The 56571-nt window shown below is 70.6% G+C and carries 49 protein-coding genes and 1 tRNA gene (2 of these 50 only partly in view); 16 read left to right on the top strand and 34 right to left on the bottom strand.

Features of this window, described 5'->3' with window-relative positions:
• Nucleotides 1-513, bottom strand: the 5' portion of a protein-coding gene (locus tag FOF48_RS23340) for a glutathione peroxidase (protein WP_143904973.1). It extends 39 nt beyond the left edge of the window; only the first 513 of its 552 coding nucleotides appear in the window; the start codon lies at nucleotides 511-513; its stop codon lies off the left edge, out of view.
• Nucleotides 514-700: 187 nt separating this feature from the next.
• Between FOF48_RS23340 and FOF48_RS23335 the strand changes: the two genes are divergently transcribed.
• From FOF48_RS23335 to FOF48_RS23320, 4 genes are all read left to right on the top strand, one after another.
• Nucleotides 701-2824 carry an ATP-binding protein gene (locus tag FOF48_RS23335; protein ID WP_143904972.1) on the top strand — a complete coding sequence of 708 codons (2124 nt, stop codon included), beginning with the start codon at nucleotides 701-703 and terminating at the stop codon, nucleotides 2822-2824.
• Nucleotides 2814-4187, top strand: a complete 1374-nt coding sequence (locus FOF48_RS23330) for a sigma-54 dependent transcriptional regulator (RefSeq protein ID WP_143904971.1) — start codon at nucleotides 2814-2816, stop codon at nucleotides 4185-4187. Before FOF48_RS23335 ends, FOF48_RS23330 begins: the two co-directional genes overlap by 11 nt.
• Nucleotides 4188-4275: 88 nt before the next feature.
• The gene (locus FOF48_RS23325) at nucleotides 4276-4800 is read left to right on the top strand and encodes an OmpA family protein (protein ID WP_143904970.1); all 525 of its coding nucleotides are present in this window, start codon (nucleotides 4276-4278) and stop codon (nucleotides 4798-4800) included.
• 109 nt (nucleotides 4801-4909) lie between these two features.
• Complete coding sequence (locus FOF48_RS23320) at nucleotides 4910-5632, top strand: DUF3014 domain-containing protein (protein ID WP_255442565.1); 723 nt, start codon at nucleotides 4910-4912, stop codon at nucleotides 5630-5632.
• Between the two features lie 194 nt (nucleotides 5633-5826).
• On the opposite strand, the gene FOF48_RS23315 is transcribed toward FOF48_RS23320, so the two are convergent.
• The 3 genes from FOF48_RS23315 to FOF48_RS23305 form a co-directional block, all read right to left on the bottom strand.
• Entirely contained in the window at nucleotides 5827-6225 is a 399-nt protein-coding gene (locus tag FOF48_RS23315) for a hypothetical protein (protein ID WP_143904968.1), read from the bottom strand.
• 308 nt (nucleotides 6226-6533) lie between these two features.
• On the bottom strand, nucleotides 6534-7121 hold the full coding sequence (locus FOF48_RS23310; RefSeq protein ID WP_186002042.1) for an imm11 family protein: 588 nt from the start codon (nucleotides 7119-7121) through the stop codon (nucleotides 6534-6536).
• Nucleotides 7122-7130: 9 nt separating this feature from the next.
• Complete coding sequence (locus tag FOF48_RS23305) at nucleotides 7131-8423, bottom strand: AHH domain-containing protein (protein WP_143904967.1); 1293 nt, start codon at nucleotides 8421-8423, stop codon at nucleotides 7131-7133.
• Between the two features lie 189 nt (nucleotides 8424-8612).
• On the opposite strand from FOF48_RS23305, the gene FOF48_RS23300 reads away from it, so the two are divergent.
• Nucleotides 8613-9239 (top strand): hypothetical protein, encoded by a 627-nt coding sequence (locus FOF48_RS23300; protein WP_143904966.1) that lies wholly within the window; start codon nucleotides 8613-8615, stop codon nucleotides 9237-9239.
• 136 nt (nucleotides 9240-9375) lie between these two features.
• Here FOF48_RS23300 and FOF48_RS23295 read toward each other — a convergent pair.
• A tRNA-Thr gene (locus FOF48_RS23295) sits at nucleotides 9376-9451 on the bottom strand.
• A 298-nt stretch (nucleotides 9452-9749) separates the two neighbouring features.
• Here FOF48_RS23295 and FOF48_RS23290 point away from each other — a divergent pair.
• A complete protein-coding gene (locus FOF48_RS23290) occupies nucleotides 9750-11300 on the top strand; it encodes a Glu/Leu/Phe/Val dehydrogenase (RefSeq protein WP_143904965.1) in 1551 nt (516 codons plus the stop codon).
• An 80-nt stretch (nucleotides 11301-11380) separates the two neighbouring features.
• Here FOF48_RS23290 and FOF48_RS23285 read toward each other — a convergent pair whose 3' ends face one another.
• Nucleotides 11381-11740: a PilZ domain-containing protein gene (locus FOF48_RS23285; protein WP_014396384.1), complete on the bottom strand. Its 360-nt coding sequence runs from the start codon at nucleotides 11738-11740 to the stop codon at nucleotides 11381-11383.
• A gap of 187 nt (nucleotides 11741-11927) precedes the next feature.
• On the opposite strand from FOF48_RS23285, the gene FOF48_RS23280 reads away from it, so the two are divergent.
• Entirely contained in the window at nucleotides 11928-12563 is a 636-nt protein-coding gene (locus FOF48_RS23280; protein ID WP_143904964.1) for a DUF6066 family protein, read from the top strand.
• Between the two features lie 19 nt (nucleotides 12564-12582).
• On the opposite strand, the gene FOF48_RS23275 is transcribed toward FOF48_RS23280, so the two are convergent.
• From FOF48_RS23275 to FOF48_RS23250, 6 genes are all read right to left on the bottom strand, one after another.
• Nucleotides 12583-14106 (bottom strand): trypsin-like peptidase domain-containing protein, encoded by a 1524-nt coding sequence (locus FOF48_RS23275; protein ID WP_143904963.1) that lies wholly within the window; start codon nucleotides 14104-14106, stop codon nucleotides 12583-12585.
• A gap of 86 nt (nucleotides 14107-14192) precedes the next feature.
• Complete coding sequence (locus FOF48_RS23270; RefSeq protein WP_143904962.1) at nucleotides 14193-14789, bottom strand: nucleotide exchange factor GrpE; 597 nt, start codon at nucleotides 14787-14789, stop codon at nucleotides 14193-14195.
• A gap of 83 nt (nucleotides 14790-14872) precedes the next feature.
• Nucleotides 14873-15121, bottom strand: coding sequence for an RNA polymerase sigma factor region1.1 domain-containing protein (locus FOF48_RS23265; protein ID WP_120533571.1), 249 nt, complete (start codon nucleotides 15119-15121; stop codon nucleotides 14873-14875).
• Between the two features lie 106 nt (nucleotides 15122-15227).
• A complete protein-coding gene (gene ftsH / locus FOF48_RS23260; protein WP_370456606.1) occupies nucleotides 15228-17273 on the bottom strand; it encodes an ATP-dependent zinc metalloprotease FtsH in 2046 nt (681 codons plus the stop codon).
• Between the two features lie 149 nt (nucleotides 17274-17422).
• Entirely contained in the window at nucleotides 17423-18361 is a 939-nt protein-coding gene (locus FOF48_RS23255; RefSeq protein WP_143904961.1) for a hypothetical protein, read from the bottom strand.
• Between the two features lie 2 nt (nucleotides 18362-18363).
• Nucleotides 18364-18771 carry a (deoxy)nucleoside triphosphate pyrophosphohydrolase gene (locus tag FOF48_RS23250; RefSeq protein ID WP_143904960.1) on the bottom strand — a complete coding sequence of 136 codons (408 nt, stop codon included), beginning with the start codon at nucleotides 18769-18771 and terminating at the stop codon, nucleotides 18364-18366.
• A 193-nt stretch (nucleotides 18772-18964) separates the two neighbouring features.
• On the opposite strand from FOF48_RS23250, the gene FOF48_RS37785 reads away from it, so the two are divergent.
• Nucleotides 18965-19351: a multiprotein-bridging factor 1 family protein gene (locus FOF48_RS37785; RefSeq protein ID WP_370456602.1), complete on the top strand. Its 387-nt coding sequence runs from the start codon at nucleotides 18965-18967 to the stop codon at nucleotides 19349-19351.
• Nucleotides 19352-19398: 47 nt separating this feature from the next.
• Here FOF48_RS37785 and FOF48_RS23240 read toward each other — a convergent pair whose 3' ends face one another.
• The 5 genes from FOF48_RS23240 to FOF48_RS23215 all read right to left on the bottom strand — a co-directional run bounded on the left by FOF48_RS23240 (nucleotide 19399) and on the right by FOF48_RS23215 (nucleotide 28727).
• Nucleotides 19399-20268: a MaoC family dehydratase gene (locus tag FOF48_RS23240; protein ID WP_143904959.1), complete on the bottom strand. Its 870-nt coding sequence runs from the start codon at nucleotides 20266-20268 to the stop codon at nucleotides 19399-19401.
• A gap of 145 nt (nucleotides 20269-20413) precedes the next feature.
• Nucleotides 20414-21796 carry a sigma-54-dependent Fis family transcriptional regulator gene (locus FOF48_RS23235; RefSeq protein WP_255442564.1) on the bottom strand — a complete coding sequence of 461 codons (1383 nt, stop codon included), beginning with the start codon at nucleotides 21794-21796 and terminating at the stop codon, nucleotides 20414-20416.
• A 57-nt stretch (nucleotides 21797-21853) separates the two neighbouring features.
• Nucleotides 21854-23608, bottom strand: coding sequence for a hypothetical protein (locus FOF48_RS23225; protein WP_143904958.1), 1755 nt, complete (start codon nucleotides 23606-23608; stop codon nucleotides 21854-21856).
• A gap of 184 nt (nucleotides 23609-23792) precedes the next feature.
• Complete coding sequence (locus FOF48_RS23220; protein ID WP_143904957.1) at nucleotides 23793-26030, bottom strand: hypothetical protein; 2238 nt, start codon at nucleotides 26028-26030, stop codon at nucleotides 23793-23795.
• Between the two features lie 315 nt (nucleotides 26031-26345).
• The gene (locus FOF48_RS23215) at nucleotides 26346-28727 is read right to left on the bottom strand and encodes an FdhF/YdeP family oxidoreductase (RefSeq protein ID WP_186002041.1); all 2382 of its coding nucleotides are present in this window, start codon (nucleotides 28725-28727) and stop codon (nucleotides 26346-26348) included.
• A gap of 296 nt (nucleotides 28728-29023) precedes the next feature.
• Between FOF48_RS23215 and hutU the strand changes: the two genes are divergently transcribed.
• The 4 genes from hutU to FOF48_RS23195 all read left to right on the top strand — a co-directional run bounded on the left by hutU (nucleotide 29024) and on the right by FOF48_RS23195 (nucleotide 33622).
• Entirely contained in the window at nucleotides 29024-30679 is a 1656-nt protein-coding gene (hutU, locus tag FOF48_RS23210) for a urocanate hydratase (protein ID WP_143904956.1), read from the top strand.
• 10 nt (nucleotides 30680-30689) lie between these two features.
• Nucleotides 30690-31409: a hypothetical protein gene (locus FOF48_RS23205; protein ID WP_143904955.1), complete on the top strand. Its 720-nt coding sequence runs from the start codon at nucleotides 30690-30692 to the stop codon at nucleotides 31407-31409.
• A 2-nt stretch (nucleotides 31410-31411) separates the two neighbouring features.
• Nucleotides 31412-32677 (top strand): imidazolonepropionase, encoded by a 1266-nt coding sequence (gene hutI / locus FOF48_RS23200; RefSeq protein WP_143904954.1) that lies wholly within the window; start codon nucleotides 31412-31414, stop codon nucleotides 32675-32677.
• Nucleotides 32678-32764: 87 nt separating this feature from the next.
• Nucleotides 32765-33622 carry a class II glutamine amidotransferase gene (locus FOF48_RS23195; RefSeq protein WP_143904953.1) on the top strand — a complete coding sequence of 286 codons (858 nt, stop codon included), beginning with the start codon at nucleotides 32765-32767 and terminating at the stop codon, nucleotides 33620-33622.
• A 12-nt stretch (nucleotides 33623-33634) separates the two neighbouring features.
• Here the strand turns inward: FOF48_RS23195 and tsaE are convergent, their stop codons facing one another.
• From tsaE to tilS, 8 genes are all read right to left on the bottom strand, one after another.
• Entirely contained in the window at nucleotides 33635-34114 is a 480-nt protein-coding gene (tsaE, locus tag FOF48_RS23190) for a tRNA (adenosine(37)-N6)-threonylcarbamoyltransferase complex ATPase subunit type 1 TsaE (protein ID WP_143904952.1), read from the bottom strand.
• Nucleotides 34111-35643, bottom strand: a complete 1533-nt coding sequence (locus tag FOF48_RS23185) for an NAD(P)H-hydrate dehydratase (protein WP_143904951.1) — start codon at nucleotides 35641-35643, stop codon at nucleotides 34111-34113. The genes tsaE and FOF48_RS23185 overlap by 4 nt, the downstream gene beginning before the upstream one ends.
• 15 nt (nucleotides 35644-35658) lie before the next feature.
• Nucleotides 35659-36033: a holo-ACP synthase gene (locus tag FOF48_RS23180; protein WP_143904950.1), complete on the bottom strand. Its 375-nt coding sequence runs from the start codon at nucleotides 36031-36033 to the stop codon at nucleotides 35659-35661.
• 6 nt (nucleotides 36034-36039) lie between these two features.
• Nucleotides 36040-36765 carry a pyridoxine 5'-phosphate synthase gene (locus FOF48_RS23175; protein WP_143904949.1) on the bottom strand — a complete coding sequence of 242 codons (726 nt, stop codon included), beginning with the start codon at nucleotides 36763-36765 and terminating at the stop codon, nucleotides 36040-36042.
• Nucleotides 36766-36865: 100 nt separating this feature from the next.
• On the bottom strand, nucleotides 36866-38260 hold the full coding sequence (gene glmM / locus FOF48_RS23170; RefSeq protein ID WP_143904948.1) for a phosphoglucosamine mutase: 1395 nt from the start codon (nucleotides 38258-38260) through the stop codon (nucleotides 36866-36868).
• A gap of 165 nt (nucleotides 38261-38425) precedes the next feature.
• Nucleotides 38426-39649 carry a dihydropteroate synthase gene (folP, locus tag FOF48_RS23165; protein ID WP_143904947.1) on the bottom strand — a complete coding sequence of 408 codons (1224 nt, stop codon included), beginning with the start codon at nucleotides 39647-39649 and terminating at the stop codon, nucleotides 38426-38428.
• Between the two features lie 179 nt (nucleotides 39650-39828).
• Entirely contained in the window at nucleotides 39829-41745 is a 1917-nt protein-coding gene (ftsH, locus tag FOF48_RS23160; protein ID WP_143904946.1) for an ATP-dependent zinc metalloprotease FtsH, read from the bottom strand.
• A 181-nt stretch (nucleotides 41746-41926) separates the two neighbouring features.
• Nucleotides 41927-43300, bottom strand: a complete 1374-nt coding sequence (gene tilS / locus FOF48_RS23155) for a tRNA lysidine(34) synthetase TilS (RefSeq protein ID WP_143904945.1) — start codon at nucleotides 43298-43300, stop codon at nucleotides 41927-41929.
• A gap of 469 nt (nucleotides 43301-43769) precedes the next feature.
• Between tilS and FOF48_RS23150 the strand changes: the two genes are divergently transcribed.
• Both FOF48_RS23150 and FOF48_RS23145 read left to right on the top strand, forming a co-directional pair.
• Nucleotides 43770-43979 (top strand): TIGR04563 family protein, encoded by a 210-nt coding sequence (locus FOF48_RS23150; protein WP_143904944.1) that lies wholly within the window; start codon nucleotides 43770-43772, stop codon nucleotides 43977-43979.
• 7 nt (nucleotides 43980-43986) lie between these two features.
• The gene (locus tag FOF48_RS23145) at nucleotides 43987-44268 is read left to right on the top strand and encodes a TIGR04563 family protein (RefSeq protein ID WP_143904943.1); all 282 of its coding nucleotides are present in this window, start codon (nucleotides 43987-43989) and stop codon (nucleotides 44266-44268) included.
• 44 nt (nucleotides 44269-44312) lie between these two features.
• Here the strand turns inward: FOF48_RS23145 and FOF48_RS23140 are convergent, their stop codons facing one another.
• Nucleotides 44313-45143: a 5'-nucleotidase C-terminal domain-containing protein gene (locus FOF48_RS23140; RefSeq protein ID WP_143904942.1), complete on the bottom strand. Its 831-nt coding sequence runs from the start codon at nucleotides 45141-45143 to the stop codon at nucleotides 44313-44315.
• The gene (locus FOF48_RS23135) at nucleotides 45143-48382 is read right to left on the bottom strand and encodes a TonB-dependent siderophore receptor (RefSeq protein WP_143904941.1); all 3240 of its coding nucleotides are present in this window, start codon (nucleotides 48380-48382) and stop codon (nucleotides 45143-45145) included. Before FOF48_RS23135 ends, FOF48_RS23140 begins: the two co-directional genes overlap by 1 nt.
• 112 nt (nucleotides 48383-48494) lie before the next feature.
• Between FOF48_RS23135 and FOF48_RS23130 the strand changes: the two genes are divergently transcribed.
• Nucleotides 48495-50054: a ChaN family lipoprotein gene (locus FOF48_RS23130; RefSeq protein ID WP_143904940.1), complete on the top strand. Its 1560-nt coding sequence runs from the start codon at nucleotides 48495-48497 to the stop codon at nucleotides 50052-50054.
• An 86-nt stretch (nucleotides 50055-50140) separates the two neighbouring features.
• Here the strand turns inward: FOF48_RS23130 and FOF48_RS23125 are convergent, their stop codons facing one another.
• From FOF48_RS23125 to FOF48_RS23095, 7 genes are all read right to left on the bottom strand, one after another.
• Complete coding sequence (locus tag FOF48_RS23125) at nucleotides 50141-50536, bottom strand: LysM peptidoglycan-binding domain-containing protein (protein ID WP_143904939.1); 396 nt, start codon at nucleotides 50534-50536, stop codon at nucleotides 50141-50143.
• A gap of 145 nt (nucleotides 50537-50681) precedes the next feature.
• A complete protein-coding gene (locus FOF48_RS23120; protein WP_143904938.1) occupies nucleotides 50682-51632 on the bottom strand; it encodes a hypothetical protein in 951 nt (316 codons plus the stop codon).
• A gap of 83 nt (nucleotides 51633-51715) precedes the next feature.
• Nucleotides 51716-52102: a hypothetical protein gene (locus FOF48_RS23115; protein WP_143904937.1), complete on the bottom strand. Its 387-nt coding sequence runs from the start codon at nucleotides 52100-52102 to the stop codon at nucleotides 51716-51718.
• Between the two features lie 129 nt (nucleotides 52103-52231).
• A complete protein-coding gene (locus FOF48_RS23110) occupies nucleotides 52232-52783 on the bottom strand; it encodes a hypothetical protein (protein ID WP_143904936.1) in 552 nt (183 codons plus the stop codon).
• A 90-nt stretch (nucleotides 52784-52873) separates the two neighbouring features.
• The gene (locus FOF48_RS23105) at nucleotides 52874-53668 is read right to left on the bottom strand and encodes a class I SAM-dependent methyltransferase (RefSeq protein ID WP_186002040.1); all 795 of its coding nucleotides are present in this window, start codon (nucleotides 53666-53668) and stop codon (nucleotides 52874-52876) included.
• Entirely contained in the window at nucleotides 53658-54434 is a 777-nt protein-coding gene (locus tag FOF48_RS23100; protein ID WP_143904935.1) for an SDR family NAD(P)-dependent oxidoreductase, read from the bottom strand. Before FOF48_RS23100 ends, FOF48_RS23105 begins: the two co-directional genes overlap by 11 nt.
• Nucleotides 54435-54631: 197 nt before the next feature.
• Nucleotides 54632-55258: a TetR/AcrR family transcriptional regulator C-terminal domain-containing protein gene (locus FOF48_RS23095; protein WP_143904934.1), complete on the bottom strand. Its 627-nt coding sequence runs from the start codon at nucleotides 55256-55258 to the stop codon at nucleotides 54632-54634.
• A 91-nt stretch (nucleotides 55259-55349) separates the two neighbouring features.
• Between FOF48_RS23095 and FOF48_RS23090 the strand changes: the two genes are divergently transcribed.
• Nucleotides 55350-56571: the 5' portion of an FAD-dependent monooxygenase gene (locus FOF48_RS23090; protein WP_143904933.1), read on the top strand. It continues 245 nt past the right edge of the window; only the first 1222 of its 1467 coding nucleotides appear in the window; the start codon lies at nucleotides 55350-55352; its stop codon lies off the right edge, out of view.

The raw sequence follows: 56571 nt of genomic DNA, 5'->3' as shown, positions 1-56571 counted from the left end.
CAGCCGCGGGTCGTCCGCCGCCACGTCCGGGGCGAAGCGGGCCGCGACCCGGCCATCGCGTCCGATAAGGAACTTCTCGAAGTTCCACTGCACCTCCGGCCTCGGGTTGGCTTCGATGCCGTAGCCCTTGAGGCGCGCGCGCATCGGGCCCTCGCCCGTGGCATCGGAGATGGCGTCCGTCAGCGCGTGGTACAGCGGGTGCTTGTCCTTGCCGACGACGGAGACCTTCGAGAACAGCGGAAAGGTCACGTCATAGCTCGTGGTGCAGAACTGCTGGATCTCCGCCTCGGAGCCCGGCTCCTGGCCCAGGAAGTCATTCGCCGGGAAGCCCAGCACCTCCAGGCCCTGGCCCTGCTTGCTCGCGTAGAGCTTCTGCAGGCCCTCGTACTGGGGGGTGAGGCCACACTTGGAGGCCACGTTCACCACCAGCAGCACCTTGCCCTTGTACTGGCCAAGGGTCCGGGGCGCGCCGTCAATGGACTTCAGGGGGATGTCATGGAGGGGCTGGCTCATGTTCCGGCTCGGTTCCTGATCAGGGGGCGGCCACTCTAGCGCAAGCCCGGGGGGCGGGCCTTCGCGAGCGGGGCCCGGCAAAGTGCCAGCCCGGTGTGGTGATTTGCGGCGGTCCCCTGGCGACAGAGGCACTTTGCCCCTGGGGGAACGGCTGGCCCGGGCCTTGCGTTGTGGGGACTCCTGCCCCATGCGCCGCCTCCTCGCCCCCCTCCTCCTGCTGCTCATCGCCCTGGCCAGCGTGGCGGGCGGAGCCGTGTGGTTCATCCAGCGGGACCGGCAGGCGCTGGTGGAGCAGTTCGGCCGGGACCGGCAGGCGCAGCTCGACGAGGCGGCCAGCGGCGTGGCCCGGTCGCTCGAGGACCTGGGAGACAACCTGCGCTTCGCGAGCGAGCTGCTCGCCCAGCCGGGCTCCACCGGGGACCACCACAACGAGCTGCGCGCCCTGCTGGAGTCCGTGGGCCAGTACCGGGCCATCGCCGTGCATGGCCCGGACGGCGCCGAGCGCCTGTTCCTGGTGGACCACAAGTCGCGCCACCTGTCGAAGGAGGCCGTCCATCCCCCGGCCCTGGCGGACACCGCGCGCCAGGCGCTGGAGTCCCCCCCGGGCTACGTCATCCCCTCGTATCCCATCGAGGGCGCCACCTCCGGATGGATGCGGGTCTTCGCCACCCGCATCGACTCCGAGGCGCCGGAGGGTCGAGGCACCGTCGCCATCCTCGTGGACACCGAACCCCTGTTCGCGCCGCTGCGCATGGTGACGGTGGACGAGAACACCCGCCTGTTGCTGCTCGGCGCCCACGGCATGCCCGCGCCCATGAGCGACCCGGGCCTGGTGGCATGGCACCGGCGTCTGTCGGAGCCCGAGGGGACGCTCGTGCCGGGCCTGCGCGCGCTGGAGGAGCACATGCGCGCGGGGGCCTCGGGGACGCTGCGGATCCCCGAAGCGGAGGCGCAGCGGCTCGGCCTGGGGTCCGCGGACGCGGTGGCCAGCTTCCGGCCGCTGCGCATGCGCGACGAGGCGTCATGGTCCGTGGCGACGCTGTCCTCCACCAGCGCGCTGCGCTCCCACGAGCGCACCCTGGTGCTGCGGCTGTCCTTGGCGGCGCTCCTCATCGCGGTGTTCCTCACCGCGTTCGGAACCTACGTGGTGCTCGCCAACCGCCGGGCCGTGGCGCTGCACGAGAGCCGCCGCCACGCCGCGCGCTTCGCGCACCTGCATGAGAAGACGCAGAAGATCCTGGACCACATCCCCACCGGCATCCTCGCCCTGAGCCACGAGGGCCGCATCAGCGGCGTGAACCAGGCGCTGCGTGCGCGGCTGCCGCCCAGCGCGGTGGGCAGCACGCTCACCGAGGCCTTCCCCAGCGCCCCCACCGCGGCGGTGCAGCGGCTGGCCGCGCTGGTGACCTCCGCGCGCGCCGTGGGGGTCGTGCGCAGCCTGCACGGCGAACCGCTCAGCCTCTTCAACGAGAAGGACCAGTACAACGTCCACGCCGTGCCGCTGGAGCACGGCGATGGCGAGGTGAGCACGCTGCTGGTGCTGGAGGACCTGAGCAACGTGCGCATGCTGGAGGATCAGCTGCTCCGCGCGGAGAAGCTGGCCACGGTGGGCGTGCTCGCCGCGGGCGTGGCCCACGAGATCGGCACGCCGCTGGGGATCATCCGGGGCCACGCGGAATACATGCTCCAGAAGGTGGGCGGCACGGAGCATCCCCAGGGCCGGGGCCTCAACGCCATCGTCACGCAGATCGACCGGGTGAGCCGCATCATCCGTCAGCTGCTGGACCTCTCGCGCCTCCAGCCGGCCCGGGCCGCGGCGGTCCCGCTGGCGCCCGTGGTTCGCGGCCTCCAGGAGCTGCTCGACATGGAGGCCGAGCGCCGGCACGTGCACTTCGAGCTCGACGTGCCGGAGCGCCTGCCCTGCCTCTCGGCGGACGCGGATCAGCTGCAGCAGGTGCTGCTCAACCTCGCGCTCAACGCCTGCGACGCGTGCAGCGAAGGAGGCCGCGTGAAGGTGAGCGCGACCGCCTTCGCGGGGGGAGACACCCCGACGCTGGAGATGGTGGAGATCCGTATCCAGGACGATGGCCGGGGAATCGCGCCGGAGCACCTGCACCAGGTCTTCGACCCGTTCTTCACCACCAAGAAGCGGGGCCAGGGCACGGGCCTGGGCCTGAGCGTGGTGGCGCAGATCGTCCGCAATCACGGTGGTCAGATCGGGGTCGACAGCGAGCCCGGGCGAGGCACCGTCGTCACGCTGCGGTGGCCGGTGGCCGCCGCCCCCAATTGGGAGGAGCGACATGCCGTCTAGCGCGCACATCCTCGTGGTGGATGACCACGAGGAGATGGGACAGATGTTGAGAGATCCGCTCACGGACGCGGGCTACCGCGTGGACCTTTCGACCAGCGGCGCGGACGCCATCGCGCAGCTGCGCTCGCGCCTGTACGACGTCGTGCTGTGTGACTTGCGCATGGAGGACGTGGACGGGCTGGACGTGCTCGCGGCGGCGAGGAAGCACGACCCGGAGCTGCCGGTGCTGCTGATGACCGCCTTCGGCGCGGTGGAGAGCGCGGTGGAGGCCATGAAGCGCGGCGCCTACCACTACCTCACCAAGCCCTTCCGCCTGGATGAGGTGCTGCTCCACGTCGGGCGGGCGCTGGACGCCCGGCGCCTGCGCGCCGAGCACCGGGACCTCAAGCGCCAGGTGGCCCAGCGCAGCGGCTTGGGGTCGCTGCTGGGCCACAGCGTGCCCATGCGCACGCTCTACGATCTCATCGAGCGCGTGGCCTGCTCCGAAGCGCCCGTGCTGCTCCGGGGCGAGAGCGGCAGCGGCAAGGAGCTGGTGGCCCGGGCGCTGCACTCGGAAGGGGCGCGGAGCGAGGAGCCCTTCGTGGCGGTCAACTGCACCGCCCTGCCCCACGCCCTGCTGGAGAGCGAGCTGTTCGGCCACCTCAAGGGCGCCTTCAGCGGCGCCACCACCACGCGCCGGGGCCTCTTCGTGGAGGCCGACGGAGGCACGCTCTTCCTGGATGAGATTGGAGACATGCCGCCGGAGCTCCAGGCGAAGCTCCTGCGCGTCCTCCAGGACGGAGAGGTGCGCGCCGTGGGGGCGGACGGCTCACGCCGGGTGGACGTGCGCATCGTCGCCGCCACGCATCAGGACCTGGAGGCGCGGGTGAAGGAGGGGCGCTTCCGGGCGGACCTCTTCTACCGGCTCAATGTGGTCTCCCTGCGCATTCCGCCGCTGCGCGAGCGCACGGAGGACATCCCGAAGCTCGCGGAGCACTTCGTGGCCCAGGCGCGCATCCGCAACCCGCGCTCCCCCGTCACCACCCTGGCCCCGGAGGTGGTGTCCGCGCTCACGCGCATGCCGTGGCCCGGAAACGTGCGTGAGCTGGAAAACCTGATGGAGCGGTTGGTGGTCCTGGGCGCGCAGCCCACCGTGGACCTGGGAATGTTGCGGCTGAACACATCCGAGGGCGCACCGGAGCTCCACCCGTTGGCCGCGGCCCATGGGCAGGTGGTCCCGCTGCGGCAGCTTGAAGGTGAATACATCGCCTGGGTGGTCGCACGCTGTGGAGGCAACAAGACACGGGCGGCGGAGCTGCTGGGGATTGATGTCTCCACCATCCACCGTCGGGAGCGCACCGACAGCGGCATTTCGCAACGTTAGAACAGCGCGCTTTGCCAGTCAGGGCGCCGCACGGTCCACGGCGCCAGACGAGGAGTTCGCGGCACGGCCCTTGCTCATGTGCGAGGGCATGAACCGAACCCTCCTCATCCTGCTGCTGGCGGCTGTCGGACTCACGGGCTGCTCGAGACGCGCCGCCAATCCCACGACCTCCGATGCGGCGACGCGGACGCCCCCAGCGCCGGTCGCGGATCGCGGTGACGCCGCGAAGCCCGCGCCCGACGACACGGAGCAGGCGCTCGCGGCGCTCCGGGCGACGCCCATCTACTTCACGCTCGACTCGTCGACGCTTCCGCCTGAAGCCAGCGACGAGCTGGAGCGGCTGGCGAAGGCACTGCGCCAGCGCTCGCTCGCGAAGGTGACGGTGGCGGGCCACACGTGTGAGCTGGGGACGACGGAATACAACATCGCGCTGGGACAGCGCCGGGCCGCCAGCGTGCGCGCGTACCTGGTGCGCCTGGGTGTCGAGCCCGAGCGCATCTCCGTCGTCTCCTATGGCGAGGAGCGGCCGGCGGACGTGAACGCCCCGGCGAAGAACCGCCGCGCCGAGTTCTCCTTCCGCCTGGCCGAACAGGCCCACGCGGGCGACCTGTAGCCCTCCTTCCTCCGCCCCATCCCCGGTTCCCATGAGCCCCGCCGACAACGCTCCCGTCCCGCCGTCCTCCCCTCGCTCCCTCCGCTGGCCCCTGGGAATCGCCGTCCTGGTGTCGTTGCTGGGAGGAGCGGGGGTCTTCTTCGTCCTCCGGCCGCCGGAGCCGCCTCCGGAGCCCACGCCCCAGTACGCGGAGCCGCCTCCGCCCACCACGCCCCCACCGCCCGCCGTGCAGCTCTCGGGCACGGACCCCCACATCCGGGATGTGTTGAAGGGGCTCTCCAGTGACGCGGACTTCCTGCGCTGGCTGTCGTCGGAGGACCTGGCACGCCGCTTCGCCGCCGCGACGAACCTGATCGCCGAAGGTCAGAGCCCGCGAATGCCTCTGTCGTTCATGGCGCCCACCGGCACCTTCCAGGTCGTGAACCGCAAGGGCCACTCCGTGATGGCGCCGGAGAGCATGGCCCGGTACGACGTCGTGGCGCGGGTCGTGGCTTCAGTGGACACGAAGGCCGTCCAGCGGGTGTACCAGGAGCTGAAGCCGTTGCTGGACGCGGCGCACGCGGAGCTGGCCCCGCCAGGGCGCAGCCTGGATCAGGCGCTGGCGCAGGCCCTGGGAAGGCTCACCGCCGTCCCGGTGCCGAAGGCCCCGGTGGAGCTCACGCCCAAGGGCGCGCTCTATGCCTACGCGGATCCGAACCTGGAGGCGCTGGGCGCCGCGGAGAAGCACTTGCTGCGCATGGGCCCGGACAACATGCGCAAGGTGCAGGCGAAACTCAGGGAGTTCGCGACCACGCTGGCCCTGCCCTCGCAGGAGCAGGCCCGCCAGCCGTAGCCCGCGGACCGGCCCGGGCATGAGGGGTTCCGGAGGCTGCCAGGCCCCCGGCATGGCAGCCAGGTGGCCGGCATGTTTGATGGATCGACCGCCTCATGCCGTCGGAGGAGGCCGCTCCCCGTTCTGCTCGGAGGGCAGTCTACCGGCGGCGCGGGGAGCCTGCCTCTCGGGTCGGGTCATCGCAGCGGGTCCGCTCACGGCGGGTTGACCACCACGTACGTCATCTCACCGCCGGTGTGGCGCGGCTGGTACCAGATGCCTCCACAGTTCTGGTAGGCGATGTTGCGTCTGACGACCGTGGTGCACGCGGAAGGAAGCGTGCGCACCTCCGTGCCGACGGCGATTGCCCCCGCGGTCCGCGCGACAGGGTGGTGGTAGCGATCGAAGTTGACGTCCACGTCGCGGTGAACCTCCACGTCGCGGTGATCATCGCGGTGGACGTCGACGTCGCGCTGGACGTTCACGTCGCGGTTACGGTCGACGTCCGTGTTCACGTACGTCCGCGACGTATCGTCGACCTCGCCCGCATGGGCCGTGCCCGCGAGCAGCCCCAGCGTCAGGATGAGTCCCTGGAAGATTCGAGTCGTGCGCATGATGTCCACCCGCTGCTGGCCGCAGCACCCATTACCGTGAAGCTGATGACGCACAGCCTTGACGCAAGGCCCGAGGTCCAGGGTCAAGCCAGGAACAGGGCGCACCGGTGCAAGTGGCTGTGAAGGCAGGCGTCCCGCCTGCCGCCCGCCGCCTCGCACAAACAATCGCAGTCCGCGATGCCCCAGGCATTCACAGCGGAATTGCCAGGAGGCGCGAAGGAGGCAGGCGGCTATCCTCTCGCATCTTCGCCATCAGCCCCAGGTGCGCCACCTGGAGGACGAACTCCATGACACCTTGGCTTCGAACGTCAGTGAAGTTCTTGCGGTTCGGTCACACGCTCGAACGACACTCCTAGGTCCCCTACCCCTTCGAGTGCGTTCTTGACCTCCTCCGAGACAATGAACGCCGTCTTGAACTTCTTCAGCCGGAAGACGTGCGCGCCCTCGGTCTTCAACGGATCGATGCGCAGTCCGTAGATCCAGTTGTACTCCCCAGGGTAGTCAGTGGAGGGATCGTCCTCGTCATAGTGATGCACCTCCCGGCATCCTGCCTCGTCTATGGCATCAACCACCTTGATTGCATTGACGACAAAGTACCGCTCGGACTCTCCCTCCACCGTCACCGGAAACAGTTGGACGTCATCGGGAGCCAGTGTTTGGAAGACGTTCGCGAGTGCTTCGCTGACGATAGGCGTGCGTTCAACCCCTCCAAAGACAAAAGCGCGCTTCGTGCCCGGATGTGAAACCTGAGATTTGATGGAGCCAGGGTCTGGAAGAACATGCCCATCTGTGAACAGCCAAGGTTCGTCGAACTCTTCGCCGGATGTCCGCGTGGGCGTCTCAATGAGCCATCGAGGCATGTCAGCCAAGCCAACCCAATAAAAGTTCCGTTCCACCCTACCCTCCTACTTCACGATGAAGCTGCGCAATTCCGAGCCCGGCGCAAGCAACTCGTCTGCAATACTCGCGAGTTCCTTCAGCAAGCTGGCCCGGCAGCTCTCCGTCGTTCTGCACCGCCCAACAGAACGCTCAAGACGAGTCATCACCTGATTGTGATAGAATTCGGGGTGAGGCCCCTCGTGCCCATTGAGCCGCACCTTGTTTGCTGCATCCTCAAGGGTCATCCCAGCCTTCTTGAAAATCCTCTCGCACTCTGGCGTCCAAGGACCGCCTGAAGCAGGCGAAATCGGGTTCCTGCTCGTGCAAATGTGGTGAACCGGCCCCCCAGCATCGCCCGGAAACCGCCCCTCTCCGTACATCGCAAGAGTCTCAGCAGCCCCCGGAGCCAGCGCCACGTTGAGCACTCCAGCGGCGGGCATCGCGATGGACGACACCCCACCGTTCAGCGCCGCTCCGAGCTGGAATCCCGCCTCGGCCTCCGCGCGAAGTGCCGCCTGGGAGAAGCCCGGGAGCCTGGGCCCCTGGGACGCCATCGCGCTCTTTCCACCGAGGGCCGCGGTGACAAGGAGCACCAGGACGCGCGTGCCGTTCGTGCCGAGCACCTTCCCGAAGCGATGGCCGATGTCCTGTAGCTCGATGACGCTCATTGCCTTCCCCGAGTCATCCCACAACCTCACGAAGCCACGCCCTATCTCCCAGACTGGAATCACGCCCAGGTAGGCCACCATCGCCGCCGTCAACGCCACCGCGATGACCTTGGTGACGGGCTCGGGCAACGCCATCGTGAGGAGCACGGTCAGCGCCGCCGACGTCAGCATGGCCTTGAGGACGACCGGATTCAGGACCTTGCCGACCTCCACCTCGACGCTCTCCCAGACGGTATCGAGCGCGAAGGATAGCGCCATCAACGTCCGGTCCTTGCGCGAGAACGTCAACCCCGTACCGCCTACCAGCGTCAAGCACTCGTCGCCATCCGGGCAGATGCGCGCGCACAACGACTCTGGCGACCCGCTCGCGCCTGGGTCCGCGAGGCCATTGGAGGATGCGAGCAGGCTCCTGGACCGCACCCACCCTCGCTCATCCGCCTCTTCTGCCGCACGGAAGGCAACATCCATCCGCATGTCCAGGATGAGCTGCGTAAGGGCAGCCTTGAACTCCACCTCGTTCACCTCGACTGGGTCGACGTCCACCGATTTGTGAATGACTCGCTGGCCACTCCCGGTATCTATTTGGACAACACGAGTAGTCGCACACCCCGACACAATCAGCAGCAGAGAAGCTACTGCAACTGGCTTCATACGATCCCCCCGAAGGTGCCCCCTTGAAATCAGGAGGCACGGAATTCTGACTTTGGGGCCTGACAGACTCAATGGAGCTCACTTAGCTTCTCCTACTGCACATATCCCTTCCCCTTCTCCTCACCTGTCGGGTTGTACTGTACTCTGGCCACTGGACTCCTGAACCCGGTTCGCCAGTAGATTCTCTCCATGACCTCCTACAATGCCGGCGAGCTCTTCGCTGAGATTGAGCGCGTCGTGAAGTCGGAGCTCCCCGTCGAGGAAGGACTCCTGCGGATCATCCAGTACTGCGCGACAGCGCACCCTCATCCAAACTGGGCTGCCCTGCGGACCCTGAATGCTGCGGGCGATCTCCGGCAACTCCAACAATGGCTCGAAACCATCATGCGGACGATGCCGCCGCCAGCGCCCATCACCGGCCTATGGTTCGGCCTCTTCAACCCGACCATGGAAGATCGCGTGACGGCGGACCTCCACCTCATCGGGGCTCCCTATGACGCGATGGACTCCCAATGGCTGTTTCGGCAGCGGTGGGGCAAGGGTACGCCCTACGCAAGCTCCACAGTCCTCGACTCCATCTACCAAGTCGCCTACGGGAACGAGGATGGCCTCGGGAACGATGCCGAATACCCCCTGGCACTGGCGTACGCCGCACTCGCGGTCCGGCATCTCGCACAGCTCATCGGCCCGACGATACTCGGGGATGCCGCCCAGCGAGTCCTGCACGTTGGCTTCGACTCCGGCGACTTCCTGTGTATCGGCGCAATCCGGAAGAACGGCCTCGTCTTCTCTCGAAGCAGCGCGGTGATGGCCTGATGGCGCGATCTCCAGCGCGCCAGTCTCTTCAGTGAGTGCTCGGCATGGGCGCCCTTCGAGCCGGAGGCCACAGGCAACCCAATGGCAACAAAGAAAAAGGGCTTGGGTGCCAGAAGCACCCAAGCCCTTGATTTCCTGGAGCCGACATCCGGATTTGAACCGGAGACCTACTGATTACGAATCAGTTGCTCTACCAACTGAGCTATGTCGGCGCACCGAAAGCGGCGCGTAAGTACCACCCGCATCCGGGCCCGGCAAGCAGTTTCTCCGCGCCCACCGCCAACCCGGTCGCCGCCCCCGCTTCTTTCACCCAGAAGCCCTGACATGCATGACACAGCGCATCTGTCGGGGTGACACACCGCGTCGGCTAAGTACCCGACTTTTCTCTATTATTTGGAGAAATGGGGCGGCTCCGCAGCGGTTGAACTCGCGGGGCGGCTGTGCACATAAGGGCCCGGCTTTCCCCAGCGGCCCCCATTCCAGGTGGGCCCCCAAGGAGCACGTTCCATCATGGCCAGCGAAGAGACTTTCATGCGCGCCCCGGCCCCTACGCCCAAGCGCACCATCTACACGGAGGCGATGGAGATCTTCCACTTCGCGGCGGATCTCATCGGCCTGGACAAGCGGGTGCGTCTGGAGCTCGAAGAGCCCGACTACGAGCACATCTTCTATGTCACCGCGAAGCTGAAGGACCGCCTGGTCCCGCTCCTCCCCGAGGAGGCGAAGTCCTTCGCGGACCTGTCCGTCACCCAGGTGCGCAACCCCGAGGGCCTGGAGCGCCTGGCCAACGGCAACATCATCCTCAACGGCCGCGCCCTGCTGGGCTCCGACGTCGCCATCCGCCACGGCCACCTGCGCCTGCCGGACGGGCTCGTCTACCAGCTGGTCCCCGGTGAGTCGCAGCGCTTCAAGGCCTACCGCGTCCAGCACAACCAGGCCCGCGGCCCGTACAAGGGCGGCCTGCGCTACCACCGCGAGGTCTCCCTGGATCTCTTCAAGGCGCTCGCCGCGGAGATGACCTGGAAGACGGCCATCGCGGAGGTGCCCTTCGGCGGCGGCAAGGGCGGCATCCAGCTGGATCCGCGCGAGTACGGCCGCGAGGAGATCGAGGCCATCACCCTGCGCTTCATGTACCGGCTCAAGAGCCTCATCGGGCCGAACATCGACATCCCGGCGCCGGACGTGGGCACCAACCCGGAGATCATGGCGCTGCTCTACCGCCAGTTCTCCGACGGTGAGCGCGAGCGCCACAACCTGCGCGGCATCGTCACCGGCAAGGACGTGCGCATCGGCGGCTCCGAGGGCCGCGGCAAGGCCACCGGCCAGGGCGTCGCCTTCTGCATCGAGGACTACTACGCCGACCGCGGCGAGAGCGTGAAGGGCAAGACCTTCGTCATCCAGGGCTTCGGCAACGTGGGCAGCCACGCCGCCATCATCCTGGGCAACATGGGCGCCCGCCTGCTCGCGGTGAACGACGCCGACGGGTCCATCTTCAACGGCGACGGCATCGACGTGAACGCCCTGGCCGCCTACGTGGCGGACCCCAAGAACCTCAAGCGCTCCGTCGTGGGCTTCCCCGGCGCCCAGCGCATCGAGAAGAAGGACCTCTGGGACGTGCAGGCGGACATCCTCGTCCCCGCCGCCCTGGGTGGCGAGATCACCGCCGACGTCGCCGAGCGCCTCAAGGTGAAGCTCATCGCCGAGGGCGCCAACGGCCCCACCACTCCGGAGGCCGACCGCGTCCTGCAGAAGCGCGGCATCGAGCTCATCCCGGACATCATCGCCAACGCCGGCGGCGTGACGGTGTCCTACTACGAGTGGATCCAGAACAAGCGCATGGAGCGCTGGAGCGAGGCGGAAGTCGACCAGCGCCTCGAGCGCGCCATGAAGCGCAACTACCGCATCATCCGGGACATCTCGCGCAACCAGCCGCGCAAGACGGAGATGCACGATAGCCGCCCGTACTGCATCGGGAAGACGGTGGACAGCCGCTGCGCCGCGATGATCCTCGCGCTCAAGCGCATCGAGGCCCACTACCTCCTCGAGGGCTTCTCGCAGTAACCGGCGCGTCCCAACCGCCGTCACACACCCGGGGCACGGTGTCTTCCCTCACGAGGGGAAGGGCCGTGCCCCGCGGTCTTTCAGTGCATCACCCGCTCACGGTCCACCAGCAGCAGCGGCGCGTCATCCATGGTCTCGTAGGCCACGATGCGCAGCCCCACCCCGCGGCTGTTGCCCGGCCGCCCGTCCTTGCGGCCGAAGGCCAGCGCCACCTGGTAGCGGACCTCGCACAGGCACGTCATCTCCGTGCCGTCCTCGCCCGCGAACGTCACCTTCAGCTTCTCGCCCAGCCCCAGCGAGTCGCGCACCTCGATGAACATGCCCCGCGCGCTGATGTTGCGGCCAATGCCCCGCATCATCCCGTCCTGCGTGGACAGATACACGGTGAAGATCTTGTCGAAGCGCAGGTGGGAGCGGCGTTCCTGGGGCTGCGTGTTCATGCGGGGAGGGCTCCGAAACAGGGGGTGACAGGGGCAAACTACACGGTAGCCAGATGTAGGCAACTTCTTCACCTACATCCACCCTGACACACCACGCCACACGCATGGGAAAGCGCTGCCCCCGGCGCGTCGGGAGTGGCAGCATCCGAGGGGCCGTCATCCCCCTATTTCCCGGGAGTTCCTCTCCGTGAACCGCATCCTGGCCGCCGCCTTTGCCCTCCTTGTGCCCACGCTCGCCCTGGCCGACGTGGACTCGCGCTTCGCGAAGCTGCGCGACGAGTCCGAGCCCCTGGGCGGGCTGGGGGCCTTCCTGGAGAAGTACGTGGGCGAGTGCGACGGGGCGCTCGTGGAGCCGCAGTGCAAGTCCCAGGCGGAGGCCTTCCGCAAGAAGTACACGGGCAAGCGCCTCTACATGATCATCACCGAGGACGACGCGACCATGCTGGCCGCGGGCGACTTCAACCCCAGCAGCAACGACTACACCATCAACATCACGCCCTTCTTCGGGGGCGGGAAGTACGCGCTCACCCACGGGGCGCCGAAGAAGACGGACTCGCAGGGCAACCCGGTGCTGAACCTGCTCACGGTGAGCGGCACCGCGCCGAGCATGTGGAACGGTGGAACCTTCCAGCGGGTGTTCACCTCCCGGGGCGTGCGCGCGCAGGTCGTCTTCACGCCGCAGAGCGTGTGGACGCTGCCCAAGAAGGGCGGCGGGAAGATCTCCGGCGTCAACGCCCGCATCGAGGCCATCCTCGTGACGGAGGGGCGCACCGGCGGACAGATGGGCCTGTGGATCAACGGCAAGGACGCGGCCGCGAAGTAGCGCGGCCCCGCGGGCAGGCTCAGCGGGCGATGGCGATGTACTGGAGCGCGTCGCCCCGCTGCACCCGCAGGAGGATGCTGGCCCCGGCGCTGCCCCGCTCCAGGGCGGCCTTCACCGCGGCGGCGTCCTTCACCCGGCGGCGGTTCACCTCCGTGACGACGTCGCCCGCGCGCAGGCCGGACTGCTCCGCCGGGCTGCGCGGCACCACACCGGACACGAGCGCGCCCAGGAACGCCTCGTAGCCCAGGGGCGCGGCCACCTCCGGCGTCAAATCCCGCAGCACCAGCCCCAGGTCGTTCGCGTTGCTGCCGCCCCGGTTGGCCAGGCCCTCGGTGGCCTCCTGCGCGGGCCGGGCGACGAGCCGGACCGACACCTCCTGGGTGCCCCCCTCGCGCAGCAGCGTCAGCTTCGCCTCCGTGCCCGGCGCCAGGAGCGCCACCTTGCGCAGCAGCTGGAGGTAGCTGCCAATGGGCCGGCCGTTCACCGCCACCAGCCGGTCGCCCGGGCGGATGTGCGCCGCGGCGGCGGGGCTGCCCCGGTAGACGTCCTTCACCACCGGCGCCGTGGCGGTCGCGTCCGCGCCGTCCTCGTTGATGACGACGCCCAGCCACCCGCGCTCCAGCTTGCCGTTCTCCCGCAGGTTGGGCAGCAGGTCCTTCACCAGGTTGATGGGCACCGCGAAGCCGATGCCCTGCCCCTCGCTGATGATGGCGGTGTTCACGCCAATCACCTCGCCCTTCATGTTGAAGAGCGGGCCGCCGGAGTTGCCGGGGTTGATGAGGGCGTCCGTCTGGATGAAGTCGTCGAACTGGCCCACGCCCAGCACGCGCTCCTTGGCGGAGATCATCCCGTGCGCCACCGAGTGGTCCAGGCCGAACGGGTTTCCAATGGCCACCACCCAGTCCCCCACCTCCAGCCCGTCCGAGTCCCCCAGGAACACCGCCGGCAGGCTCCCCAGCCCCGCCCCGTTCAGCCGCAGGAGCGCCACGTCCGTGGACGCGTCGCGGCCCACCACCTCCGCGGGGAACTCGCGGCCGTCCGCCAGGCGCACGGACACCTGCTGCACGGGCACCTCGCGGGGGCCGTCCTTGCTGGCGGTGACGCCGCCCGGGTCCAGCACCGGGCCCTGGGCGTTGGCCACCACGTGGTTGTTGGTGACGACGAGCCCGTCGGGCGTCAGCACGAAGCCAGAGCCGGTGGAGCGCTTCACCGCGCCCGCCACCGCGCCGGGGCCCACCGTGGTGATGTTCACCACGCCCGCCTCCACCGCGCGGATGAGCGGCGCCAGCGACGTGGGGGGCGTGAAGCGCGGCAGGCCCGAGTAGCCCGCGGGGCGCTCGCGCCAGAGCGAGGACACGCCCGGGGTGGCGGGCTCGCTCGCGGGCAGCGGGGCGGCGAAGTAGGCGATGTGCTCGCGAACGCGGGCCTGGAGCCAGGGCGTGAGCGGATCCTCGGCGGCCCCCGCCACCGGGGCGAGCGCCACCACGCAAAGGATGCTGAGCAGTCGGACGGACACGGGGTGGCAGCTTACACGGCGGGCCATGACGTCAAGGCCCAACAGACCGGCGGCCACGCCCCTTCCCCGCTCACGCCCACCCGGACCCGGGCGGGCGCGGAGGCGCGGGGCCCTCAGGCCTGGGCCGGGGCCACGTACCGGGCCACCTTCACCCGGGCGGGACGGATGACGCGGTCCTTCAGGCGGTAGCCCGCGCGGAACTCGGCGACGACCTTCTGGTCGTCGTCCTGCACGGGCGTCACCTCCATGTCCGCCGCCTCGGCCACGTTCGGGTCGTAGGGGCGGCCCACCACCTGGATGCGCTCGATGCCGGTGGCCTGCGCCTTGGACAGCAGGCTGTCGCGGATCATCCGCACCCCCTGGGCCAGGGGCGAGGCGTCCTGGTGGCTGGCGGCCATCGCCAGGTCCAGCTCGTCGATGGCCTCCAGCAGCGTGCGGGCCACGTTGCCGCGCTCCACGTCGAGCATCCGCTCGCGCTCCCGCGTCAGCCGCTGCTTGAACTCCTCCCGGTCCTTGGTCAGGTCCTGGAGCCCCCGCGCCAGCTCGTTCACCCGGCGACGGGCCGCCTCCAGTTCCTGCTGGAGCCGCGCCACCTCGCCGTCCTGCTCGGCTTCGGCCGGGGCCTCGGCGGAGACCACTTCAGCCTCCTCGGTGGTGTTGGCGGAGGCCTTCGCCTCCGGGGTTTCGTCGCTGCTGGGATTTCCGGCCATTGTCGAACCTGCGCAGGGGTTGAAGGAAGCGGACCTCGATGAGCGGCGCGAACGTAACCGCGAGGGCGGCCCTGTCAACGCGCCTAGTGATTGGACGGAGCCGAGGGCGGTGCCTCGGCCATGAAGCCGTGATCGACCTGCCCCGTCACCTCATCGATGATTTCCACCTGCGCGGCTCGGAGGGAGTAGTAGAGGAGCCACCGCTCGGCGGCCGTCAGCGTCCCCGGAGGCAGCGCCTCCTCGATCTCCTGCACCGTGAGCCGGCCATCCTTCAGGCCCTTGGCGAACAACGACTTCCGCGCGACGTAGCTCTTCCCAATCCGGTTCTCCACGGCGACGCCTCCTTGTCGACCAAAAGTAATTTCGCCCACCGGCCACCGCAGGCTGGCGGTGGATCCGATGGGCGAAGGACTGCCCGGAGAGCAGGCAGGCGCCCCTCTAGGAGTCGAGCTTGCCTTCCGCGTGCTGCGTCGGCGGAACGGTGGGCTCCGACTCCGTGCCGCCCACCGGGTGCGCGGAGATAACGGTGCGCGCCTCCGGGTGCAGCAGTCCGCGCTGCGCGTACACCTTGGGCCCCAGGATGGTGATCATCGCCTCCTCCTCGATGACCTCCGTCGCCAGCAGCCGCGCGGCCAGGGCCTCCACCTTCTCGCGGTGGATGTTGAGGACCTCCCGGGCGCGGTCCAACGCCTCGGAGACCATCTTGCGGACCTCGTCGTCGATCATCCGCGCCGTCTGCTCGGAGTAGCTGCGCGACTCCGGCAGGCCCGCGGACCGCAGGAAGCCCGGCCCCTGCTCACCGCTCAGCGCCACCGGCCCCAGCGTGCTCATGCCGTAGTCGCGGACCATCATCTTGGCGATCTCCGTCGCCTGCTTGATGTCATTGGAGGCGCCCGTGGAGACCTCGCCGATGAAGATCTCCTCCGCGGCGCGGCCCCCCATCATCCCCGCCATCTTGTCGCGCAGCTCGTCCAGCGACATGAGGTAGCGGTCCTCCAGCGGCAGCGACATGGTGTAGCCCAGCGCCGCCAGGCCTCGCGGGATGATGGACACCTTCGTCACCCGCTCCGCGTACGGCAGCATCCAGCCCACCACCGCGTGGCCCGCCTCGTGGTGCGCGACGATCTCCTTCTCGCGCTCGTTCATGCGGCGGTTCTTCTTCTCCAGCCCCGCCACCACGCGCTCGATGGCCTCCTCGAAGTCCGCCCGCATCACCGCGTCGCGGTTCTTGCGCGCGGCGAGCAGCGCCGCCTCGTTCACCACGTTGGCCAGGTCCGCCCCAGCGAAGCCCGGCGTGCGCGAGGCGATCTGCTTGAGGTCCACGTCCGGGCCCAGCTTCACGCCCTTGGCGTGGATCTCCAGCACCCGCTCGCGGCCGCGCTTGTCCGGGCGGTCCACCAGCACCTGCCGGTCGAAGCGGCCCGGGCGCAGCAGCGCGCTGTCCAGGATCTCCGGGCGGTTCGTCGCCGCCAGGATGATGAGGCCCGCGCGGCTGTCGAAGCCGTCCATCTCCGCGAGCAGCTGGTTGAGCGTCTGCTCGCGCTCGTCGTGACCGCCGGCCACGCCCGAGTTGCGGCTCTTGCCAATGGCATCCAGCTCGTCGATGAAGATGATGCACGGCGCCTTGGCCGTGGCCTGGGCGAAGAGGTCGCGGACCCGCGCCGCGCCCACGCCCACGAACATCTCCACGAACTCCGAACCGGAGAGGTTGAAGAAGGGCACGCCCGCTTCACCCGCGACCGCGCGCGCCAGCAGCGTCTTGCCCGTGCCCGGAGGCCCCACGAGCAGCACGCCCTTGGGGATGCGTCCGCCCAGGCGGCGGAACTTCTCCGGCGTCTTCAGGAACTCGACGATTTCGCGAAGCTCGTCCACGGCCTCGTCCACGCCCGCGACGTCCTTGAAGCCCACGCCGGTGTCGTTCTCCGCCTGCACCTTCGCGCGCGTCTTGCCGAAGCTCATGACGCTCTGCGGGCCCTGGCCCATGCCGCCGGACATCCGGCGCATCATGAAGCTCCAGAAGAGGATGAGCAGGCCCATGGGAATGAGCCAGATCCACAACACCTCGCTGAAGCTGGACTGCGGCACGGCCTCGAACTGGATGCCCTTCTGCTCCAGGAGCGGCACCAGCCCCTCGTCGCCGGGGACGCGGTAGGCCATCCACGGCAGGGCGCTGGGCTCGCTGCGCAGCGTTCCGCGCTCGCCCGGGGGCGGTTGGGCGTTGTCCTTGAGGAAGCCCTTGACCCACTCGTTGGAGATCTGCACGCGGCTGAACTGGTTGTTCTCCACCGCGTCGCGAAGCTGGCTGTACGACACACGGCGGACGCCCGCGTCCTGAAACACGTTCCGGAACAGCAGGAACCCCAGGACGAGCAGGAGGATGTAGCCCAGTGGTGAGCCGAACTTGAACCCACCTTTCGTGGGTGTTGGCTTGTCGCTCTTCTTTCCGCGCGGGCCCATCCCCGGCGGCAGGTCCTGTGGCTTCATCGTCGGCACGCTCGCCCTCCCCCTCCCCCGTACACACCGACACCATGTCGTGTGACGGTTCCCTCAGCCGGCCAAAGATGGTCACCCCCGCCAAGCCGTCAACCGCAGGGCGTGACAGGGCGACGACGAAGGCGTGCCGGACTGTCCACTCAGCGGCAGTCCACGCGCACCAGGGGCTCCCCTGTGAACTCACTGCCCAGCAGATAGCCGCGGCCGTCCTGGAGAAAGGTGACGGCCTCCGCCTGGGCCTGGCTCGCGCCGGGGACCTCCACCACCTGCGCCTGGATGAAGTCCTCCAGCCGCTTCGCGCCCGGGCGGCGCAGCTCCCAGACTCGGGTGTACGTGCGCACCAGCAAGCGCTCGCCCGAGGGGTGCAGCGCGGCGGCGGTGGCCAGGCGGTCCACGTCGTCGGGCACGCGCAAGGTGCCCAACCTGGTGGCCGTGCCCGTCGCGCCTGGCTTCAGGCCCTCCACCGCGTAGAGGTCGCCCAGCGAGGCGCGCGTCTTCGTCAGGATGGCGATGCGGCCGGAGCGCTCGTCGATGATGAGCGACTCCGCGTCGTGCGCGCCGTCCGCGTACGTGAAGGCAAGCGTCTCCACCGGGAGCGTGGCATCCACGAGGGTCTGGGGCTCCGCCACGCGGAACAGGCGCACTTCCTTGCGCCGCTCGAAGTTGTCGCCGGTGTCCGCCAGGTAGACGCAGGGGGTCTTGTCCCCCGGCGCGCACGGGCCCACCGCCACGTCCTCGATGTCGCGCGGATCCGCGCCAGTGAGCGTCAGCGTGGCCTTCACCGCGCCGGTCTCATCCAGGGCGAACAGCGCGAACGCGTTGTTGGAGTCGTTGTGAGCCCAGAAGATGCCCGGGTGGAGCTGGCTCGCGGCCAGCCCCGACAGCTCGGGCACCTGCCGGGGCACGGTGCCCGTCTTGCGCCCCTCCGCGTAGAGCACGCAGCCCTCCATCCCCAGGGCGGGCACCTGGAGCATCCCGGCGTCCGGCGCGTTGGCGGCGGTGGGCGTGGGGCGGGCGCTGGAACAGGCGGCGGACAGGAGGAGGCCCGCGACGGCGAGCAGGCGCGAAGACGGGCGCACGGTCAGTGGTCCAGGTCCAGCAACCGGGCCAGCGTCTTGGCGTCCGCGTCGGGGAAGCGGTACTGCCCCATTTCCTCCAAGGACACCCAGCGGTGGTCGTGCACGCGCAGGTGGTGGATCTCCGCCTCCGGCCGGCTCAGGCGGCAGCGGAACACCCGGAAGTCGATGTCATAGGTCGGGTACTCGTGATGGGTGTGCATCACCTGCTCGAGCACCTCGATCTGAACCCCCATCTCCTCCTGGAGCTCCCGGGCGAGCGCCACCGCGTCGTGCTCCCCCTCCTCCACGCGACCGCCAGGGAACTCCCACATCAAGGGGAGCGACGCGGTGGGGGGACGCTGGGTGATGAGGTAGTGACCCATCTCGTTCTGGAGCATCGCGCCGACGACTCGCACGTGACGACGGGTCATTCACTTCTCCTCGATTGGGGTCCCAAAGATGGACGACAGGGAGCGGCGGCCTAACACAGGCCCCGCCCGGCGCCAATGCGCAAGGCCCCCTTAGCAGGCAGCGTGCGCATGCCCGGGACGCGCGGCCACCCCCATTCCGCCCCACCCTCCAGGGTAGGCCGGAGCCTTCCACGCGTCGGGAGCCCGCGCGGGAATGGGGCCGCGGCGGGGACCGGGCCTGGGGGTGGCGAGCTGTTGGGGACTTCACGCCTGGAGGGATCCGCCCCCTGGGGGGCCCACCGTCCATGAGGGGTGCGTGTGGGATTCAAGTGACGCGAGGGCCGGATGGCGCCATGCTCGGGGAATGACACAGAGTCGGAGAGAGCGGGCCGAAGCGCTTGGCGCGGCGCTGAAGGCAGCGCGGCAACAAGCGGGGCTCTCCATGGAGGAAGTCGCCGAGCATCTGGAACTGGGCGTGGAGGTCCTCGCCCGCGTCGAGCGAGGGGTGATGGTCCCCACCATCCCCACGCTGAGCCGGCTGTGCGCCCTGATGAAGCTGGATCCAGACAGCCTGCCGGACCTGCCGGAGCTGAGTGACTGACACGCCTGGCGGGCCGCCCTCCGGCCCGCCGGCGTGTCGCCCGCGCCTCAGCCCAGCCGCCCCATCAGGTGCGGCTTCCCGTCCTCCGACATCACCCGGAACGCCACGCCCGCGGACTCGCGAGCCGTCTGGAACGTCACGCGGGATGGAAGGAAGAGGGGCTTCTTGAACTCACACTCCAGGGCCAGCGCGTCCGCGTGGGCCACCTCGCCCAGCTCCGCCACGCAGCGCGCGAGCGTCCACATGCCGTGCGCGATGGCGCGAGGAAAGCCAAAGGGCTTCGCGCTGAGGCCGGTGAGGTGGATGGGGTTGTAGTCGCCGGAGGCCCGCGCGTAGCGGCGCCCGGTGTCGGCGGGAATCGCCCAGGGGGCGGGCCGGCTGGAGGCGAAGCGCGCGTCGACGGGCGGAGGCGCCTTGCGCGGGGCCTCCGCGTCCTTCTTCACGGCGTGACGGCGCAGCAGGGTGCTGACGGCCTGCCACAAGAGCTCCCCGGAGTCCTCCGCCTCCACGCGCGTCAGGAGGTCGAACTCCTGGCCCGCGGGCACCTCGCGCAGACCGTCGAAGCGGCAGGACACGGTGAGCGCGGCGGTGTCCGGCAGGCGGCGGTGCTGCTGGATGCGGTTGCGCACGTGAACCGTGCCCAGCACCGAGTACGGGAAGTCGGGCAGGCCCAGCAGGCCCAGGTGCAGCGGCGTCACGAGCACCTGGGGGTAGGTCAGCGGCAGGAAGCCGTCGGCGTCGAAGCCGCACGCGGCGCGGTAGCGCTCCAGCAGCACGGGGGACGCACGGCAGCCGTGCGCCCGCAGGGTCATGGCCGGAAGGGTCGTGCCCCGGGTCTTCCCGAAAGGAAGTGCCGCGCGCAGGAGCGCGGCGGGCATCGCCGGGAGCGAGTGCAGGTCGAAGATGGGAGCGGACATGAGGGGGATTCTCCGCCACCTGTCCGCTCCCCACGCGCGAAAAATCGGCTCAGCGGATCGCGAAACCCCAGGTGTAGGGAACGCCGCGATACTGGCAGGTGGTGCCGTTGCTCCTCGCCTCCACCCGCCCGGCGCGAACCAGACCTCAGCTCTTGAGCCCGTGGCGGCGCAGGAGCCGGTAAAGATAGACGCGGTCCATGTCCGCCGCCGCGGCGGCCTGGGAGACCTTGCCTCCGTGCAGCCTGAGGAGCGCTTCGATGTAGTCGCGCTCGAAGGCCTCCAGCGCCCGGCGACGGGACTCCGCGTACGTCAGCGAGGCGTCGACGGCGCGGGGGACCGGCGGCGACAGGGACCCCGCGTCGGGGGCCGGAGGCGGCAGCGCACTCTGGAAGACGAGGCAGCGCTCCAGATGGTTGCGCAGCTCACGCACATTGCCTGGCCACGCGGCGTGCTGGAGCCGGGTGAGGAAGTCCGGCGCCGTCAGCGTCGCCATCTGCTCGGGCGTGGCGCCCAGCCCCGCGAGGATGCTCTCGACGATGAGCGGGATGTCCTCCGGCCGCTCCCGCAGGGAGGGAATGGGGATGCCCACCACGGCGAGGCGGAAGTAGAGGTCCGCGCGGAAGCGGCCCTCCCGCACCTCCGCGCGCAGGTCGCGGTGCGTGGCGGCGATGACGCGCACGTTGACCGCCTGATAGGTGTTGGAGCCCAGCCGGCGGATCTCCCGGTTCTCCAGCACGCGCAACAGCTTGGGTTGCAGCTCCGCGGGCAGCTCCCCAATCTCATCCAGGAAGATGGTGCCGCCGTCGGCCTCCTCGAACGCCCCCACGCGCCGCTGGATGGCACCGGTGAAGGCCCCCTTCTCGTGGCCAAACAGCTCGCTCTCCAGGAGGTTGGCCGGGAGCGCGCCGCAGTCCACGACGAGGAAGGGCGCCCTCGCGCGCGCGCCCTCGCCGTGGATGGCGAGCGCGGCGCGGCTCTTCCCCGTGCCCGTCTCCCCTTCCAACAGCACCGTGGCGTTGCTGGCCGCGGCGCACGCCATGCGCTCGAAGCTGGCCCGCGCCGCGGCGGACGTGGCCACCAGCTCCCCGAACGCCGTCCACTCCGGCAGCGCGTCCTTCCGTGGCGACAGGAGGGTCCCCGCGCGCTCTGGGCGTGCCGCCGGCTCCGCCCCTGTTGGCTTTCCCGAACGCACCTCGCCGTGCTCCACCTCCGGGCCCGTCCGCGAACCCGAAAGCGACGCGTCATGCTCCGCGAGCGCCCCCGGCTCCGTCGGCGACCGCGGGCCCCCCGGATGGAGTCCCGCGGGCGACAGTCCATCCCCCTCCACCGGCTCCACGACGACCTCGGTGGGGGCGTCGTCGCGCGGACCCCGACGCGGCGGCAGGTAGCCCAGGCTGGAGCCGGTTCGCGCCTGTGCCCGCGACTGACGCCACCGCACCCCGTCCACGAGGGTCCCCGGACGCTCCTCCTGAACCCGCGCGCGCGCGCCCTTGCGCTCCGCCTTCACCTCGCAGTGGAAACGTGACACGGCGGACTCCTCGTTCGACAGGTTCATGGACCGGGGCACGGTGCGTCGCGACAGCGCTCAGTAGGCGCGCAGGATCTTCAGGCGCCAACCCTGCGGCCACAGCTCGTCGTAGCGGCCGCGGTAGCTGCTGTAGCTGGCGTCGTACCACTGGGTCTCACCCGTGGTGCCCGGCTTGAAGACCGCCGTGTAGAAGACCTGGCCGTTGACCACGTACGGCTCCAGCATCTTCAGGCGCCAGCCCTGCGGCCAGAGCGAGTCATACGTCGCGCGGTACGACGCATACGTGGCGCCGTATGTCTGGATTTCGCCCTCCGTGCTCGGGCGCCACACGGCCGTGTAATACGTCTGCCCATTCACCACGTAGGGCTGGATCAGCTTCAGGCGCCAGCCTTGCGGCCAGAGCGAGTCATACGTCGCGCGGTATGAGGCATACGTGGCGCCGTACGTCTGGAGTTCGCCCTCCGTGCTCGGGCGCCACACGGCCGTGTAATACGTCTGCCCGCTCACCACGTAGGGCTGGAGCAACTTCAGACGCCAGCCCTGCGGCCACAGCTCGTCGTACTTCGCCTTGTAGGTCGCGAACGTGGCGCCGTAGAGCTGGATCTCGCTCTCCGTGCTCGGGCGCCACACGGCGTTGTAGAGCACCTGCGTGCCCACCACGTAGGGCTGCAGCGTGTGCAGGCGCCAGCCCTGCGGCCAGAGCTGATCATACTTCTCGCGGTAGTCCGCGTACGTGCGGGCGTAGACCTGGATCTCCGACTGCGTGCTCGGCTCCCACACCGCGGTGAAGGTGCCCGGGAGGTTGGGCACGCCCACGTCCGTGTACTGGGTGATGCGGCAGGCGGAGGTGTCGGGCAGCGGCACCTCGGTGCGGCGCAGCGCACAGGCGCGGATGGCCGCGGCGGAGCTGGCGTTGGCGGCGTCGTAGTACGTGGAGCCCGGCGTCATCCAGATGGGTGAAGCGGGCGAGTGCGGGTTCTTCGCCACCTCCGACGTCGCGGTCGCGCGGATGCCCAGGTCCAACGCCACGCCATCGTCGTCGCCGAACTGGTTGCTGGTGCCCATGCGGTGGCAGCCCAGACAGGCATTGCCGGCGACCTCCACCTTGAAGGCCTTCCACGACGCGAAGTCCGCGCCGATGAAGCGATAGGGCTGGTCGCGGTTGGCGCCATAGTCCCCCGCGCCCGGCAGCTTGTTCACGCCGGTGAGCTGCGTCAGGTACGGCGAGCGGACGAAGGGGCCGTTGTCATGGCAGCGCACGCAGCGGATGCCCGCGGTCTGGGTGGGCGTCAGCCAGTTCCACCCCCCCGTGCCCTTCGAGGGCGCCTTCACGGCCGCGCCGTAGAGCGTGCCCAGCGCCTGGTAGAAGCAGGTGGCGCCGGTCTTCTTCTGGGTCTGGATGACGGCGATGTCGCCGTAGTAGTTCGTCGCCTGCCCTTGCTTGCGGCAGTGCGCGACGATGGCCACGTCCGCCGTGTCCACCAGCACCTGGAAGCGGCTGCCCGGATCACACTCCTGGTTGAGCCGGTTGGGCCGGTCACACTTGCCGTTGACGTGGTTCGTCGTGGGGACGAGCGTGCCCAGATCGCAGTTGAAGTCTGGCACCGTGGCGCCGATGGCCGCGTCGCACCTGGCCGCGTACTGCTCCAGCGTGTCCGACAGGGCCGACGACTGCTGCGCGAGGACGGGCTCGCTGGACGGCGAGAGGAGCCGGTGCTCGGCGTTCATCCCAGCGCCCTCACCGCAGCCCCCCAGCCCGACGGTCACGGCAAGGCCCAGCAGCGCCCATGCGGCGCGCAATGGAGTCTTCATGATGGATGCCTCTCGCTTCCCTGGAGACACGGCGCGCGGCGCGCGTGGAGGCATGCATCCCGTCAGCGGACGGATGGATCTGGCTCCAGAGCCCCCGCCCCGGACGTGTTCCCGCACCCCTCATCCGCCTTTACGCCGGGGCTTCCAGATATTCCCGAGCAATTCCCCGGGCCATTTCCGCGGGTCAGCGCACCGTGAGGTCCACCACGAACTCCGCGGCGGAGTCCCCTTCACAGGCGGCCGTCACCACGTCGGGGCGCTCGTCACCCACCCAGAGGCCCAGCACGTCGTACACCAGCCACTGCGCCAGGGACCGGGACGCGCCCTGCACCGCCTCGCGGGGCACGCCAGACAAGGCGCCCTGCGTGTCCATCAAGGCCCGCGCCAGCCGCGCGGGCACCACCCAGCACTCGGAGCGCACGAAGGCGGGCACCAGGAAGAGGCAGAACGCGGCCTCGGTGTGCGCGAGCAGCGCGTCCAGGCGCTCGCGGCCCAGACGGAAGCCGGGCAGCCACTGGCCCTCCCCGCGCTGCTCCAGCTTCGCCACTGGCACGCGGACGACGCGCCGGGTGCGCACGAAGCCCTCGCGCTCCACCGACACGACGATGGCCACCTCCGCGGCCCCCTCGCGGGGCGGCGAGGGCTGGCGGCGGACGGCCATCGCCAGGGACAGCGGCGGGGACCTCCCCGGGCCCAGCAGCGATTCCAGGTCCACCCGCACGCGCTCCAACTCCGAGCGCAGGCCTTCCAGCAGGCCCGCGACCAGCTCCGAACACTCCTCGCGGAAGCGCTCCGGGTGGCGCTGGGCGGCCTCCGCTTCCACGCGGCCCACCGCGCCCACGAGCAGGTCCTCCAGGTCGCGGTCGCGCAACCACGTGCGGCCGCCCACGGGCACCGCGCGCGTCGCGTGCAGGTGGCGGAGGGAGGCGGTCAGCGTCGCGGGCTCCGTGGCCTCCACCGGCGCGGGGGACTTCCCCTGCCCTGCCCCGGCCTGGAGCCAGGACTGGAGCGCGCGGGCGCGGAAGCGGGCCCGAGGCGACGGGTGCTCCAGCATGCGGCGCACCAGCCGCCGGTCCGTGGCGGTGCGCACCAGGGCCAGCGTCGCCAGCTCCGCCTCCGAGGAGGCCTCGTCCGGCGCGCACCACAGCAGGAACTCGATGGCCGCCTTGCGCAGCACGGGCTTCTTGCCCATGCGCTGAGCCACCTCCGCCCGCCACGCCACCAGTCCGTCCAGGCCAGGACGCGCGGCCGTGCGGAAGCGCGGCCACATCTCCGCGCACTCCTCCGCCAGCCACACCAGGTGCGTGAAGCCGGGCAGCGCCGCCAGCTTCGCGCGGGCGCGGGTGCGCCGCTCGAAGGCCTCCGGCACGCCCCTCCGCACGGACGCGCGGAACAGCCGCTCCTCCAGCCACAGCAGCGCGAGCGCCAGCGCGGGCTCGTTCTTGCGCATCGTGCCGTGGCAGTGGTCCAGCACGAAGCGCGCGTGGCCCAGGTCCGCCGCCGTCTCGAAGTCGCTCTGCACGAGCGCGCCCAGCGCCCCGCGCAGTCCGTCCACCGGAGGCGCGTCGAAGAGCGTGAGCAGGTCGCAGAGGTTCTCCACCACCGCGGGCGGTCCCCCCACTTCCACGGTGCGCGCCAGGAGGAGCCCCGCGCGCGAGCACCAGTCCGGCTCCTTGCGCCCGTTGGGGTAGCACGCGAGGAAGCCGCGCATGCCGCTGCGTCCGTCCGGCGACGTGGCCAGCGCGAAGAGCCGCTCGCCCAGCACCTCGCTCGCCTCTCGCCACGGGACGCGGGCGGCGCGGGTGCGGATGAACTCGGAGAGCCGGTCGCGCCCCTCCTCGCGCGTGTCCGGCAGGAGCGCGCGCAGCTGCTCCAGGAGCCCCACTGACTTCGGCCCCGCGCCCAGCACCTGCTTGAGGTCCACCTCCACCGCGTCCTGGAAGCGCAGCGCGCGGCCGTCGAAGGTGCACGGCACGCCGCGCACCAGCGCCGACAGCGCGTCCGGGTGGCGCTTCAGGTAGCGCGTGAGCACGGTGGACAGGGCCGCGTCCGTCTCACGCTGGATGCGATCCGCGCCCTCGGAGTCCCCCGCCTCGCGGAGCGCGCTCACCGCGTCGCGCTGCCGCGCGAGCAGCTGCTTCAACAGGCCCGGGGGCGGCTCCGCGTAGGGCCAGAGCAGTTCACTGCACGTGGAGAGGAGGAACAGCAGCTCGCCCGGGGTGCGCTCCCCGGGGGACAGCCGCTCCCACGCGGCGGCCTGGGCCCGCGTGCGCTCCTCCAGCGAAGCACCGCGCACCCAGCGGGCGAAGTCCTCGCGCCAGTCCGCGCTCGACGCCACGGCCTCCAGGGGCGCCGCCGCGGCGACGCGCGCGTGCAGGGCCTGGAGCGAATCCGGCCAGCTGGCTTCAACCGACGGCGACATGGGACCTCGACCAGCCTACCTGAACCTCGCGATGGCTCCGAGCGTGGGTCTCCTCGAGGCGGCCCACCGGGCCCAAGGAGCGCGCCCCCGGCGTGAGCCCCTGTCCCTCACGCGGGCCGCACGCCTGTGCCCCCATGAAGCGGAACCCGGAGCCAGCGCGATGCAGGCCTGCGCCCCTCCGGCGGCTGCACGCATGTGCCCCCGCGAACCGGAACCACGACCCAGCGCGATGCAGGCCGGTCCCCTCGCGGCGCATCCAAGCACGGGCCCTCGCGGACCCAGGCCCGGCGCCCAGGGCATGCGGACACATCGGACTCACCCGGGCCTCGCGGCCGTGGCGGGAACCAGGGCCCCGGCCTCCGGAGTCGGCGCAACGGTGATGACGACGGACTTCGACGTGGGCGTGCGGCTCTTCTCCGCGAAGCTGTCCACTGGCACCAGCACGTTCGCCTCGGGGAAGTACGTGGCCGCGCACCGGCGGGGGATGTTGTACGGCACCACCAGGAACTCGCGCGCCACCCGCGTCTCCCCCTGGAAGTGGCTGGTGAGATCCACCCGCTGCCCGGCCGTCAGTCCCCTTGCCTTCACGTCCTCCGGATGGAGGAACACCACGCGCCGCCCCTGGCGGATGCCCCGGTAGCGGTCGTCCAGCCCATACACGGTGGTGTTGTATTGATCATGCGAGCGCAGCGTCATCATCAACAGCTGCCCCGGCTCCAGCGCGATGCGCGGCATCGTGTGCACGGTGAAGTGCGCCTTGCCGTCGCGCGTCGGGAAGCGACCCTCGCGAGGGCCGTTGGGTAGCGCGAACCCGCCGGGCGCTCGCACGCGGCGGTTGAAGTCGTCGAAGCCCGGGATGCAGCGCTGGATGAGCTCGCGCACGCGATCATAGTCCTCCACCAGCGCGAGCCACGGCACCTGGGAGCGCGCCCCCATCACCGCGTGCGCCAGCCGGGCCACGATGACGGGCTCGCTGAGCAGGTGCTCGGACGCGGGCGCCACCGCGCCGCGCGACGCGTGCACCATCCCCATCGAGTCCTCCACCGTGACGAACTGCCGCCCCGCGGCCTGCACGTCGTGTTCGGTCCGCCCCAGGCACGGGAGGATGAGCGCGCGCTTGCCGTGGACCAGGTGCGCGCGGTTGAGCTTGGTGGAGACGTGTACCGTGAGCCGCGCGCGCCGCAGCGCCCGTGCCGTGAACTCCGTGTCTGGCGTGGCGGACAGGAAGTTGCCCCCCAGCGCGAAGAACACCTTCACCTGACCGTCGTGCAGGGCCTTGAGCGTCCCCACCGTGTCCAGGCCGGTGTGCCGCGGCGGAGCGAAGCCGAACTCCCGGGCCAGCGCGTCCATGAACTCCGGCTTCGCGTGCTCCCAGATGCCCATGGTGCGGTCGCCCTGCACGTTGCTGTGGCCCCGCACGGGGCACACGCCCGCCCCCGCCTTGCCGATGCTGCCGCGCAGGAGCGTCAGGTTGACCACCTCCTGCACGTTGCCCACCGCGTTCCGGTGCTGGGTGAGCCCCATGGCCCAGCAGAAGATGGTGCGCTCGGAGCGCGCCAGGATGTCCGCCGCCGCTTCGAGCTGCTCGCGCGGCACGCCGCTCTGCTCCACGACGTCGTCCCATGACACCGTGGCCAGGTTCGCCGCGTACGCGTCGAAGCCCGCCGTCCGCCCCTCGACGAAGGCCCGGTCCACCACCGTGCCCGGCGCCTTCGCCTCGCGCTCCAGCAGCGCCTTGCCCAGCCCCTGGAGCAGCGCGACGTCGCCGTTGATGCGCACCTGGAGGAACAGCTTGTTGAGCGCGGTGCCCGGACCGAACAGGTGCAGCACCTCCTGCGGGTGCTTGAAGCGGTTGAGCCCTGTCTCCGGCAGCGGGTTGACGCTGACGATTTCACAACCCCGGCGCGCGGCGGCCTGGAGCGCCGTCAGCATGCGCGGGTGGTTGGTGCCCGGGTTCTGCCCGATGACGAAGATGGCCTGCGCGTGGTCGAAGTCCTCCAGCGTGACGGAGCCCTTGCCAATCCCCAGCGTCTCCGTGAGGCCCGTGCCGCTGGACTCGTGGCACATGTTGGAGCAGTCCGGCAGGTTGTTGGTGCCGAACTGCCGCACGAACAACTGGTAGAGGAACGCGGCCTCGTTGCTGGTGCGGCCGGACGTGTAGAACGCCGCCTCGTCGGGCGAACCCAGCGCGTTCAGCTCCTCCGCCACTAGCGCGAACGCCTCCTCCCATGACAGGGGCTCGTAGTGGGTGGCGCCCTCCCGCAGCACCATCGGGTGCGTCAGCCGCCCCGCCTTGCCCAGCCACAGGTCGGACTGCTCCGCGAGCCGGGCCACGCTCCACTGGCGGAAGAACTCCGGCGTCACGCGCTCGCGCGTCCCCTCCTCCGCCACCGCCTTCGCGCCGTTCTCGCAGTACTCCTGCACCGACCGGTGCGACGGATCCGGCCACGCGCACCCCGGACAGTCGAAGCCGTCCTGCTGGTTGATCTTCCAGATCAGCTTCCCGCCGCGCCACGGGCCCGCTTCGCCCAGCACATGCTTGAACGCGCTCAGCACCGCGGGCACGCCGCCCGCCACCGTCTTCACCGGGCCCACATCCGGCGGCCGGACCTCCAGCGGCGGCTGGGCCGAGGGCACCGCCAGGACATCCCCAGCCCCGTCCCCGTCGTCCTCTCCCTGTCGCGGCGCCTGATCCATGTCCCACCTCTTCTTACGAAAGCGGACTCTACCGCGCCTCCGTCGCCCCGACAGGCCAGGGGCGGAGCACGCCACTCCCGGCATCACCCCCAGGCAGCTACTACAAGTTCAACGACACCAGCGGTGTGTTCCACCTCAGCGCCTCCGTGGACGCGCGCAAGGACTGCTGACGCGGGGCGTCCAGCCGCTCCCGGGCAGGCGAGCCTGCACGGCATCCCCCCGCGGCCCCGGGGGTTCGGTTAGGGTGCCCGCCCGGGCGCCCCTTTCACGCGCCTCTATTTCCAGGAGCCTTCCGCATGTCCCGCATCATCCGCGCCTCTCGCGGCACCACGCTCTCCTGCAAGGGCTGGGTCCAGGAGGCCGCGCTCCGGATGCTGATGAACAACCTCGATCCGGAGGTGGCCGAGCAGCCCGGCGACCTGGTCGTCTACGGCGGCACTGGCAAGGCCGCCCGGGACTGGCCTTCGTTCGACCGCATCGTCTCCAGCCTCCAGAGCCTCACCGACGACGAGACGCTGCTCGTGCAGTCCGGCAAGCCCGTGGGCATCCTGCGCACGCACCCGGACGCGCCGCGCGTGCTCATCGCCAACTCCAACCTCGTGGGCCACTGGGCCAACTGGGAGCACTTCCACGAGCTCGAGAAGAAGGGCCTGATGATGTACGGCCAGATGACGGCCGGCTCGTGGATCTACATCGGCACGCAGGGCATCCTGCAGGGCACCTACGAGACCTTCGCCGCCGCGGGCCGCTTCCACTTCGGCAGCGAGGACCTGGCGGGCCGGCTCGTCCTCTCCGGCGGCTTGGGCGGCATGGGCGGCGCGCAGCCCCTGGCCGCGACCATGAACAACGCCGTGTTCCTGGGCGTGGAAATCGATCCGCACCGCGCGCAGCGCCGCGTGGAGACCCGCTACCTGGACGTGGTGGCGAAGGACATCGACGAGGCGCTGGCCCTGGCCAAGGACGCCCAGGCGAAGCGCGTGGGCCGCTCCATCGCCATCATCGGCAACGCGGCGTCGGTGTTCCGGGAGCTGTACCGGCGCGGCATCAAGCCGGACCTCGTCACGGATCAGACGAGCGCGCATGATCCGCTCAACGGCTACATCCCCACGGACCTGTCGCTGGAGGCCGCGGCGGAGCTGCGCAAGCGCGACCCCGAGGGCTACGTGAAGCGCGCCCGCGAGTCGATGATCATGCACGTGCAGGCCATGAACGACTTCCAGGCCGCCGGCAGCCACGTGTTCGACTACGGCAACAACCTGCGCGGCCAGGCGAAGGTGGGCGGCATGCAGAACGCCTTCGAGTTCCCGGGCTTCGTGCCCGCGTACATCCGCCCGCTGTTCTGCGAGGGCCTGGGGCCCTTCCGCTGGGTGGCCCTGTCCGGGGACCCGGAGGACATCCGCCGCACGGACCGCGCGGTGCGCGAGCTGTTCCCGCAGAAGGCGTCGCTCAACCGCTGGCTGGACATGGCCCAGGAGCGCGTGGCGTTCCAGGGCCTGCCGGCGCGCATCTGCTGGCTGGGCTACGGCGAGCGCGCGAAGGCGGGGCTCGCCTTCAACGAGCTGGTGCGCAAGGGCGAGGTGAAGGCGCCCATCGTGATTGGCCGCGACCACCTGGACTGCGGCAGCGTGGCGTCGCCCAACCGCGAGACGGAGGCCATGAAGGACGGCTCGGACGCGGTGGCGGACTGGCCCATCCTCAACGCGCTGGTGAACGCGGTGAACGGCGCCTCGTGGGTGTCGTTCCACCACGGCGGCGGCGTGGGCATGGGCTACTCGCTGCACGCGGGCCAGGTCATCGTCGCGGACGGCACGCCCGAGGCCGCGCGCCGCATCGAGCGCGTGCTCACGTCCGACCCGGGCATGGGCGTGCTGCGCCACGCGGACGCGGGCTACCCGGAGGCCATCGACGTGGCGAAGGAGCGAGGCGTGCGCATCCCCGGCCTCACCGCCTAGAGTGCGCCGGATGCCAGTTCGCGTCCGAGCAGTCGTTTCGACAGCGGTGTGCGGTGTACTCGCGGGCTGCACCCCCACCACCGCCGGGCCCATGGTGATGCGCATGGGCCCGGGCATGCCCCGTGAGAACTACTTCCAGCTGGGCCTGCGCGCGGGCCCCCGCCTCAACGCCCCGCAGCTCGCGGAGCGCGGGGAGGAGGACCCCTTCGAGGGCGACGCGAAGCCCTTCGTCAGCGAGCAGTGGGGCATCGACCTGGACGGCTCCGTGACGGTGCCCGTGAGCGAGCGGCTGTCCTGGCACCTGGGCCTGCAGGGTGAGTTCGTCGGCCTGCCGGCGCCCGCCTACGGCATGTACACGGGGCTGTCGTATTACATCGGCTCGCGGACGGTGGGCCTGGCCCCGGCCCTCTCCTTGAGGGGCGCGTCGGACTTCGGCCTGGGCGACCGGAACAGCACCAGCAGCCTCTTCGGCCTGGAGGCCACCTGCGCGTTCACCGTGCAGCCAGAGGACGGCATGTCCCTGGGCCTGGTGCCGTTCATCAGCGCGCACCAGGCGCTGGTGAATCCCGGCTCGCAGGTGACGACCTATTTCTACGGCGCGGTGGTGGCCGCGCAGTTCAAGTTCGGCGAGAGCCGCACGAGGCTGGAGCTGTCCGGTGGCTATGGCCGGGCCCACTCGGGCGGCACATCCTGGAACGCGCCCGTCGCGGGCGTGCGCGGAGGACGGTGACCATGGAAGCCCTGGACCTGTGGGTGCGCAACGCCTCCGAGGTGCTCACCGTGGAGGGCACCCACCGCGAGCCCGCGGAGCAAGCCCTCACCCCCCACCCCGGCGCGGGCCTTGGCCTGCGCGCGGGCCGCGTCGCCTTCGTGGGCCCGGAGGCGGCGCTGCCCCGGGGCGCGCTCACGGACGCGACGGAGATCATCGACGCCGAGGGCGGCTTCGTGGGCCCGGGCTTCGTGGATCCGCACACGCACCTGGTCTTCGCGGGGGAACGCTCCGCGGAGTTCGACCTGCGCAACCAGGGCGCCACGTACCTGGAGATCGCCAAGGCCGGCGGCGGCATCGTCAACACCGTGAGCGCCACGCGCGCCGCGAGCGAGGAGGAGCTGGCCCGGCTCGCCCTGCCCCGCATGGAGCGGCTGCTCGCGCAGGGCGTGACGACGGCCGAGGTGAAGAGCGGCTACGGCCTGTCGCTCCAGGACGAGCTCAAGATGCTGCGCGCCGTGCGCCGCCTGGGGGCGCTGTCCCCGCTGGAGCTGGTGCCCACGCTCCTGTGCGCGCACGCCGTGCCCGTGGAGTACCAGGGCCGCCGGGGCGACTACCTGGACCTCTGCATCAACGAGATCCTCCCCGCGGTCGCCCGCGAGGGGCTGGCCCGCTTCTGCGACGTCTTCACCGAGGAGAGCGCCTTCACGGTGGAGGAGTCGCGCCGGCTGCTCCTCGCGGCCAAGGCGCTGGGCCTCACCCCGCGCCTGCACGCCGATCAGCTCACCGCGTGCGGAGCCTCCGCGCTCGCCGCGGAGGTGGGCGCCGCCAGCGCGGACCACCTGGAGCAGGTGACGGACGAGGGCATCCGCGCGCTCGCCGCCGCGAACGTCACCGCCGTGCTCGTGCCCACCTCCACCCTCTTCCTGCGCATGCGCCCCTATGCGCCCGGCCGGAAGCTGCGCGACGCAGGGGTCAATATTGCTTTGGGTTCAAACGTGAACCCTGGTTCTTCCATGACGGAGAACCTGGCGCTGGTGCTCGGGCTCGCCTGCCTGGAGAACGGCCTGTCAGCCGCGGAGGCCTACTGGGCCGCCACGCGAGGGGCCGCACAATGCTTGGGGTTGCAACAGCAGGGGCGACTGGCCGTGGGTGATGCGGGCGACCTGGTTGTCTTCGGGTGTCGCGGTTACCGGCATCTGCCTTATCATCTGGGGGTCAGTCACGCGCGAGTGGTGGTGAAGGGTGGACGGGTGGTGTTTCGCGCGCGGATGAATGTCTGTCCCTGAGTGGGTGCCGCTGAACAACGGGCATCGTCCGAGGGGGCAGGTGGAACTTCCCTCGTGGGCCGGCCGTTGTAGAAATCAGCTGCCACCATGTGCCGATTATTTGGTTTCAGATCCGCTGTCCCCGCTGCTGTCCATACCGCCCTGGTGACGGAGAGGAATTCCCTCCTCATCCAGTCGCGTGAGCACAAGGACGGTTGGGGCATCGCCACGTACGGTCCGGAGTCCTCGCCCCTCGTCGCGCACGGCGTGGGTCCCGCGCACAGCGACCCTGACTTCGAGCGGGTGTCGAGCCAGGTCTCCGCGCGCACGGTGGTGGCGCATATCCGGCTCGCGAGCGTGGGGGCGGTGGAGCTGCGCAACTCCCACCCGTTCCATTTCGGCCGCTGGTCCTTCGTGCACAACGGCACGCTGCGCGAGTTCGCGAAGCACAAGGCCGCCGTGGAAGCGCTCATCCACCCGGAGCTGCGCTGCAACATCAAGGGCACCACGGACAGCGAGCGCTGCTTCTACCTGTTCCTGTCGCGGCTCTCGGCGCGAGGACCGCTCGACGGAGTGGTGAGCGTGGAGGCGATGGCGCAGGCGCTCGCGGAGACGATGACGCTGGTGTCCGCGCTGACGGACGTGCCGGGGAGCCGTGAGCCGAAGGAGCGCTCCGCGATGAACTTCCTGGTCACGGACGGCGAGGCGATGGTGGCCACGCGCCGCAACCGCACCCTCTTCATCTCCTCCGGCCTGGGCGGCTGCCCCGAAGCGCTCCGCACCCCGAGCACGCGGGTGCCGCTCCAGCAGTTCCTCATCGCCAGCGAGTCGCTGTGCGGCGGGCCGTACTGGGTGCCCGTGGAGGAAGAGGACGTGGTGGGCGTGGACTCCAGGCTCGTCTTCCACCGCTGGAGCGTGCAGACGCTGGCGGATGCCGTGCTCCCCGCGCGGCCCTCCGTGGCCTGAAGCGGGCCCTCTTCAGCCCAGCCACGCGTCGAGCAGCGCGGCCGGACGCGCGCCGAAGGCCTCCACGTCGAGGCTCCGCGCGTCCTCCCCCACATGGCGGAGCGTGACGCGCAGGAAGTCGCGCGGCGCGGCCTGGGGGATGCGGTCCAACCACTCCACCAGCATCGCGTGGTCGCCGCCCACCAGGTCCAGGAAGCCGGTGGCGTACAGCTCGTCGTAGTCCGTCAGGCGGTACAGGTCCGCGTGGTACAGCGGGATGCGGCCCTCGTACGGGTACACGATGGCGAAGGTGGGGCTCGCGACCTCGGAGCGCGCCACGCCCGCCCCTTCCGCCACGCCGCGCACCAGGTGCGTCTTGCCGGCGCCCAGCTCGCCCACGAGCCCCACGAAGTCCCCGGGCTGGAGCAGCCGCCCCAGCTTCACGCCCAGCTGGTGCGTCTGCTCCGGGGACGGGGACACCTGGCGCCGCGAACGGGTGGGCTCGCCGCTCATCGGCCCCACCGCACCCAGACCTCGCCCAGGCCCTTGTGGAGGTCCGTGGCGATGAGGCCCATCAAGCCGCGCTTCTGGGCCACCAGGTCCCCCGCCAGCCCATGCGCGTACACGGCCGTCCACGCGGCCTTCGGCAGCGGGATGCCCTGCGCGAGCAGCGCGCCGCACACGCCCGACAGCACATCCCCGGTGCCGCCCGTGGCCATGCCCGCGTTGCCGGTGGGGTTGATGAACACGCGGCCGCTGGCCTCCGCGATGAGCGTGCGCGAGCCCTTGAGGACCACCGTGACGTTGAGCGACGTGGCCATGTTGAGGGCCACGCCCACGCGGTGGGCCTGGACGTCCTTGGTGGTCCGCCCCCACAGCCGGGCCATCTCCCCGGGGTGGGGCGTGAGCAGCACGGGCCCCTTCGCCCGCCGCAGCACCGTGAGGTCCTCCGCCACCGCGTTGAGCACGTCCGCGTCCAGCACCGCGGGCATCTCCAGCGACGCCAGCAGGTCGCCAATCAGCGCGCCCGTCTCCGGGCCCCGGGGGATGCCGGGCCCCATCACCAGCGCGTCCTTGCCCTCCAGCGCGGCCTTGAGCGCCGCCAGGTCGCCCTTGCCCAGCGGCCCCTCTCCAGGCAGCGGGATGCCCATGATCTCCGGCGAGTGCGCCATCACCCACGGCAGCGCCTCCGCGCGCGTGGCCACGGTGACGAGCCCCGCGCCGCTGCGGAGCGCCGCCAGGGCCACCATCGCCGCGGCGCCCGTCTTGCCCGGGCTGCCCGCGACCACCAGCACGTGGCCGTAGGTGCCCTTGTGCGAATCCGCGCGGCGCTTCGGCAGCGCCTCGCGCGCGTCCTTCTCCTCCACGCGGAACAGCTCCGGGCCGGACACCGCGCGCGAGGACTCGCCGCCCAGGCCGATGTCCACGCGCCGCACGTCGCCGCACAGCGACGCGCCCGGCTCCAGCTCATGCGCGGGCTTCACGAAGCCGAAGGCCACCGTGACGTCCGCCTCCACGCACGTGGGGAAGGGCTCCGCGGTGTCGCTCTGGAGGCCTGACGGCACGTCCGCCGCCACCACCTTCGCCCCGGCGCGCCGCCACCGCGCCACGGTGGCGATGGCGTCCGCGAAGGCCCCTTCCGGCGCGCGCTTCAGGCCGGTGCCGAAGAGGGCATCCACCACCACGTCGCCTGGGCCCGCCTCCGGCAGGGCCTCGAAGGCCCGGGGAGACTCACCGAAGCCCTCCAGCGCCTGGAGGTTGCGCTTCGCCTCGGGCGTGAGCTTCGCGCTGTCGCCCACCAGCGACACCACCACGCGCCCGCCGCCCTCCAGCAGGAAGCGCGCGGCGACGAGCCCGTCCCCGCCGTTGTTGCCCGGCCCGCAGAGCACCGTGAAGCGCCCTCCCGGCCCCGCCACGCTCCGGGCGGCCTCCGCGAGCGCGCGGCCCGCGTTCTCCATCAACAACCCGGACGGCATCCCGTGGCGGTCCTGGGCGGCCGCTTCGGCTTCACGCATCTGGACGGCGGTGAGCACGCGCTGCATGGCTTCCAACCTCCCCTACTTCGTCTGGAGCACCACCGTGGCCGCTGCCACGCCGGCATCATGGGTGAGCGCGAGCATCGCCTCCCACCCCCGCGCTTCCATCACTTCACGGGCCACGCCGGAGAGCACGAAGCGCGGCGGACCGCCCTCGCGCACGACCTCCATGTCCCGCCACTTCACGCCCGGAGGCACGCCCAGGGCCTTCACCAGCGCCTCCTTCGCCGCGAACCGCGCCGCGTACGCGCTGGCCGCGTCATGCCGCGGGGCGCAGTAGGCCCGCTCGCCGTCGGTGTAAACGCGCGCGAGGAACGCCTCCGCGCGCGGTCCGGCGAGGATGCGCTGGATGCGTTCGATGGAGCAGAGATCCAACCCCAGGCCGACGATGGACATGGCGGGCTACCCCGGGTCGCGCATCAGTTCCAGCATCTCGCGCACCGCGCGCTCGAAGCCCACCAGCACGGCCCGCGCCACGATGGCGTGACCGATGTTGAGCTCGTCGATCTCCTGGATGCGCGCGATGGCCTGCACGTTGTCGTAGTTGAGCCCGTGGCCGGCCGCCACGCCCATGCCCAGCTTCGCGCTCGCCTTGGCCGCGTCCACGATGCGCGCCAGCTCCCGCGCGCGCTCCTTCTCGTTGCGCGCCTCGCAGTAGCGGCCCGTGTGCAGCTCCACCCGGTCCGCGTTCACCTTGTGGGACGCGCGCACCTGGTCCAGGTCTGGGTCGATGAACAGCGAGACGGCGATCTCCCCGTCCTTGAGGTTCTTGATGATCTTCGCGATGGACTCGCGCTGGCCCGCCACCTCCAGGCCGCCCTCGGTGGTGAGCTCCTCGCGGCGCTCCGGGACCAGCGTCACCACGTCCGGCTTGTACTCGTAGGCGATCTTCACCATCTCCGCGGTGGCGGCCATCTCCAGGTTGAGGAGCGTCTGCACCGTGTCGCGGAGGATGCGCAGGTCCCGGTCCTGGATGTGGCGCCGGTCCTCGCGCAGGTGGATGGTGATCTGCCGGGCGCCGGCCAGCTCCGCCATCGCCGCGGCCGTCACCGGATCCGGATACACGGTGCGCCGCGCCTGCCGCAGCGTCGCCACGTGATCCACGTTGACACCCAGTCGCTGTCCCATCGTCCCGCTCCTTGCGCTGGCGCGGTGCGGGATTGTCCGGGGCCCGGGCCCGCGCCGGCCCCTCTATTCGTGGCCGGCGTCCGGAAGTCAACCGCTGTCGCTACCCGTTGAGCGCCTTGGAGAGCGCCTCGACGATCTCCCGGGCGTACGCCTCGTTGCGCGTCGCGTCCTCGCCCTCAATCAGGACGCGGGCCTTGGGCTCGGTCCCGGAGAAGCGCACCAGCACCCGGCCGGCGTTGCCCAGCTTCTGCTCCACGTTCTTGATGGCCTTCATCACCGTGGGCAGCTCGCCCAGCTCGCGCTTGTGCTTCACCACGACGTTGAGCAGCGTCTGGGGCACCGGCTGGAAGATGGAGGCCAGCTCGCTCAGGGGCTTCTGCTGGCGGCACATCACGGCCAGCAGCTGGAGCGCCGCGAGCGTCCCATCGCCGGTGGTGGTGTGGTTCAGGAAGATGAGGTGGCCGCTCTGCTCGCCGCCCAGGCTGTAGCCATTGCGGCGCATCTCGTCCACGACGTGCCGGTCGCCCACGCGCGTGCGGGCCACCTTCACGCCCCACTGCGACACCGCGCGCTCCAGGCCGATGTTGCTCATCACCGTGGCGACGAGCGTCTTCTTCTTCAGCTCCTTGCGCGCGACCAGCTCACCCGTGCAGATGGCCATGATGGCATCGCCGTCCACGACGCTGCCCTTCTCGTCCACGACGATGAGGCGGTCCGCGTCGCCGTCCAGCGCGATGCCCAGGTGGGCGCCGTGCTTCACCACCGCCTTGGCCAGGCCCTCCGGGTGGAGCGCGCCGCACTTGTGGTTGATGTTCTTGCCGTCCGGGGACACGCCCAGCGCGATGACCTTCGCGCCCAGCTCCTCCAGCACCGACGGCGCCGTGCGGTACGCCGCGCCGTTGGCGCAGTCCACCACGATGGTCATCCCCTCCAGCGTCAGCTCGCGGGGGAAGGTGGCCTTCAGGTAGACGATGTAGCGGCCCCGCGCGTCCTCCAGGCGGATGGCGCGGCCAATCTTGGTGGCCGTGGGGCGGATGTTGTCGATCTCACCGCTGGAGACCAGCTCCTCGATCTTGGCCTCCGTCTCATCCGGCAGCTTGAAGCCGTCGCGCCAGAAGAACTTGATGCCGTTGTCCTGGTACGGGTTGTGGGACGCCGAAATCACGGCGCCCGCGTCCGCGCGCATGGACGTGGTGAGGTTGGAGATGCCGGGCGTGGGCAGCGGGCCCACCTGCTCCACGTCGACGCCCATGGAGATGAGGCCGGCGGACAGGGCCTGCTCCAGCATGTAGCCGGACAGCCGCGTGTCCTTGCCCACGATGACGCGGTGGCGGTGCGGGCCGTTGCGGATGAGGTACGCGAGCGCCCGTCCGAGCTTCATCGCGACCTCGGCCGTCATCGGATAGACGTTGGCGACGCCGCGGACGCCGTCCGTGCCGAACAGCCGCTCCGTCTTCGGTGCTTCCTTGGGGGGCATGTCCATCCTGTACGCCATGTGTGCCGCTCCACCTTTCCCATTGCCGGAAGGGCTCCGGCCACTCACGTCCGAGGGCTTATACCCCGTCCGGCACGTGGGCCCGAAGCTAGGGATGCGGTGCCCCCCAGGCAAGCACCCGTGCGGGCGCGCCTGGAGCCTCCCGGACATCCGAGCTTGCGCGCGTCAGCCGCCGTACAGGTCCCCGCCACCCCGGGCCCAACGGATGGCCTCCGCCACCGCCAGCGCGTCGCGCGCCTCCGCCACGTCGTGCACCCGGACGACGTCCGCGCCCCCCATCACCGCCATCGCCGCCACGGACCCCAGCGTGGCCGCCAGCCGTTCGGTGGGGCCCTTGCCCCCCGTCAGCGTCCCCAGGAACGACTTGCGGCTGGTGCCCACGAGCAGCGCCTGTCCCAGCCCGCGCAGCTCCTCCAGCCGCCGCAGCAGGAAGAGGTTGTGCTCCAGCGTCTTGCCAAACCCGATGCCCGGGTCCAGGAGGATGCGCTCGCGCGGGATGCCCGCCTCGGTGGCCTGGAACATCCCCTCCTCCAGGTAGTCCATCACCTCGCCCACCACGTCCTCGTAGTGGGGCGTCTGCTGCATCGTCCGGGGCATCCCCTGGGTGTGCATCAGGCAACAGGCGGCGCCCGCGGCGGCCACCACCCCGGCCAGCGCCGGGTCGAAGTGGAAGCCGGTGACGTCGTTGATGAGGTGCGCTCCGGCCTTCAGCGCCGCCTGGGCCACCGGGGCCTTCATCGTGTCCACGGAGATGGGCACGGTGGAGCGGGCCCGCAGCCCCTCCACCACCTGGAGGACGCGCGCGGTCTCCTCCTCCACGGACACCGGGAGGGAGCCCGGCCGGGTGGACTCGCCCCCCACGTCGAGGATGTCCGCGCCGGCGTCCACCAGCTTGAGCCCGTGCTCCACCGCGCGGGCCGCGTCCAGGAACTGCCCCCCGTCGGAGAAGCTGTCGGGCGTCACGTTCACCACGCCCATGAGGTACGTGCGCGTGCCCCACTCGAAGCGACGGCCGCTCAGCGTCAGCGCCGGCAGGGGCGCGGGCGAGAGCACCTCCTCCAGGGCGCGCGCCAGGCCGTCCGTCCGAGGGGACTTGCGGGCCAGCGAGATGAGCCGGTCGAACTGCTGGCGGCTGCCGGACAGGAGCACCTCGCCGGGATGGTCGCGGTGGAGCCCCGCGGTCCAGGTGGGCAGCTTCTCCCGCTCCTTGGAGCCATGCGGCGGCACCAGCTCCTCCTCATAGGAGGGCCGGCCCCCGGTGACGAGCACGTGCGCATGGCCCAGCTCGCGCGTCAGGTGCTCGCGGTTGCGGGGAGACAGGTTCAGGCGGCGGAGGACGAGGGACAGGTCGTCGGGACGATCACGGGCGATGAGGCGGGCGCGCAGCACGGTCAGGACCCCTTCAGAGCGTGAGGGCGGCGAGCGGTCAGTGTCGCCGCTTCTCCGGGTCCAGGGAAGATGGCTTGCGCACCGGCGGGCGACGCCAGCGGCGCCGGCCCCCCATGAAAAAGGCCCTCCCCGCTTGAGCGGAAAGGGCCTTCGTCACTTCAGGGAGAACCGGAGGGCGCTCAGGCCTTCTTCGGCTCCATGTTGGGCAGCCCCTCGAGCGCGTCGAGGATCTTCCGCTTGTCCTTCTTCTCCGTCGGCTTCGGCGTGGAGCTGATGCGCGGCGCCGGACGCTCGCGGGTGAGCTGGCCACCCTGGAGGATGATGTTCACGTCCTCGGCGTCGAGCGTCTCGTACTCCACCAGCGCGTCGGACACGCGCTGGAGCACGTCCAGCTTGTCCGTGAGCAGCTGCTTGCCGTGCGTGTAGCAGCCCACGACGATGCTGCGGACCTCCGCGTCGATCTGACGGGCGGTGTCCTCGGAGTAGTCCTTGGACGCGTTGAAGTCGCGGCCCAGGAAGACCTCACCGTCGCTCTTGCCGAACGCCAGCGGGCCCATCTTCTCGCTCATGCCCCAGCGGCACACCATGGCGCGCGCCGTCTCGGTCGCCCGCTCGATGTCGTTCGCCGCGCCGCTGCTCATCTCGTTGAACATGAGCTCTTCGGCGATGCGGCCACCCATGGCCATGGTGATCTGGTCGAGGATCTGCTTGCGGTAGCCGTTCACCTTGTCCTCGGTGGGCAGGCTCCAGGTGACGCCCAGGGCCTGACCGCGCGGGATGATGGTGACCTTGTGCAGGGGGTCGCACCCGGGCAGCAGCTTGGCGAGGAGCGCGTGGCCGGCCTCGTGGACGGCCGTGTTCCGCTTCTCCTTGTCGGTCATGATCATGGACCGGCGCTCTGGCCCCATGAAGACCTTGTCCTTCGCCTGCTCGAAGTCCGCCAGGTCCACGCGCTCCTTGTTCTGGCGCGCGGCCATCAGGGCCGACTCGTTGACCAGGTTCTCCAGGTCCGCGCCCGTCATGCCCGGCGTCCCGCGGGCGATGACCTCCAGTTCCACCTCCGGGGCCAACGGCACGCGGCGGGTGTGCACCTTCAGCACGCCCAGGCGGCCCTTGAGGTCCGGACGGGGAACGATGATGCGGCGGTCGAAGCGGCCCGGGCGCTGGAGCGCCGGGTCCAGCACGTCCGGACGGTTGGTGGCGGCGATGAGGATGACGCCGTCGTTGGACTCGAAGCCGTCCATCTCCACCAGCAGCTGGTTGAGCGTCTGCTCGCGCTCGTCGTGACCGCCGCCCAGGCCCGCGCCACGGTGACGGCCCACGGCGTCGATCTCGTCGATGAAGATGATGCAGGGGGCGTTCTTCTTGCCCTGCTCGAACAGGTCGCGCACGCGGCTGGCGCCGACGCCCACGAACATCTCCACGAAGTCCGAGCCGGAGATGGAGAAGAACGGGACGCCCGCTTCACCGGCCACCGCGCGGGCGAGCAGCGTCTTGCCCGTGCCCGGAGGCCCCATCATCAGGACGCCCTTGGGGATGCGGCCGCCCAGCTTGGTGAACTTCTTGGGGTCCTTGAGGAAGGCGACGATCTCCTCCAGCTCCTCCTTGCACTCGTCCACACCCGCCACGTCCGCGAACGTGACCTTGTTGTGACTTTCGCTGAGGAGCTTCGCCTTCGACTTCCCGAACGTCATCGCCTTGCCGCTGCCGCCCTGGAGCTGGCGCATGAAGAAGATGAAGAACAGGAACAGGAAGACGACCGGCATCCACTGCCCGAGGATGGTCAGCCAGAGGCTGTTCTGCTCCTCGCGCTCGTACTTCACGTCCACGCCGCTGGCGCGGAGCTGGTTGAGCACCGCCACATCCGGCGCGGGCCCCGTCGTCCGGAACTTGTCGTTCGAATCGCTGAACGTGCCGGAGTAGGTGTTGCCCTTGACGGAGACGGCCCGGACCTTCTTCTCCTCCACCTTGGTCAGTAGCTGGGTGAAGGTCGGTTCCTGCACCTGCTCGTTGCCTTGCGAGAAGAAATTGTAGAAGGCGACGAAGAGGACGATCAGGATGACCCAGAGCCCGATGGTCTTGTAGGTCGAACGCACGTTTCAGCTGCCCTTTCGGTACTCGGCGGGATGAGGGCCGTGCCAGGAGAATCCCCGGCGAGGTTCGTCATGTGCCCGGCGCCCGCCCGTATGCAGGCCAGCGACGGACCGTATCAGCAACAGTAAAAAGCCCTCAACTATTTAGGGGTCCGCGACCATCCCCCGTTTTGAAGCATCGACTCTATAACGGAGGGGTCTTCGGTTCGCTTGCGGCCAGAGGGACGGCCCACAGCGTCTGTCGGGAAGCCACCGCGTCTGGACGTGACTCCAGCCCCGGTCCGGCGAAGCGCGGCGGAACGCCCGGAAGCCACAGCGGCTCCCCGCGCGCGTCCACCACCACCGGTTGCCCCTCCCGTGCCTCCGTGGGGACGCGGGCGTCCACCAGCACGTCCTGCACCTTGCGGTGCCCCGAGCGCGTCCGGATGCGGTCCCCCGGCTTCCGGGAGCGCACCGTGAGCGGCCAGGCCGTTTCCCCATCCAATCCCAGGGCCAACACACCCGGGGGCGCGGAACCTTCCGCCACCTGGAAGCGCCAGGCGCCGAAGGTCCCCTCCGCGCCCGGCCCGGAGAGCTCCAGCGCCTCAGGAGCCGCTCGCGCCCCGGGCGGCACGCAGCGCACCCGCCCACCGGTGGCCCTGAGCAGGAAGCCGCCGCTCAGCGTCGCGACACCCCCTCCGCGCACCGCCTCACCACAGCGCTCCAGCGTGGCGTGGTCCACCCGCACGCCCGCTCCTCCCAGCAGCCGGGCGAGCACGCGGCGAAGCAGCGGCGGCTCCAGGGCGCGCAGCCCCACGGCGTCCAGCCCGCCCCCTGGCAGCGCCAGCCGCTCCCAGGACGCGTCCGCCCAGCTGGCGAGGAGCGCCTCGTCCTCGGCGGCGAGGCGCGCGAAGGTGGCCAGGTGCGCCACGGTGCTGAAGCCCGCGGCCCGGTGGAGCGCGGGCAGCACGTCCTGGCGCACGCGGGTGCGGAAGAAGGACGGGTCCGCGTTCATTGGATCGCTCACGAACCCGACCCCCTCGGTGGCCAGGAAGGCGAGCACGTCCGCGCGCGAGCACGTCAGCAGCGGCCGGAGGAGCGTGGGCGCGCGAGCGTGGACGCCCCGGGCGCCCCGGAGGGCTGTCCCTCGGGCCAGGCGCATCAGCAGCGTCTCCGCCTGGTCCTCGAGCGTGTGGCCGGTCGCCACCGCGTCCAGCCCGCGCTCCAGGCGCAGGACCTCCAGGGTCGCGTAGCGTGCCTCGCGGGCGCGGGCCTCCACGCCCGCCCCGGGCGACAGCGCGAGCCTGCGGACATGGCAGCGCAGGCCCAGGCGTGCGGCCAGTCCGGTGACGCACGCCACCTCGTCCGCGGCCTCCTCCCGGAGGCCATGGTGCACCGTCGCCACCTCCACGCGCATCTTCAGGGTGTCGCGGACGCGGGCGGTGCCCACGAGGAGCGCGGTGGAGTCCGCGCCTCCGGAGACGGCCAGCAGCACCGAGCGCGAGGCGAGGCCGTGCTCCGCATAGGAGCGGGCGAGCGCGGCGGGCAGCGGGGGAAGTTCAGGGGACGCGCGGGGCATGGCGACTGCGGTGGAATGGAGGAGCGGGAGGCCGGGTTACAGAGTCGCGGTGGCAGGAAGGCGTGGGGATGGATTCCATGATCCCCACAACGGATGGACGCGGGGCGGAAATAGAACGGCGCCTCACGGTTGTTGGCTGGACGTTCTGGACTTCATGACGTTGGGCCTAGGGGTCCCCCCCCTCCCCCTCTGGGCCCACGGGGCCGCTTGGAGATTCGCTCCTGGCGGTCCCTCTTTCCGAAACGCCCCGGCTTCCCTCGTGGAGGCCGGGGCGTTTGCTTTTTTCGCGCGCCACGCTCTTTTTCACCGGCACACCGCACGTCCGCGCCATGCAATGTCGGAAGCGGAGCGTTCAGCCCGCGTGCGCACGAACGAGTGCTCCGAAACCGTTGACCCTTCAGGGAGTCTGTCGGATAACCGCTCCGGTGTGTTCAGGTCGTCACCTCGAATCCGCCCCGGAGACCCAGGTATGGCAGGCACCGACAAGCGCAAGCAGTCGCTGTACTTCCCCGAGGAGATGCTGAAGGAGATCCAGGAGGAGGCGAACCGGCAGGACCGTTCGCTCTCGTGGGTGGTGCAGCAGGCCTGGAAGATCGCTCGCGACCGCATCAAGTCGTTCCCCGCGGTGAACGACGTCACTGGCGATGAGCGCCAGGACCCGCGCGAAGAAAGGCCGTAGTCAGGCAATGGCCACCACGGATCATCGCAAGCAGTCACTCTATTTTCCCGAGGACATGCTGGAAGAGATCCAGCGCGAGGCGACGCGGCAGGACCGTTCCCTGTCGTGGATCGTCCAGCAGGCGTGGAAGGTCGCCCGCACCGACATCCGTCGGATGCCCTCGGTCAACGACGTGTTGGGCCCCCTGCCGCCACGGCCGGCGGCCCCCGTGGCGTCTGCCGCCGCTGCCGCTCCCGCGGCGGTGGTGGCCAGCGCCCCGGCCTCCTCGGACGAGCCCTCCAAGACGTAAGGGCCCTTCCGCCCCCGGCCCCGGAAGTCCGCACCCGCGTGGAGTCAGCGCGGCGCGGGCCGGGAGGGCCGGGCACAGTTGTCGAAGATGACGCGCGGGGCTTCCTTCAGCGCCTGGACCGGGCTGGGGTAGGTGCTCTTCATGTACGCCGCCGTGATGTTCGCGTCGGTGCCGCCCAGCTTTCGCGCCTGCACCGGGTTCCTGTCGGGGTCCTGTCCCGCGTTGCCCAGGATGCCACCGTAGCCGTCGCCCCCCTTCAGCAAGAACGTGGACATCGCCACGCGGTAGCGGATGGACGCGTCGTCACGCGCGGGCAGGGACACGGCGCGGCCCTTCACGCGCAGCTCCTTCACGCGCTGACCCGCGGGCCGCGCGCAGTCCACCCGCAGCGTGGTGCCGTCGGACACGTGGAGGAAGGCGCCGGACGGCGACACGATGGCCTGCCCTTCCACGGCCAGCGTCTCCACGGCGTGTTCGAACAGGGCCACGAGCTGCTTCTCCGTGAGGTCCACGGTCACGACGAGGTTCTCGAAGAGGATGACCTCGTGGAGGACGCCGTCGGTGAGCGCCCCCGGGCGCAGCGACGTGCGGGTGACGCACAGGCCCTCGTCGCGCAGCGAGCCGCCGTTGATGATGCCCAGCTCGGTGGGCTTCGCGGCGCCGTCCTCGGCGTGGAGGAAGGCGTCCGCGGCCAGCTGTCCCAGCGCGTTGTTGTCGTGGCGGGTGAACGCCTTGTCCAGGAGGACCTCCTCGCCCAGGTAGCCGACGACGGCGTCGGGGTCGTCCACCAGGGGGGCGCAGGAATCGTTGTAGGCGAGGCACCCGGGCAACAGCGTGAGCCCGGCGAGCGCGGCGGCGAGGAAGCGGCGGTCCATCAGTAGAAGGCCCTCAGCGTGAGGTAGCCGGACACGCCCTCGCGCGGCAGGAGCGCGGTGATGCGGTCGGGGCGGGGCACGTCGTCGCGCAGGTCGTGGTCGAAGAGGTTCTGCGCGAACAGCGTCACCTCGAAGTGGTCCCAGATGGGTTCGGTGCGCAGCTGCGCGGTGATGAGGCTGTAGGCGGGAATCTTGTAGCGGCGGATGAGCTCCAGCGTGGAGCGGCTGTTGTTGCGGCGCTCGGCGCCGGAGCGCACCACCACGTCCAGGTTCACCCAGTCCCCCAGGGGCATGGACACGCCCGCGTTGAAGCGCGCCTGGGGCACGTCGGTGAGCAGCCGGGCCTGGTCCGGCAGCTCCAGGTCCTGCGCGCGCGACAGGCTGGCGTTGACCCACGCGGCGGCGCGCTTCGACGCTTCCAGGCGGGCCTCGGCCTCCACGCCGTACACGCGCACGCCCAGCTCGCGGTTGCGCAGCGGGACGATGTTGCCGCTGGTGTCCACCGGCGTGATGGGCGACGCGAAGTTCTGGAGGAACGCGTTGGCGCGCACGCGCACGCGGGTGTCGCCAGCGGCCTGGACCAGGTCCGCGCCCAGCTCGAAGGTGTCCACGGTGGTGGGCTGCAGGAGCGGGTTTCCCTCGAAGCGGCCCTGGTTGTAGTCGGTGTCGGGGATGCGCTCGACCAGCTCCTGGGGCGTGGGCGGGCGGAAGGCGCGGCCGTAGAGGGCCTTGAGCACGAGCGCGTCCGTCGCGGCGATGACCAGGCCCACGCGCGGGTTGACGCGCACCACCGTCTTGCGGCCGTCGAGCACGCCCTGGTCGTTCACGTCGGGCAGCTGGGTGGCGTCCACGCGCAGGCCGAAGGTGAGCGTGAGCGCGGAGAGCAGGGTCCACTGGTCCTGCGCGGACACGCCCAGGTTGAGGCGGCGGGAGGCCGCGCCATCGGCGAGCTGGGTCAGGTCCACGAGGCCCTCGGGCGCGGCGGGGCTGGGGCGCAGGCGGCCGTCGAGCGTGTAGTTCGTCGTGTAGTCGTAGCTGGCCAGGGACTGCTGTTCGGCGACGAAGCCGAGGGTGAGGTGGTTCTCCTTCGCGAGCGCGAGGTCCGCGTCCACGGAGGCCGTCACCGTGCGCACGGTGACGCTCGTCTCCTCCTGGAGGCCCTGCGGGAACAAGCGATCCGCGCCCTCGCCGGTCCGGAAGCCCCTGGGCGTGAGCTGGAAGCGGCGGTCGGTGGACTGCTGATCGAAGCCAAGCCGGGCCCGCACCTGCCCTCCGTCGGACAAGGGCCGGTCCCAGGTGAGGTCGGCGAGGAGCACGTTCCAGGACAGCGCCGAGTCATTGCCCACGGTGTCGAACAGCCCCACGAGGGCATCGCGCTTCTCCGCGAGGTAGCGCGCGCTGACCCCCACGCGTCCGGCGCTGTCCAGGCCGTAGGACACGCCCGCGCCGGCATTGACGAGGAAGCGGCCGTCGCTCGTGCGGCCCGCGGGGTCATCCACGTCACGCAGGCCCTGGTCCACGGCTTCGGCGTCGAGCGCGTCGTGGTCGATGATGAGCGAGTCACCTTCCTGGGTCCACAGGTCCAGGTCCGCGAAGAGGCGCAGATCGCCCGAGGTATGCGCGGCGGCCAGGTGGCCGTCGGTGGAGAGCGCGAGCCGGCCATCATCGCGAGGGACGCCGCCGGTGGTGATGGCACCGCGCACGCCGTCGGCGTGGTTCATCACCAGGTTGACGACGCCCTGGAAGGCGCCGGCGCCGTAGATGGCGGAGCCGGGCCCGCGGATGACCTCGATGCGCTCCAGGTTCTCCACCGGGAGGTTCATCAGCGCCTTGCCGTCGAAGAAGTTGTTGAGGCGGTGGCCGTCCAAGAGGAAGAGCACCTCCGCGTCGTTGCGCAGGCCCCGGATGGCGGTGCGGTGGAAGCCCTGCACGTCGCGGCTCACGGACACGCCCGGCACGACGTCCAGCACGTCCGCCACCGTGCGGGCGCCGAGCGCGCGCATCTGCGAGCGATTGAAGGAGGCACCGATGGCCGGCACGGTGCGGACGGCTTCCTCCTGGAGTGTCGTCACCGCGAGCACGTCCTCGGCGCTGTAGAGCGCCAGGTCGTCCTCCATCGACGTGCGGCCAGAGGCAGCGGGTTCGCGGGAGGAGGCAGGCGCACGGGCTGTGCCACTCCGGGTGTCCGGAGGAAGGTCCGCGTTGAGCGCGGCCATCGCGTCGTCCGAGTCCGATGCGCGGGAGCCTCGAGAGGAAGACCGCGCATCCGCGCCGGCCGTACGGGCCGGGGTACGCGAATCAGTGGCCTCCGGGCGTGCCGGGGAACGTGCATCCGTGCTGCTCGTGCGTGCCGGGGCGCGCGCGTCGGCTGCCTCCGGGCGGGGCGGGGAGCGTGGATCCGCGCCGCTCGTGCGGGCCGGGGCGCGCGGGTCGGAAGCCTCCGTGCGCGCCGTGGAGCGGGCGTCCCCTCCCTCCGCGCCGCTTGACGTCCGCGCGTCAGTGGTTCCCGCGCGGGTCGTGGACCGCGGGTCGGTCGCTTCCGTGCGCGTCGAGGAACGCGAGTCCGGACCGCCAGGAGAACGGGGGTCCATGCCCTCCGTGCGGCTTGAGGCGCGTGGGTCGGACGCATCCTGGCGGGGCGCGGCGCGGACATCCGCGGCGTCCGCGCGTGATCCGCCCCGCGCACCGGACATCCCCGTGGACACCGGGGCCTGGGCGCCTCGTGGCCCTGAGGCCCCCTCGCTGTTCTCCGACCCTCCCGAGGGCGGCGAGAAGGCATCGATGTTGGGCGCGGACCGCGAATCCTCGCCGGTCCCCCTGCGCCCACCCGACGAGGCGCGAACCGCCGGTGGCTCCGGGGCCTGCGCTCCAACGACGACCCGCGCGGGCCGGAGCGCGGACATGAAGAGCGGCGTGCGCTCGCCATTCAACATCGAGGCCTCGACGAAGTACTCCACGCCGGGCGGCACCATGTGCTCGGCCGGAATGACGGCGCGGTACAGGTCCCCGTACTGCCGCTCCATCACGACCTGGATGTACGGCTCTCCGGGACCTCGGTAGCGGACGAAGACCTCCAGCACCTTGCCGCCATCCACCAGCGTCGCGTCCAGTTGGAGGGGCTGGCGAACGTCCGCGCGCGGCGGTGACGCGTGCAGCAGCGCAGGCTCCTGCGCGTGAACGGAGGCCGCGACGAACACCACGGCGCAGAGGATGAGCGTGCGAGGAAGTGCGGTCCGCAAGATTGACAGCGATGGTCCGTTGCAGGGCCATGCGAGTCAAGCAACACACCCGTTCGCTTCCCGCTGATTTTTTGCCGGCCCTGCGAGCGCATGCGACGGTGCCTCCCGCTCCATGCGCGCGTCGCTTGCCCTTCACCTCGCCCTCTTCCGTCGCCAACGCGCCCAGATTGCCCGGGTGGTCGAAGGCCGCACCGAAGCCTTCCGCGCCTACGAGGCCCGCTACCGCCGGCGCACGAGCGCCTATCAGCGCGTGGTGCCCCTGACCCACGTGCACCAGCGCATCGCGGCGTCGGACCTCGTCTACGTCGGTGACTATCACACGCTGCCCCTCGCGCAGCAGACGTACCTGGACCTCGCCGAGCGCGCCCTCGCCTCCGGACGCCGCGTCGTGCTGGCGCTCGAGTGCGTGGAGGGCCGGCACCAGGCGGCCCTGGACGCGTACCTCGCGGGGCGCATGCCGGAGCGCACGCTCCTGTCACGCCTGGGCCATGGCCCTACCCCGGGCTTCGGTCCCGGCGCCGGCATCCGCGCCGTGCTGAGCTTCGCGAAGCGCCTCAAGCTCGAGGTCGCCGCCATCGACCGTCGGGCCCAGGGAGAGCGCTCGCTCGCGCTGCGCGACGCCTTCGCCGCCGAACGCATCGCCCGCGTGGCCCGAGCGGAGGACGTCCCGCTGGTGATGGTGCTGGTCGGCCAGTTCCACGCCGCCCCCTGTCACCTGCCCGCGCAGGTGGAGCGCGCCCTGGGTGACGCCCACCCGCGCCGGAGCCTCGTCGTGTACCAGAACGCGGAGGGCCTCTGGTGGCGGCTCGCGCGAGAGGGCCGGCTGGGCGACGCGGAGGCCGTGGAGCTGGCGGACGGCGCGCTGTGCCTGATGAACGCCTCGCCCGTCCTCTGTCAGCAGAGCTTCCTGGACTACCTGGAGGCCGAAGGCGACGACGCGCCCCTCCTGGACCGCAGCGCCGCGGAGCGCTTCCGCGAGATGGCGGAGCTCATCGGCCGGCTCGCCGGCGTGCCCGTGGGCCGCGAGCTGGACTCCGTCGAAGTGACCACGGCCGCGGACGGAGACGTGCTCGCGCGCATCCGCCGGCGCGGCCGCTTCACCCAGGCGGAGCTGTCCCAGCTGCGCAAGCACATCCTGTCGCGTGAGAGCGGCTACATCCCGCGCGCGCGCACGGCCTGGCTTGCGTCGCTGTCGCTCAACCACGCCGCGGAAGAAGCCGCCCACTTCGTGCGCCACTGCGCCGTGGGCGACGCCATGGACGCCCCCCGCGGCGCGTCCGAGGCCTTCTACGCACGCTGCCTGGAAGAGGCCCTGGGCTTCTTCGGCTCCAAGCTGGTCAACCCGCGCCGCACCTGCCCCACGGTCGCGGAGTGGGCGAAGCGGTTCGGTGAGTCCAGGGGCCTGGAGCGGCAGACCGCCGCCTTCGTCCTCGCCCACAAGGCCACGGAGTCCGAGGCCCCCGACGAGGCCGTGAAGCTCCTGCCCCTGCGCCGCGACCGCCTCTTTCACGGCGTCAGCCACGCGCTCGGCTACCTGCTGGGCGACAGCCTCTACCGGGCCTTCGACGCCGGACAGGTGGACACCGCCGACATCCGCGCCCTCTTCCGCGACCCGCTCGACGATCCCCGGGCCGCGTACCTCGCCTGGGCCGCACGCCTTCGCGGCGTCTGATCCACCCCCTCCGCCGGGGAGCACTCCCCGGCAACGCCGACGGTCCACGAGCAGCACGACCGCCGGCGGCGGGAGCACGGCGCGACTCAGGCCTTGTTGACGATCGTCTTGGGCGGCAGCTTGAGCACCTGGCCCACCTTGATGTGGTCCGGGTCCTTGAGCTGGTCCTTGTTGGCCTCGAAAATCTTCGTGTACAGCTTCATGTCACCGTAGATGTCACGGGCCAGCTTGCTGAGCGTGTCGCCGGACTTCACGGTGTGCACGCCGTAGGGCTCGGCATGGGTCACGGTGAGCATGACCATGACCTCGTCGTTCCACTTCGGGTGCTTCGCCTTGATCTGATCCCACATGCGATCGCGGTCGAAGGCGTGTTCGACCGAGCCCTTGATGATGAGCTTGCCGTTCTCCTCGCGGGTCTCGATCCGCGCGCCCACGTTCTTCGCCACGTCCAGCACGTCCTGGTAGTCGCTCTGCAAGGCCATCGCGTCCTCCTGGGGACACGGGGGACATGCGGTCGCGACTGGCAGCCCCCGTGAGGCCGCGAACTCTAGGCCCGGGGCCCGGGGGGCCTGACGGGCGCGGGCGACAGGGCTGGTGGAAGCTCAACAGTGCGGCGTCAGGAGCTGTTCACAGCACCACGTCCGAGCCCTCCTCCGTCTCGGACTTCAGGGCCTCGGGCGGAGCGAAGGTGCCGTCCGGACGCAGCTCACGCAGGACCTCTTCGCGGCTCAAGCGCACGGCGCGGATGGTGCCGTCGGTCGACAACGCGTAGACGCAGTCCTGGTCGGCCGCGCCCACGAACAAGCCGCCCAGGGACGGATAGAGCATCACCAGCGCGAGCTCCGTCTCCAGCGGTCCCGGGAAGAGCACGTGGGCGTGCGCGGAGAACGGTGGCCGCTCCCCGTCCGGGTCCGGCGCGACGGACACGGGGATGAGGCCCTGGTGAAGCGGCAGCTCCTGGAGCTTCTGGCGGCCGTCCTTGCTGAAGCGGAAGCGGAAGTCGCCGCCCAGCAGGTACAGGTTCGAGTCGTCGAAGCCCTGGAGCACATACACGGTGATGCCGTCGTCCTCCTCCACCACGACGGGGTTGAGCTGCTTGCGGCCGTGCACCTGGAAGACGCGCTCACAGGCGGTGCTCACGGCGCGAGCCAGGGCCTCCATGCCCTCGGGGAGGGATTCGACGGGGAAGTCCTCCATCTCACCGGAGAACTCGATGGGCGCGCGGTACGCATACGCCGGGACGAACACGTCCTGGGGGTTGAACCGGCCGAACACGGAGTACCAGGCGTTGCCGCGCGGCACGGTGAAGAACCAGTTCATCCGCGTGCGGTCCAGGTCCGGGCGCGTGAGCAGCAGGTCCGTGGCGCGGATCGCGCCCTGCTCGGACTCGACGATGTAGCGCGCGCGCTTCTGCACTCGCTGCAGCTCCGCATCCGCCACCAGCACCACCGGCGGCGCGTCCACGTCCACGTCCGGAGCCGACGCCGGGGCCTGCGTCACCGGCCCTTGCGTCGCGCCGGAGTGCGCACGGCAGCCTGCGATCAGGGCCACGACGGCGACAAGGAGACTGCGAAGCATGGGGACTCCCACGGGACGAAGGGGCCCACCCAGTCTGTGCTGGCCAGGGCCCTCCCGTCACGTCCCCCGTTCACGGCGGGACCTCAGGCGCCCTGCTGCGTGGGCGCCAGCGCGGCCTTGATCTTCTCGTGCAGCGCGCGGCGGCGCTCCTTGAACTGCGCGCGGGTGGCTTCATCCACCTGCCCGTTGCTGGAGGCGCGCGCGGCCTTCATCTCCTCGTGCAGCTGGCGCGCCTCGGCCTTGAAGCCATCCGCCTGGGCCTGCGTCAGGCGGCCCTCCGCCACCTGCTTGTCCAGCCGGTGCTCCATGCGGCCGAACTTGTGGCCCCCGTGCCTGCCCCCCGGCCCTCGCTCGCACTGGCCCGCCTGCTTAGGCGCGGACTGCGTCGTCGGGGCGGTCTGGGCGAACACGGGCACGGCGAACAGCAACGAGGCGACGGCGGTACCGCGAAGAATGGACTTCAGCGACATGGTGGTGGACTCCAGGTTCGGGTCAAAAGCGCGCTGGAAGCAGCCATGCGGGCCTGCTCCCGTCGCCCTCTGACACTCGAAACCCCGGAGCCCCCCGAAGGTTAAATCCCGCTCCGGACGCCGAGCGGCCTACTCGCAGTCATCCATGCTGTAGTTGAAGTCCTGGCGCGGCGTGTGGCCCGGGTCCTGGTTGATGGCCGCGATGCTCAGGTCCGTGTACGACACCGTCTGCGTGCCGCCGATGACCATCTGCGTGCGCTGCACGCGCGTGGTGGACAGCACCACCTTGCCCGTCGTGCCGTTCGGCTCGATGCGGAAGCAGTTCAGGATGCGCGGATCCACCGTGGACCGGTTGCACTGCGTGTACTGCCCCAGCACCACGCGCTGCTCGTACGTGCAGCGACAGTCCCAGGGGTCATACGCCTCGCGCACCGTGGCCGCCTCGTACCCCGTCGCCGTCTGGACGACCTCCAGGTAGCTGCCGTCCCGAGGCTCCGTGCAACGCAGCACCGTGTCGCCCACCGCGCGCTGCTTCACCTCCGCCAGCTCCGGCGCCACCGCGACCTGAGCGCCCGCCTCGAGGGCATTCAGCGGATCGCGCGAACCCGCGCCTTCACAGCCCAGGCCCAACATCGACACGCCCGCCAGCAACACCGCCGAAATACGCAGGAACCGATTCATGGATGACTCCTACAAAGGGGGGATGTCCGGTTGGACCCGGACAGCACTCCTGTAGGCTTTTTCGGCTCCCAAGCGCAACGCACTTCTGCGTCACGAACGTGGGGCCCCCTTCACCGCGCGCGTGGCCATGAAGGTGGACAGGAACGTGGAGAGCAGGTCCTTCTCCTCGTACCGGTCCTCGAAGAGGTGGGTGAGCACGAAGCCCGCGTCCAGCTGACCTCCCAGTTGATCCTCCAGCGAGTGGCCCACGCACAGCGGCTCGCCCTTGTCCGTGTAGCGGCGGCGCTCCTCGTCGGAGAGGCTGGTGAAGTCCGAATACGGCATCGGGTACTTGAGCCGCATGACGCCCTGCTCCTCCTGCGCGGGGTCGAAGAGGTAGCGGACCGGGTTGCACAGGCCCGACAGCAGCACGCCGCCCGGGCGCAGCACGCGGTAGGCCTCGCGCCACACCGGCCGCACGTCGTCCACGAAGCAGTTGGAGCACGGGTGGAAGATGAGGTCGAAGCTGCCGTCGGCGAACGCGGAGAGGTCCTTCATGTCGCCCTCCACGAGCTTCAGCTCCAGCCCCTCGCGCTCGGCGACCTCGCGGTCCTGTCTCAGCTGCGCGGGGGAGTTGTCGAACACGGTGACGTGCGCGCCCGCCGCCGCGAGCACCGGGCACTGCTGGCCGCCCGCGCTCGCCAGGCCCAGCACGTCCCGACCGTTCAGGTCCCCGAACCACGCGCGCGGGACGGGTTTCGTGGGCGTGAGCACCACGCTCCAGTCTCCCCGGCGCGCGGCGGCGATGACCTCCGGCGACACCGGCACCGTCCACCGGTTGCCCCGGCCCACCTCGCGGTCCCACGCCTCGCGGTTGTACGCCCGCACGTCCATCTCAGCCTTCATGCAGCACCCGTCCTTCCATGCCTCCCGCCACCGTGACGACTTCCCCCGTCACGTGGCCGGAGATGCGATCCGACGCGAGCGTCACCACGACGCGCGCCACGTCCTCCGGCTGCCCCACCTTACGCAGCGGCATCGTCCGCGTGACGCGGCCGACGAACTTCGGGTCGTCCAGCTTTTCACGGTGGCGGTCCACCGCCGTCCAGCCCGGGCACACCACGTTGACGCGGCCCATGGGCGCGATGCGGTGCAGCTCGTTCTTCAGGCTCTTGACGAAGCCGCTCGCGAGCGCGCCCTTCGCCACGGCGTAGTCCGCGTGGCCCGCCTCCCCGAAGAGGCCCGCGGTGGAGCTGATGATGACGATGTTGCCCGTGCCCGTGGTCTCCACGTGGCGCAGGAACGCGCGGCAGCTGAGGAACACGCTGTCCAGGTTCTCCGCCAGCGTGCGGCGCCAGCGCTCCAGCGACAGCTTCCACACCGGCTCATCGGGCGCGGGCCACACGCCGGTGTTGCACACCAGCACATCCAGCCGGCCCAGGTCCTTCACCGCCTGGGGCACCAGCGCGTCCACGTCCGCCTCCACCGTGAGGTCCGCGCGCACGGACGTGCCGCCCACCTCGCGCGCGAGCGCCGCCGCCCTCTCCTGGCTGCGGTGGTAGTGCACCGCCACCTTCGCGCCCTCGCCCGCGAACGCTCGCACCAGCGCGGAGCCGATGCCGCCCGCGCCGCCCGTCACCAGCACACCCTTGCCCTGCAGCTCCGTGTCCATCGCTTCGCGACTCCTCGTGGGCTCCCGTCAGGCCGGGAGGAATGCGCGGCATGATGCCCGAGCCCGCCGGGGCGGACAGGGAGGATCCGGAGGAGTGTCGTGGGAGACGCCACTCGCGGGGGAGCGTGACGAAATCGCCGGAGCGAACCTGACGGCGATGGGTGTCAGCCGAACGGCGCGAGCGGGCGGACGTGCGGCTACCGCGGTGGCAGCCGGGCGCGGAGGCCGGCGACGAGCAGCTCCAACCCGAAGGCGAAGCGGCGGTCGAAGTCGCGATCCAAGATGGCGTCCACCGCGCCCGCCGCGTGGGGGTAGCGGGCCGCAGCGAGCTCCCGCAGCGCCACCTCCCGCGCCTTCACCTCCGAGTCCTGTGCGATGAAGCCCTGCTCCTCGATGGTGAAGCCCAGCACGTAGTCGAGCGCGGTGAAGGCCGCCCAGCTCGCCTCCTGAGGCCCGAGCCCCGCCCGGCCCAGGGAGCCGATGACGGTGTCGGCGACACGCAGCGTGTGCTCGGACACGACGAGGGTGCCTGCGTAGACGCGCGCACCGTCTCGGTGGGACCTGAACGCGCGCCGCAGCTCCTCCGCCACGGTGCGCACCACCGGCTCCCACGGCGTCTCCGCCGTCAGCGTCCTCGCCACGTCTCGCACCAGCGAGTCCGCCATCGCGTCCAACAGGGCCTGCTTGCCCGGGAAGTGCCAGTACAGCGACGGCGCCTGGATGGAGAGCGCCTTCGCGAGCACGCGCATCGTCAGCCCCTCCAGGCCGTGCTCATCCAGCAGCGCCCACGCCGCCTCCACCACTCGCTCCCGCTGGATTCGCATGCCCCGCTCCACCCTCTCTGACTTGACAAACTAACACCGTTAGAAGATCCCTAACAACGTTAGTTTGACGCCTTCGGGCAGGAGGTCGGTCATGGCGGAAGTCCTCGAGGTAGCAGTGGTGGGAGCAGGCCCCACCGGGCTGTGGCTCGCGTGCGAACTGGCGCTGGCGGGGGTCCGGGTGGAGGTGTTCGAGCGGCGCGCGGAGCCGGTGCGAGAGTCGCGGGCCCTGACGCTGCACCCGCGTTCGCTGGAGGTGCTGGCGCTGCGAGGGCTGGAGGGGCGGTTCCTGGAGCAGGGACGTCCGCTGCCCACGGGCCACTTCGCGATGCTGGACACGCGGCTGGACTTCAGCGTCCTGGACACGCGCTTCCCTTACACGCTGTTCATCCCGCAGGCGGTGACGGAGGCGCTGTTGGAAGCGCGGGCGCGGGAGCTGGGCGTGGCCGTGCGGCGAAGCCACACCGTGGAGGCGCTGCGCCAGGAGCGCGACGGCGTGGAGCTGGAGGGCGCTGGGGACACAGGCGCGTTCCGGATCCGCGCGCGCTTCGTGGTGGGCGCGGATGGAGCCCGGAGCGCGGTGCGGAGGCTCGCGGGGATCCCCTTCCCGGGGACGGACGTGACACGCACGGCGATGTTGGGGGACGTGACGCTGGGAGCGCCGCCTTCGCAGCCCGCCATCGGCATCTCGAACGCACGGGGAGGCGTGATGGTGGTGCCCATGGCCCCGGGCATCCACCGCATCGTCGTCAATGATCCGCTCCGGGAGCAGGTGCCGCTGCGCGATCCCGTCACGCTGGAGGAGCTGCGGGACAGCGTCACGCGCATCACGGGCAGGGACTTCGCGATGAGGGAGCCCCGGTGGCTGTCGCGCTTCGGCAACGAGACCCGGCTCGCGGAGCGCTACCGCGAGGGCCGCGTGCTGCTCGCGGGAGATGCCGCGCACATCCACTTCCCGGCCGGGGGCCAGGGCCTCAACGTCGGCCTGCAGGACGCGATGAACCTGGGGTGGAAGCTCGCGGCGGTGGTGAAGAACGGCGCACCGGAGGCCCTGCTGGACAGCTACTCGCGCGAACGCCGTCCCGTGGGTGAGGCGCTCCTGACCAACACGCGGGCGCAGACCGCGCTGATGGGCGCCACGGAGGAGACGCTGGCCCTGCGCTCGCTGCTGAGTGACCTGCTCCGTGAGCCCTGGCTGAACCGCCAGCTCGCGAACAACATTGGAGCCCTGGACGTAGGCTACGCGCCGCTGGAGGTCCCCGCGCCAGAGGTGGACACGCCCCTGCTGCCCGGCTGGAGCGGCCGCCGGCTGGCCG

Source organism: Corallococcus sp. Z5C101001 (assembly GCF_007352635.1).
GTDB classification, from domain to species: domain Bacteria; phylum Myxococcota; class Myxococcia; order Myxococcales; family Myxococcaceae; genus Corallococcus; species Corallococcus silvisoli.
The sequence above is the reverse complement of the archived record's forward strand: the minus strand, read 5'-3'. Positions and strand labels throughout refer to the sequence as shown.

Coding starts and splice junctions, on each gene's coding strand:
- FOF48_RS23115 (WP_143904937.1), bottom strand. CDS start 52,102: ATGTCGCTGAAGTCCATTCTTCGCGGTACCGCCGTCGCCTCGTTGCTG.
- FOF48_RS23130 (WP_143904940.1), top strand. CDS start 48,495: ATGCGCGCGTCGCTTGCCCTTCACCTCGCCCTCTTCCGTCGCCAACGC.
- FOF48_RS23240 (WP_143904959.1), bottom strand. CDS start 20,268: ATGTCCGCTCCCATCTTCGACCTGCACTCGCTCCCGGCGATGCCCGCC.
- FOF48_RS23325 (WP_143904970.1), top strand. CDS start 4,276: ATGAACCGAACCCTCCTCATCCTGCTGCTGGCGGCTGTCGGACTCACG.
- FOF48_RS23315 (WP_143904968.1), bottom strand. CDS start 6,225: ATGCGCACGACTCGAATCTTCCAGGGACTCATCCTGACGCTGGGGCTG.
- FOF48_RS23195 (WP_143904953.1), top strand. CDS start 32,765: ATGTGCCGATTATTTGGTTTCAGATCCGCTGTCCCCGCTGCTGTCCAT.
- FOF48_RS23145 (WP_143904943.1), top strand. CDS start 43,987: ATGGCCACCACGGATCATCGCAAGCAGTCACTCTATTTTCCCGAGGAC.
- FOF48_RS23220 (WP_143904957.1), bottom strand. CDS start 26,030: ATGTCGCCGTCGGTTGAAGCCAGCTGGCCGGATTCGCTCCAGGCCCTG.
- FOF48_RS23330 (WP_143904971.1), top strand. CDS start 2,814: ATGCCGTCTAGCGCGCACATCCTCGTGGTGGATGACCACGAGGAGATG.
- FOF48_RS23125 (WP_143904939.1), bottom strand. CDS start 50,536: ATGGCCTTGCAGAGCGACTACCAGGACGTGCTGGACGTGGCGAAGAAC.
- hutU (WP_143904956.1), top strand. CDS start 29,024: ATGTCCCGCATCATCCGCGCCTCTCGCGGCACCACGCTCTCCTGCAAG.
- FOF48_RS23095 (WP_143904934.1), bottom strand. CDS start 55,258: ATGCGAATCCAGCGGGAGCGAGTGGTGGAGGCGGCGTGGGCGCTGCTG.
- tilS (WP_143904945.1), bottom strand. CDS start 43,300: ATGCCCCGCGCGTCCCCTGAACTTCCCCCGCTGCCCGCCGCGCTCGCC.
- FOF48_RS23250 (WP_143904960.1), bottom strand. CDS start 18,771: ATGACCCGTCGTCACGTGCGAGTCGTCGGCGCGATGCTCCAGAACGAG.
- FOF48_RS23285 (WP_014396384.1), bottom strand. CDS start 11,740: ATGAACACGCAGCCCCAGGAACGCCGCTCCCACCTGCGCTTCGACAAG.
- FOF48_RS23275 (WP_143904963.1), bottom strand. CDS start 14,106: ATGGCCCGCCGTGTAAGCTGCCACCCCGTGTCCGTCCGACTGCTCAGC.
- FOF48_RS37785 (WP_370456602.1), top strand. CDS start 18,965: ATGGGGCCGCGGCGGGGACCGGGCCTGGGGGTGGCGAGCTGTTGGGGA.
- FOF48_RS23300 (WP_143904966.1), top strand. CDS start 8,613: ATGACCTCCTACAATGCCGGCGAGCTCTTCGCTGAGATTGAGCGCGTC.
- FOF48_RS23105 (WP_186002040.1), bottom strand. CDS start 53,668: ATGAAGGCTGAGATGGACGTGCGGGCGTACAACCGCGAGGCGTGGGAC.
- FOF48_RS23140 (WP_143904942.1), bottom strand. CDS start 45,143: ATGGACCGCCGCTTCCTCGCCGCCGCGCTCGCCGGGCTCACGCTGTTG.
- ftsH (WP_370456606.1), bottom strand. CDS start 17,273: ATGAAGCCACAGGACCTGCCGCCGGGGATGGGCCCGCGCGGAAAGAAG.
- FOF48_RS23180 (WP_143904950.1), bottom strand. CDS start 36,033: ATGTCCATCGTCGGCCTGGGGTTGGATCTCTGCTCCATCGAACGCATC.
- FOF48_RS23150 (WP_143904944.1), top strand. CDS start 43,770: ATGGCAGGCACCGACAAGCGCAAGCAGTCGCTGTACTTCCCCGAGGAG.
- glmM (WP_143904948.1), bottom strand. CDS start 38,260: ATGGCGTACAGGATGGACATGCCCCCCAAGGAAGCACCGAAGACGGAG.
- hutI (WP_143904954.1), top strand. CDS start 31,412: ATGGAAGCCCTGGACCTGTGGGTGCGCAACGCCTCCGAGGTGCTCACC.
- FOF48_RS23270 (WP_143904962.1), bottom strand. CDS start 14,789: ATGGCCGGAAATCCCAGCAGCGACGAAACCCCGGAGGCGAAGGCCTCC.
- FOF48_RS23215 (WP_186002041.1), bottom strand. CDS start 28,727: ATGGATCAGGCGCCGCGACAGGGAGAGGACGACGGGGACGGGGCTGGG.
- FOF48_RS23120 (WP_143904938.1), bottom strand. CDS start 51,632: ATGCTTCGCAGTCTCCTTGTCGCCGTCGTGGCCCTGATCGCAGGCTGC.
- tsaE (WP_143904952.1), bottom strand. CDS start 34,114: ATGAGCGGCGAGCCCACCCGTTCGCGGCGCCAGGTGTCCCCGTCCCCG.
- FOF48_RS23205 (WP_143904955.1), top strand. CDS start 30,690: ATGCCAGTTCGCGTCCGAGCAGTCGTTTCGACAGCGGTGTGCGGTGTA.
- FOF48_RS23335 (WP_143904972.1), top strand. CDS start 701: ATGCGCCGCCTCCTCGCCCCCCTCCTCCTGCTGCTCATCGCCCTGGCC.
- FOF48_RS23110 (WP_143904936.1), bottom strand. CDS start 52,783: ATGAATCGGTTCCTGCGTATTTCGGCGGTGTTGCTGGCGGGCGTGTCG.
- FOF48_RS23225 (WP_143904958.1), bottom strand. CDS start 23,608: ATGAAGACTCCATTGCGCGCCGCATGGGCGCTGCTGGGCCTTGCCGTG.
- FOF48_RS23100 (WP_143904935.1), bottom strand. CDS start 54,434: ATGGACACGGAGCTGCAGGGCAAGGGTGTGCTGGTGACGGGCGGCGCG.
- FOF48_RS23185 (WP_143904951.1), bottom strand. CDS start 35,643: ATGCAGCGCGTGCTCACCGCCGTCCAGATGCGTGAAGCCGAAGCGGCC.
- FOF48_RS23175 (WP_143904949.1), bottom strand. CDS start 36,765: ATGGGACAGCGACTGGGTGTCAACGTGGATCACGTGGCGACGCTGCGG.
- FOF48_RS23290 (WP_143904965.1), top strand. CDS start 9,750: ATGGCCAGCGAAGAGACTTTCATGCGCGCCCCGGCCCCTACGCCCAAG.
- FOF48_RS23305 (WP_143904967.1), bottom strand. CDS start 8,423: ATGAAGCCAGTTGCAGTAGCTTCTCTGCTGCTGATTGTGTCGGGGTGT.